This is a genomic window from Sulfitobacter sp. 1A13368 (assembly GCF_043557275.1).
In the GTDB taxonomy this organism is placed as follows: domain Bacteria; phylum Pseudomonadota; class Alphaproteobacteria; order Rhodobacterales; family Rhodobacteraceae; genus Sulfitobacter; species Sulfitobacter faviae.
Genome location: NZ_JBIFFR010000007.1, coordinates 57672 through 113822, shown reverse-complemented (window position 1 = coordinate 113822; position 56151 = coordinate 57672). Strand labels below are relative to the sequence as shown.

Here is a 56151-nt window from a genome sequence, read left to right as displayed (position 1 = left end):
GCCTTGGCATTGTCGGCGATGAGCTCGCCCAAGTAGCGGGTGCCGATGCGGTAGTCGATGGAGTAGTGAAACCAATCCCCGCTGGCGCGCAGCAGGCTGGAGAGATGGGTCTTGCCCAAGCCCGACATGCCGAAGATCAGAACTTTGCGCCGCGGCGCCGCGCGCCAATCGTCAGCCGTGGGGTAGAGCATGTATCACCAAGGTTAAGTGCTTCGTTTCCCCTGACTACCCCAGTGTTTGACCAGACGCCAGATGCGGCCATCGAGCACCAGAAGCCCGAGTGCGAGAAGGGCGAAACCCCCATAGGCGGTGGGGCGCAGGGTCTCATCACGCAGCCATGCGCCCAGCAGGATCGCCACGGGGGCGACCAGCAGTGTCACCAACATCAGGTTGCTGCTGCCCGCCATGCCAAGCACGCGGTAATAGAGCAGATAGGCCAGCGCCGTCGCGGCCAGCGCGTAATAGGCGATGGCGACGAGCGTGGCGGGGGCGAGCTTGAGCGTCAGCGGTCCCTCCGCCACCCATGCCAGCGGCAGCATGATCAGCGTGGCGCCGGTGAGCATCCCGGCGGCGGCCAGTTGCGGCGGCTGGCCCGGCAGCAGTTTGCGCGCGCAGACCCCGGCCATGGCATAGGACATCGCACCGCCCAGCACGGCCAGTTGTGCAAGGCTGCCGAGGTCGAAATTCGTGAGATTTTCCAGACCGATGGCGGTACTGACACCCGCGAAGCCAAGGCAGACGCCAATCGCCTTGCGCGGGGTGATCCGCTCATCCGCCAGAAAGATGGCGGCGGCCAGCACGCCAAAGATCGCGGTGGCGGCATTGAGGATCGAGGTCAGCCCCGAGGGGATGTGCAGCTGCCCCCATGCCATCAGCGAGAAGGGGATCACATTGTTCAAAAGCCCCATCAGCAGGAAGGCCGCCCAGATGCGCGGGTCGCGCGGCAGTGGCAGGCGCATGGTGGCGACGGCCGCCCAAAGCACCAACATCGCCCAGAACACCCGATGCGCAACCGATGTCAGCGGCCCGATCTCATCCAAGGCCACCCGCACGGCGACAAAGGACGCGCCCCAGAGCAGGGCGAGAAAGCCCATTTCGATCCAAGCGCGCGGGGGGATGGTTTTCTGTGCGATCATAGCTCGGGTTTAGGCCGTTCGGTGGATCGGCACGACCCGAAAGATGCGCATTCATAAAAAAACGCCGCCCGAGGGTCTCGGGCGGCGTAATATCGATTGTTCTGGTGTGGATTAGAAGGTGAAGCCTACTTTCACACCAAAGGCTAGAGCATCGTTGTCTTCGAACTCGCCCGATGCATTCACACCGTTCAAAGTCGTCTCTGCATCACCGATGTTGACGTAGCGCACGCCGGTGGTGATTTTCATGTTGTCACGGGTATAGACGGCAGCCAGAGCGAGGCTCTTGTTGCCATCGGTCGGCCCGAGGTTGGAGGCGAACCCGCCGTTAGACTTCTCATAGCCGACAGAGGCCGAGACCGACCAGTTGTCGTTCAGACGGCGGCCGACGCCGAGCGAGTAGGTGAAAACGTCGTCATCGTAGCTGACCAGCGAGCCACCGGTCGCGCCTTGGTACTGGGCCGGCGTGATGTCGAAGGAGGACCAATCGACCCAACGGATACCACCGAAGAGCAATGTGTCAGCAGCGATGCCGGTCTGGAAATCAAGGTTCACCGACTGCGGGGTTTCGATTTCGGTCGTGCTCATGACGGCGCCGAACTCGGTCGTGTCGACCTCGTGGTCGATGCTGGAATTATAGGTCAGCGCGACACGCATGGCGATGTCGGGGCGCTCATAGGCGACACCCGCAACATAGCCGACGCCGGTGTCACGCTCGCCGTTCACCGTATAGCCGGCGACGAAGGGCACAGCTGCGACCGCTTCGATGGTCTGGACGCGCAGACCGCCGTGAACGCTGAAGTTCTCGTTCATGCGATAACGCAGCAGGCCGGTAATCGCGTGGCTTTCCAGATCCGCTTGGGCACCTTGTGCATAGTAGCCGGTGGGCGTGGGGTAATCGACATCCGCGCCGAACGGCTGATCGTAGATGATCGCATAGGACAGCTTGTCGTTGATGTCGGCCTTATAGGCTGCGCCAAACTGGAGATAGCTGGAGGTCATATCGCCGGAGCTTACATTCGACAGCGATGGCGGCGGCACCGCCATTGTCGACGTACCACTGGTGGATGGATCGATATGCCCAAAGCTGAATTCGGCATAGCGCCCGCTTTCAAACAGGGCATTGATGGATTGGCCCGACCGATCGATGCCGCCAGCTTGAACGATTGCCGTAGATGCCAACAGTGCCGGAATTGCCAAGAAATAGGTTTTCATTTGCTTTCCTCCCAAAACTTCTGTGCGGTTCCTCCCCGGCACAGGTTAGAAACGATCTAAGCGGATTGCTGCCGTTTGCGTCAATCACTGACCTTGGGTCAGGTTGAAATCTGCGCAAACATTACCTTGGGTGTGCTTTGCGGGTCTCAAACCAGATGTTGAGGTAGTTGCCAGCAAAGATGATCGCGGCCCCGACGAAGACCCAGACATCCAGTGCTTCGGCATAGAGCAGCATCCCGACCACGGCGATGGCCGGAAGGCGGACAAAATCGATCGGCACCACCACGGTTGCAGGGGCGAGGCTGAGTGCGTTGGTCAGGCAGTAATGCGCCAGCAGCCCGCAGGCGCCGACCAGCAGCAGGAAGGGCATCGTCTCAGCCGTGGGGCTGGCGATATCGCCATCGTAGCCCGCCGCGATCAGGCCGAACAGCAGTTGCAACGTGGTGAGGTAGAAGAGGATCGTGGTGATCCCTTGGGTGCGCGTCAGCCGCTTGGTCAGCACATTGGTCAGGGCAAAGAAGACGGCGCATCCCGCCGCCGCCAGAATGCCGGTGTTGAGGTTGCCGATATCGGGGCGCGCCACGATCAGGATGCCGATGAACCCCAGGACGGCGGCCAGCGCCCGTGTCGCGGTCAGCCGTTCGCCCAGTAGGAAAATCGACAGGGCGATGACCCATAGGGGCGATGTGAACTCCAACGCGAAGACCTGCGCCAGCGGGATCAGCGACACGGCGAGGAACCACAGGTTCTGCCCGGTGAAATGCGCAAGGTTGCGCAGCAGTTGAAGGCCGAAGTTGCGGGTGTTGATCTGCCGCCACGCGCCCGTGGCCCCGGCAAGCGACAGGACGATGATCACGCCAATCACGCTGCGGTAAAGCATCACCTCGAAAGTGTCGAACCGCGCCGAGAGTTCGCGCCCCGCCACGGCCATGGTAGAGAATGATCCGATGGAGCCGATCATCCAGAGTGCAGCGCGAAAGGTGGGGCTCATGTGGTTTCTGTGATCTGATAGTCGCGGGCGATCCCGGCGGTGAGCCGCGCCCAGTCCGATGCTACGGCACGGGCCTGGTGCGCCTCAAAGGCCGCGCGGTCGGTGAAAAGCTCCGACACCTGCCAGACTAGGGGATCGTCGGTCGGGGTCACGTCGAAGCTAAGGCAGCCCGGCTCGGCCCGGGTGAGACGCAGATGCGCGTCAAGCCCTGCGCGCACCCGGTCCGCCTCGGCCCGGGTGGCGCAGCGTAGGTGGCCGGTTAGGGCCACCCGCATTTTTATTCCCACTCGATGGTGCCCGGAGGTTTCGAGGTGATGTCATAGGTAACGCGATTGATGCCCGGCACCTCGTTGATGATCCGCGTGGCGGTTTCACCAAGGAAATCATGCGAGAAGGGGTAGTAATCCGCCGTCATCCCATCCACCGAGGTCACCGCACGCAGGGCGCAGGCGAAGTCATAGGTCCGGCCATCGCCCATCACGCCCACAGTGCGCACCGGCAGGATCGCCACGAAGGCCTGCCAGATATCGTCATAAAGCCCATGGCGGCGGATCTGGTCGATATAGACCGCATCGGCTTCGCGCAGGATGTCGAGTTTCTCGCGGGTGATCTCACCGGGGCAGCGGATCGCAAGACCCGGCCCGGGGAAGGGGTGGCGACCGATGAAGGAGGGCGGCAGGCCCAACTCGCGGCCAAGCTCGCGCACCTCGTCTTTGAAAAGTTCGCGCAGCGGCTCGACCAGCTTCAGGCCCATCTTTTCAGGCAGGCCGCCGACGTTGTGGTGGCTCTTGATCGTTACAGAAGGCCCACCGGAGAAGGAAACGCTCTCGATCACATCGGGGTAGAGCGTGCCTTGGGCGAGGAAGGTCGCATCGCCCACTTCCTTGGCGTGTTTCTGGAACACGTCGATGAAGAGTTTGCCGATGATCTTGCGCTTGGTCTCGGGGTCCGAGACGCCGTCGAGCTCGCCCAAGAACAGTTCCTGCTCATCCGCATGGATCAGCGGCATGTTGTAATGATCGCGGAACATGGTGACGACCTCTTCGGCCTCACCCTTGCGCAGCAGGCCATGGTCGACGAAGACGCAAGTCAGCTGGTCGCCGATCGCCTCATGGATCAGCACGGCAGCCACGGAGCTGTCGACACCGCCCGAGAGACCACAGATCACCTTCTGGTCGCCAACCTGCTCGCGGATCGCGGCAATGGCTTCCTCACGGTAGGCGCTCATGGTCCAGTCGCCCTTGAAGCCCGCCAAACGCACGAAGTTCTCGTATAGGCGCGGGCCGTTGGGGGTGTGGTGCACCTCGGGGTGGAACTGCACGGCGTAGAAGTGACGTTCAACATCGGCGGTAATGGCGAAGGGCGCGTTGGGGGAGGTGCCATAGACCTCGAACCCCGGGGCGATTTTGCTGACGTGGTCACCATGGCTCATCCAGACCTGTTCGCGGTCGGTGGCGAACCAGCCTTCCAGCAGATCGAGCTGTTGCCCGGTGGGGGTGACAAAGGCCCGCCCGAACTCAGCGGTGCCATGGCCGCGCTCCACATGGCCGCCGAGGCAATGCATCATCACCTGCTGGCCATAGCAGATGCCAAGGATTGGCACGCCCAGTTCAAAAACAGCCTGCGGCGGACGCGGCGCGCCTTCGGCAAACACCGAGGACGGGCCACCCGACAGGATCACCGCCTTAGGCGCGAATTCCTTGAGGAAGGCTTCGTCCACCGTGTTGAACGGGTGGATTTCGCAAAAGACATTCAGCTCCCGCAGGCGACGCGCGATAAGCTGCGTGACCTGGCTGCCGAAGTCGATGATGAGAAGGCGGTCATGGGTGATATCTGTCATGGGGCTGTGATTAGGCCCGTGCGCGCGCTCTGGCAAGTCTCTAGCAGGCCGAAGACCGGTGCCGCCCGCGTTTAATTCACGCAAGTGGCGCGGGGACGGCACGCGATGTCGCTTTTTGCCGCTAGGGGGCGTTATCCGCGCGAAGCGCCTGCCGGGAATGGGGTAGTGACTGGCCAAGACTTGCGGGAAGGATAGAGCAATGGCGGAATCAGCACGACGGGCACGCGGCGGTGGTGGTGCGGCAAGACGCGCGGCACGCACAGCCGTCTCTTTCGAGACAGCGCGCTATATCGAACGGAATATCCCGAACTTCGAAGTGCTGACCGAAGAGGCGCTGGAGATCATCGAACAGAACGCCGATGCGGTGCTGGAAGAGATCGGCGTGAACTTTCCCGACAACCCCGAGGCATTGGCGCTCTGGCGTGAGGCCGGGGCCGATGTTCAGGGGGAGCGGGTGCGTATCCCACGGGGGTTGGCACGCAAGCTTTGTTGCACCGCGCCTTCGACGATTACCCAAGTGGCACGCAACCGGGATCGGGATGTGGTAATCGGGGGGAGGAACCTTGTCCTCGCCCCCGTCTATGGCCCGCCCTTCGTGCGCGATGCCGCAGGGGGGCGGCGCTATGCCACGATGGCGGATTTCGAGAAGTTCGTGAAGCTGGGCTATATGTCCAAATGGCTGCACCACTCGGGGGGGACGGTATGCGAGCCGACGGATATCCCGGTGAACAAACGTCACCTTGATATGCTGCATGCCCATATGACGCTGAGCGACAAACCCTTCATGGGATCGGTGACCGAACCCAGCCGCGCGCAGGATTCCGTCGACATGTGCGGTATTCTGTTCGGTAAGGACTTCGTGCAGGAAAACACGGTGATGACCTCGCTCATCAACATCAACTCGCCGATGACGTTTGACGATGTGATGATGGGCGCGCTCAAGGTCTATGCCGAGAACAATCAGGCCTGCATCATCTCGCCCTTCATCGTGGGCGGTGCCATGGCCCCGGTGAGTGTGGCGGGCACGCTGACACAGGTCTTGGCCGAGACGCTGGCGGGCATCGCCTATAGCCAGTTGGTCCGCCCCGGGGCGCCGGTGATCATGGGGGCTTTCGTCACCTCCATCGACATGAACAGCGGCGCGCCCACATTCGGCACGCCCGAGGCTGCGCATATCACATATGGCGCTGGGCAGCTGGCCCGCAGGCTCAACCTGCCGTACCGCAGCGCCGGGTCCTTCACCGGCTCGAAACTGCCCGATGCGCAGGCGGCCTATGAGACCTCGAACAGCCTGAACATGGGGCTGCTTTCGGGGGTGAACTTCATGCTGCACGCCTGTGGCTGGCTGGAAGGGGGTCTTGTTTCCTCTTTCGAGAAATTCGTCATGGATGCGGATCAACTGGGCACGTTGCATCACCTTGCCCGTGGGGTGGAGATCGACGTGAACGCGCAGGCCATGGACGCGATCCGCGAAGTGGGGCCTGGGGGGCATTACCTTGGCTGCGCCCATACGCAGAGTAATTTCCGCGATGCCTTTTGGAAGTCGGATCTGTTGGACTACAAACCCTTTGAGACATGGTCGGACGAGGGCGCGCGCGACACGCAGAGCCTTGCCACCGCGCGGGTCGAAAAGATGCTGGCCGACTACCAGCAGCCCGCGCTGGATCCAGCCATTCGCGAAGCGCTCGATGCCTTTGTCGCGACCCGTAAGGCGGCGGAACCCGATAGTTTTAGCTAAGGCTTTGCGGCGGGGGCGATCCCCCGCATCGCAATTCAGGCGCTGGGCATCATCGCGGCCTTCAGGAACCGTGCCTCGCCAACCATGGCAATAAGAACATCCACATGGCGGATCAGGCTATAGCTTGCATCCGCCGTCTTGCGCTGGGTGTCCAACGCGGCCTCGATCTCGATCAGTTTGATCAGCGCGGTGCCGTGGCGTGGCAATATGCCAAAGCCCAGTATCCGTGGCAAATGGGTGCCGCGGCGGTAGTCCTCGGCCCCGATGCGGGCGGCCCGCATCAGCAGGCGCGGGCGGTGAAGTTTTTGCAACATGGTCAGTAGATCTTGCATCACACTCTCCGATTTCTAAGGGGTGAATCACCCCGGATCGGCGAAGTGTCTCACAACCCTTCCGGGTGTTGCGTGTTGCGGGTTCCCGGCGGACGGCGCCTTTCGATGGCGTTTACCTTTTGGAAACAATCATTGCCAAATGCGACGATTTTAACGAACGGGTAACCAAAACATCCATAGGTTGTGAATAACTCTGGGGATAACTCACCCAGCTTGGGGACCCGCCAAAATGGAAGTGGCAGTCAATTGAAGGCGCATCACCAAATTCAACAGTCCGTCCTGCCGGGATGGGTGCCGCACGGAGCCCTGCATTACCTCGCACATACGGAGACCGGCGCCCCGATCCGGGCCTTGGCACGCCAAGCTGGCTGTCATGCCTCGACCATCATGCGTCAAATTCGCCGTATCGAGACACGGCGCGACGATCCGCTGGTGGATGCCGCCCTGCGCAGGCTCGGGGCGGTGCGGCGCGCCTTGGATTGTACTGCTGGCCCCCCAGCAGGAAAGACAGCGACAATGATGAAACCCGCCGCCCCCCTTCTTGACGAAGACACTTTCGCCGCCGAGGCGCTGCGCGTCCTACGGCGCCTGCATGAGGCAGGCGCGATCCTTGCCGTGGCCGAAGGGATGGAAAAGGCCGTCGTCCTGCGCGAGGCGGACACCGGCCCCGGCGCGCGCACCGCCGTGGTGGATAGCGCCGTGGCGCAGGCGATGGCATTGAAAGATTGGATCGCGCCGGGCAGCACAGGCCGGGTGACGCGCTATCATATCACCAGCGCGGGGCGCGCGGCGCTGCGGCGCATGCTTGAAGAGCAGGGCGCAGCCGCAGACGGCTTTGCCGAAGATCAGACCGCCTTTCTGGGCGGGCCCGACGCGCCCGCCGCAGACTTGGGCGCAGATGCGGATACGGCCCCGCGCCGTGGCCGCTATTGCCTGTCCGAAAGCCCGCTTTCGACCCTCGCCCGGCGGCGCGACAAATCCGGCGCGCCCTTCTTGAACGAGGGGCTGGTCCATGCGGGCGAAAGGCTGCGCGAAGATTTCGAACTGGCGCAGATGGGTGGTGAGGTTACGCAGAACTGGGACCACTTTCTGACCCCCGGCGCCAAACCCAGCGGCCGGCGTGACGGGGCCGGCGCCATGGCCGCGGCGGAGGCGCGCAAGAGGGTGGCCGATGCCATGGCCGACCTCGGCCCCGGCCTGTCGGACGTGGTGCTGCGCTGTTGCTGCTATCTGGAGGGGTTGGAGACCACCGAAAAACGGCTCGGTTGGTCAGCGCGTTCGGGCAAGATCGTGCTTCGGATCGCACTCATGCGGCTGAAACGGCACTACGATGAAACCGTGGGGCCGGGTGGCCCAATGATCGGGTAAATGCTGGTCGGGTAAAGAAGGGGCGGCAGGATGATAACCCGGCCGCCCCCGTTGTTTTAGTCTGCGACCTTCGTCGGCGTCTCATCTGTGACCGAGATCGCGACTTCGTCTTTCTCGCAAGCGGCACGCACACCGGCGGCATAGTCGGGGTGCACTTTCTCAAGCACCGCATACCAGCGTTCTTTCACCGATTGCGAACAGGGCGCCATGGCACCGGCCATGTTCTCGTGCAGACGGTCACGCTGCGCTTGATCGAACACCTCGGTATAGAGCTTGCGCGGCTGGACGTAATCGGCATCCGCCTCTTCCTGCACATAGCGGTCCGCATCGCCCGAGATGCGCAGCGGTGGTTCTTGCACCGATGGATCGGGGCGGACCGAGCCTTCGTATTGGTTCGGCTCGTAATAGGCATCCGGGTGGCCGGTCTGCTGCGGGAAGAACCGCATCGCGCCGTCCTTGTGGTAGTGATGCATCGGCGCGGCCTTGGGCGCGTTCACGGGCAGGGCCTCGTAATGCGTACCAAGACGGTAGCGGTGCGCATCCGCATAGGAGAATACCCGCGCCTGCAACATCTTATCGGGCGAGAAGCCGATGCCGGGGATTTTGTTCGACGGCGAATAGGCGGCGTTCTCGATGCTCTGGAAGTAGTTGTCAGGGTTGCGGTTGAACTCCAACATGCCGACGGGGATCAGCGGGTAATCCGCATGCGGCCAAACCTTGGTCAGGTCGAAGGGGTTGAAGCCGCAGGTCTCGGCCTCTTCCTCGGGCATGACTTGGATGTTCAGCTCCCATTTCGGGTAGTCGCCGCCTTCGATCGCGTTGAAGAGATCCTCTTGGAAGTTCTCACGGGTCGACCCGATCAGCTTTTCCGCATCCTCATTGGTGCGGTTGCGGATTTCCTGCTGGCAGCGGAAGTGGAACTTTACCCAGTGACGCTCGCCCTTGGCGTTCCACATCGAATAGGTGTGGCTGCCATAGCCGTGCATATGCATCGGGTTCACCGGAATGCCCCGGTCGGACATCAGGATGGTGACCTGGTGCACACATTCGGGCTGCGCCGCCCAGAAGTCGAACATCGCCTCGGGCGAGCGCAGGTTGGTGCGCGGGTGGCGTTTCTGGGTGCGGATGAAGTCTGGGAATTTATAGGCATCGCGGACAAAGAAGATCGGGGTGTTGTTGCCCACAACGTCCCAGTTGCCCTCTTCGGTGTAGAATTTCACCGAGAAGCCGCGCACGTCACGCTCACTGTCGGCGGCGCCAAGCTCGCCCGCCACGGTGGACCAGCGCGAAATGATTTCGCAGGTCTTGCCCACTTCGGAGAAGATCGCAGCACAGCTATATTGACTGATGTCATGGGTGACGGTGAAGGTGCCCTCGGCGCCCCAGCCCTTGGCGTGAACGGCACGCTCAGGGATCCGCTCGCGGTTCTGATGGGCGAGCTTCTCGATCAATTGGTAGTCGTCCAGCAGGACCGGGCCACGGGCGCCCGCGGTCTTGCTGGTGTCGTTTGTCGGCATCGGTGCGCCGGCGGTGGTGGTGAGACGCTTGCTCATCTTGGGTTCCCCTCGGTTACTGTCTGACAGGAAGATGATCGATTCCGCCCATAATTTCCAATTGCAGTTTTATAAAATTGCGATAGGTAAAAGTTATGAGCTTTACCCTGAAACAACTCGAATACTTTCGGGCGCTGGCGACCTTGGGCAACTTCGGGCGGGCGGCGGAGGCGAGCAATATCTCCCAGCCCGCGCTTTCGGTGCAGATCCGGACGCTAGAGGAAACGCTCGGCGGGCGGTTGATCGAACGACAAAGCCGCGCCTCGGTGCTGACACCCTTGGGCCGGGAAGTGCTGACCCGCGCGGAGGATATCCTGCGCCGCGCCAAGCTGTTGGAGGCCACGGCGCGAGAGCAGGTCGGGCTGGCGGGCACGCTGAACCTTGGCCTGATACCGACCGTCGCGCCCTATCTCTTGCCTGGCGTGCTGGCCGCGTTGCGGGCGCAGGATATCTCGCTTCGGGTCGAGGTACGCGAGGCGCAGACGGATCAATTGCTGGCCGATCTGCGCGCCGGGGCGCTGGATGCGGCGGTGATGGCGGTGCCCTCTGGCGAAACGGGCCTCGCCGAGGTGCCGCTTTTCGAGGATCGCTTTCTGCTGGCCGGGTCTGCCGACCGGATGGCGGGGGCGGATGTCGCCCGCCCGACCGATCTGGCCCGCACGCCGCTGATGTTGCTGGAGGATGGGCACTGCCTCACCGATCAGGCGCTGGAGGTTTGCCAGCGCGACCGCACGCAGGCGGGCATTCACACCGGGGCGTCCTCCCTCGCCACGCTGTCGCGGCTGGTGGAGGCGGGGTTTGGCATGACCCTGATGCCCGAAATCGCCGCCAAGACCGAGCTTGATGCCGCACCGGGCCTGCGCCTGCACCGTTTCGGCGCGCCGGAACCTGCGCGGCAAATCGGGCTCGTCCGCCGGGCTGGCACGCCGGGCAGCGGTTGGGCGGCGCAATTGGCCGAGACGCTGAAAGAAGTGGGGGAGGGGCTGACCGGAGAACTGCGCGCGAAATACTAGGCGCGGGCAGGGCAGCGGGGTCAAAGGGACCGGGCCAAATGGCCCGATCCGGTCACGCAAAGGGGCTTAGGCCGCTTCGGTTTGCTTTTGGTTTTCGAGGTATTCCAGCAGGGTCTCGGGGCTGGAAACGCCATAGGGGTCTTCGTCGTGGTTGTCACGGATGCCGGGCTCTTCGAACCATGCTTCGATCTGACCATCGTTCACGATTGCCGCATAGCGCCAGCTGCGCGGGCCGAAGCCAAGGTTGTCTTTGGCGACCAACATGCCCATGCGGCGGGTGAATTCGCCCGAACCGTCAGGGATCACGTCGATGTTCTGGACGCCCTGCATCTCTTTCCACTTGTTCATGACAAAGCTGTCGTTGACCGACAGGCAATAGATCGCGTCGATGCCATGCTCTTGGAAGGCAGCGAAATTGTTCTCAAACCCGGGCAGCTGGTAGGTGCTGCAGGTCGGGGTGAAGGCACCGGGGAGGGAGAAGAGCACAACGCGCTTGCCTTTGAAGAAATCATCGCTGGTCTTGTCTTCCCAGCGGAAGGGGTTGGACCCTTCGATGCTTTCGTCGCGCACGCGCGTCTTGAAGGTGACGTTGGGGACATTGATACCGGGTTTCATCGCGTCTCTCTTTCTCGGATTGGAATCTTTGTGGCTTGGTAGCCCATATAGGAAGCCTCGGCAACTCTCGCAATGCTGCAACTGCATTGTAATTTTACGTTTACATATCAACGTTCTAAATCAACGATCTAGGGCGATGCCGCCTGTGCATGGCAGCCTTGTCGCGGGGGCGTATGCAGTAGGTGGCCATCGGGTTAAGGACTGTGATAAACAGGGCGCGACACAATGATCAGAGGCCCCCGATGCGCGATCTGAAGATACCCGAACAGCGCCACCCCGAGAAGGCGCGCAAGCCTGACAACGCCCAGCCGAAAAAACCGAGCTGGATCAGGGTCAAAGCGCCCGGCGGCAAAGGCTATGCCGAGACTGCGCGCATCATGCGCGACAACAAGCTGACCACGGTCTGCGAAGAGGCGGGCTGCCCCAATGTCGGCGAATGCTGGTCTCAGGGCCACGCCACGATGATGATCATGGGCGAGGTTTGTACCCGGGCCTGTACCTTCTGCAACATCGCCACCGGCAAGCCGCCCGAAGCGCTGGACGTGTTCGAGCCGGGACGCGTGGCCGATGCGGTCGCCAAACTGGGGCTGAACCATGTGGTCATCACGAGCGTTGACCGAGACGATATCGAGGACGGCGGGGCGGAGCATTTCGCCCAGACCATCCGCGCCGTGCGTCACCGCAGCCCCGATACGACGATCGAAATCCTGACGCCCGATTTCATCCGCTGCGGCCCCGAAGCCCTTGAAAAGGTTGTCGAAGCGCGCCCCGATGTGTTCAACCACAACCTCGAAACCGTGCCGGGCCTTTACCCCGAGGTACGCCCCGGCGCGCGCTACTTCCACTCCCTCCGCCTGCTTCAGCGGGTAAAGGAGTTGGATCCCTCGATGTTCACCAAATCGGGCATCATGGTAGGTTTGGGCGAAGATCGCCAAGCGGTCATTCAGGTCATGGAAGACATGCGCGCTGCCGACATCGATTTCCTGACCATCGGCCAGTACCTACAGCCGACACCCAAACACCATGCGCTGGACCGTTTCGTCACCCCCGAAGAGTTTACCTCTTACGAAAAGGCGGCCTACGGCAAGGGCTTCCTCATGGTCTCGGCCACGCCGCTGACGCGGTCGAGCTACCACGCGGGCGACGATTTTGCGCGTCTGCGCGAGGCGCGGAACCGCAAGCTGGGGATTGCCTGATTGAAAAGACGCGCCCGGCGTTAACCGCCGGGCAGGGCTTTAAGGTAGGCCGCAATCGCTTCGCGGTCGCTTTCGGGGAGCTGCGCGAGGTTACTGACCACCTCGGCCATCTCACCGCCCGCGCTGTCGTATTCCGGCGTGAAGCCGGAGGTGAAATAGGCGACGAGATCGGCCTTTGACCAATCAAGCTGATCCGGTGTGATGCCGGGAATACGCCCCTTGCCCGAAGGGTTCGGCGCGCCGGTCAGCCAAGCTTCACGGTCGAGCGCGCCCAAAGCGTTGCGCGGCGTATGGCATTCACCGCAATGGGCCAGCCCTTCGACCAGATAGCGCCCTCGTTCGACCTCAGCATCGGGCAGGTCGCTCAGCACGAAATCATCATGTGAGAACAGCACCTTCCATGCGCCAAGCCCGCGGCGGATATTGAAGGGGAACCCCACCTCATGCGGCATGCTCGGCGTATCCGAGGTGGGCAGGGTCTGCATATAGGCAAAAAGGTCCACCACATCCTGCGGGGCGAGGTGTTGGTAGGCGGTGTATGGAAAGGCGGGGTAATAATGCTGCCCCTCGGGCGAGACGCCCCGCGTCACGGCGCGGGCGAACTCCGGCAGGGTCCAGTCACCGATGCCCTGCTCTGGATCGGGGGAGATATTGGGCGCGTGGAAGGTGCCGAAATCACTGGCGAAGGGCAGCCCCCCGGCCAGCACCAGCCTCTTATCCTCTTCACTTTCGGGCGCGGCGTGGCAGGAAACGCAGCCGCCGGCGGCAAAGACCAGCGCGCCCGCCTCTGGGTCCGGGGTGAGCCCCGCACCATAGGACGGCTCAAGCGGATCGGGCCGGGTGAGAGCCCAGCCAAGGGCCGCGCCGAGAGCGGCACAGCCCAGCAGTACTGGTATGACCCGTCGCAAGGATCAGTTCTTGGGGCCGCGGTAATCGTCATGGCAAGCGCCGCAAGCCTTGCCGATTGCGCCCATGCCCGCCCTCAGCGCATCCAGATCGGTGCCCGCGGCCTCGATCATATCCGCGCTGGCGGTTTCCAGCGCCATCAGCGCTTCGTTGAACCCTTCGGCATCGCTCCAGATTTCGGCCTTGGCGCGGGAACCTTCGACAGCGCCTTGCTCGGTCCCTTCAAGCCAGAGGGTGCCCGGGGCGAAACCGGCGGCGGCGTTCAGATTGGTCGCGGCGGCGGTGGCCGTCTCGGCGTTATACTCCGTCTCGCCCTTGGCCATGCCGCCCAGAATGCCGGTATGATAGGCAATCAGTTGCATCTGCGCGTGGCGCGCGTTCACCGCCGCACTGGCGGCTTTCTCACTATGGCTGGCGGCGAAGCCTGCGGTGGCAATCAGAGCGGCGCTGATACCAATGGCGGTAATGCTTTTGGTCAAATGCATGGTCATCTCCCTTTTCTTGCCGCAGCGTAACATGGCAAGGGCAGGTCGCAAAAAACAAAAATGTGATCAGCGGGATAAGGCTGCGGGCAGGGTCAGAACCGGCGAGGGATACGCTATGCCGTGGCCCAGTCAGGCCAGTAGCCCAGCCATTCGACAAGCCCCACGGCCAAGGCCGCCGCGATGATCGCGAAGATTACGATCACCCGTTTCGTCGACGGTGGATTGCGCGCCCATTGGGACATGCGCAGCAGCCACCGCGGGTCCATCACGTAAAGCGGACTTTCCCGATGAAGGGCAGGTTGCGGTCGCGTTGGGCAAAGTCGATGCCATAGCCCACAACGAATTCATCGGGGATTTCAAAGCCGGTCCAATCCGCCTTCAGGTCGACCTCACGCCGGGTGGGTTTGTCGAGCAGGGCGATGGACTTCAACCGCGCAGGCTCACGCGAGCGCAGCAGGTTGGTGACATGATGCAGCGTGTGGCCAGTGTCGACGATATCTTCGACGACCAGTACGTCGCGCCCTTCGATGGCGCCGCGCAAGTCTTTGAGAATACGCACCTCACGGCTGCTCTCCATGCCGTCGCCATAGCTGGAGGCTTCGAGGAAATCGACTTCGATCGGCAGGTCCAACTCGCGCACCAGATCGGCGATAAAGACGAAAGAGCCGCGCAGCAGGCCGACCACGACCAATTTATCGGTGCCGTTGAATTCACCGTGAATCTCACGGCAAAGATCTTCGATCCGCGCCGCGATGGCCTTGGCCGAGATCATTTCGTCGATGACATAAGGCCCGTGTGCCATGGTTTTGCCCTTGAATCTGCGGGGTTGAGACGTGAAATAGGGGGTTAACCCGCAACGCTACGGAACGCAATGCCTACGCACTCAGAGACCCGCCAACTGCCCTATAGCGCGCAACAGATGTATGATCTTGTCGCCGATGTGGGCCGCTACCCTGAATTCCTGCCTTGGACCGCCGCCGCGCGTATCCGCAGCGACGAGGACCGCGGCGATCATCGGGTGATGGATGCCGATTTGGTGATCTCGTTCAAAGTCTTTCGGGAGCGGTTTACAAGCCGCGTCGTACTTTGGCCCGAGGCCAAGAAGATCGATACGGAATACCTCGACGGACCCTTCAAGTATATGAAATCAAACTGGCATTTCGAGGATAACCTCGAAGGCTGTCAGGTGCATTTCTTTGTCGATTTCGAATTCCGCAACGCCATCCTGCAAAAGGTCATCGGCGTGGTTTTCAACGAGGCGATGCAGCGTATCGTGCGCGCCTTTGAGAACCGCGCGAAAGAGCTTTACGGCCCCAAGGGTTAAAGCGCCGTGTAGCCTCGCAGCAAAAGGCCGAGCGCATGGTCGCGGGCGGCCAAGCGCACGGCATCACGGCCCTGCGCGCCGAACTCCACCGTTTCGGTCTGAACCCCGGCTGCCGTGGCAAGGCCGAAACAGACGCGGCCCTCGGGCTTGTGCTCTGACCCGCCGGGGCCTGCGATGCCGGTGATCGAGACGGCGATCCGCGCCTCGGACCGCGCCAAAGCGCCCGCCGCCATTTCTTCGGCGACCTGCTCAGACACCGCGCCCCATTGTGTCAGCGTCTCCTCCGACACGCCCAGCATCGCCATCTTCGCCGCATTGGTGTAGGTGACGAAACCCCGGTCCAGCAGCGCTGAGGAGCCCGGCAGATCGGTCAGCGCGGCGGTGAGCATGCCGCCCGTGCAGCTTTCCGCACAGGCGACCATCGCACCGGTTTCGCGGGCCTTTTCCAACAGTTGCGCGGCGCGGCTCATTTACAGCACCCCGTGATAAAGCGCGGCCAGTGCCATGACGCCGAGGGCTGCGAAAACCCCGGCAAAGATATCGTCCAGCATCACGCCCCACGGCCCGCCCAGACGGTCGGCCCAGCCGATGATTAGCGGTTTGGTGATGTCGAACAGCCGAAACAGCGCGAAGGCTGCGATCCATCCCGGCCACATGGCAAGGATCGGGATTTGCATCGACCAAGCGGCATAGGAGAGCGGCAAAAGCGCGATCCACTGGCCAACCAATTCATCGACCACGACCTCTCCGGGGTCATGATCCGGCCCGCCCGCCGTATAGCGTCCGGTGGCCCACCAGCCCAAGGGAATGGCCACCAAAAGCCCGATCACCAGCAGCGGAAAGCCCCCCAACACATGCAAAAGCCAAGCATAGGGCAGGGCGATGAGCGACCCCCAAGTGCCCGGCGCGGGGCGGATATGGCCGACGCCCAGAAGCGTCGCGATCAGATGTGCTGCAGTCATGATTTCACCAATGTTGCCGTGGCCATACAGGCGATGCCTTCGCCCCGCCCGGTAAAGCCGAGGCGCTCGCTCGTGGTGGCTTTGACCGAAACGCGGTCGATCTCAATCCCCAGCATCTCGGCCATCGCGGCGCGCATCGGCTGCACATACGGGCCGATCTTGGGCGTCTCGCAAATGAGCGTGCAATCGACGTGGGTTAGGGTGAAGCCCATGTCGCGCGCCAGTTCTGCGGCGTGACGCAGGAAGATATCGCTGCGCGCGCCTTTCCACTGCGGATCACTCGGCGGGAAATGCTGGCCGATGTCGCCGCGTGCAAGCGCGCCGTAGATGGCATCGGTCACCGTGTGCAGCGCTACATCGGCGTCGGAATGGCCGACCAACCCGTTGCTATGTGGGATGTCGATGCCGCAGAGGGTCACGTGATCTCCGGGGCCGAAAGCGTGCACGTCAAATCCATTGCCGGTGCGAATGTCCATGCGGGTCTCCAATATGCGGGCGGCGCGGGCGAAATCCTCGGGCCGGGTGATTTTCAGGTTATCGGCGCTGCCTTGGGTGATGGCAACGGTCAGGCCCGCCGCGCGGGCGACCTCAACGTCATCCGCCGCTTGGCCGTCATAAGCCGCATGCGCCGCACGGATCGCGGCGAGGTCAAAGCCCTGCGGTGTCTGCGCGGCGAAAAGGGCGCTGCGGTCTTGGGTGCCGGTGACGCGGCCTTCGTGCCCCTGCCAAAGCGCGTCACTCACCGGCAGCCCCGGCGCGGCGGCTTGATGTTGGTTAAGCGCGTCGATCACGCCTGAGATGATCTGAGCCGAAACACAGGGCCGCGCGGCGTCATGGATCAGCACCTTCGTCGCCTGCTGGATCGCCGCAAGCCCGCGTTGGACCGAGGCTGCGCGGTCCGCCCCGCCAGTGGTCACGGTGATGCCATCCGCCGTGAATGCCGCTGCCTGATCCATGTCGTCCGCGTTCAGCACCAGCACGATCTCAGCGATCTGGGGCAGGGCGCGAAAGGCGGCGATCGTGTGGTCGATCACCCGCGCGCCCGCCAGCGCCTGCCATTGCTTCGGCTGCGGACCGCCGGCGCGACTGCCGCGACCTGCGGCAACGATCAGAGCTGCGATACTCATTTGGGCAATCCGGAAAAGCTGGCGAACATGGCCCTGTCTAGGCAATGCGGCGGCGGGGTGCAATCTGGGGTAGCTGCCTAAAAAATGGGCAGCGCCTTGGCGCATAGCTGCTTTTCCGGGTAGTTTTATTGAGGTCACCCCGTGGCAGAGCTACACAGCAAGGGACCGCACAAGGATTAAGCATGTGACCGCCGACCCCCTGACATTCGACCCGCCGGTATTCCTCGCCCCGATGGCCGGGATCACCGATCTGCCTTATCGCAGCCTCGTGGCGCGATTCGGGGCCGGATTGGTCGTGTCCGAGATGGTCGCCAGCCAAGAGTTGCTCAGCCGCCGCCCCGGCACGCGGGAGAAAGCGGAGCTGGGGCTGGATGTTGTCGGCACCTCCGTTCAGCTTGCCGGGCGCGAGGCCGAACCGATGGCCGAAGCCGCCCGCATGGTTGAGGCGATGGGCGCGCGGATCATCGACATCAACATGGGCTGCCCGGCCAAGAAGGTGACGCAGGGCGCTTCGGGCTCGGCGCTGATGAAAACACCCGATCACGCGCTGCGGCTGATCGAGGCGGTTGTGGGCGCGGTCAACGTGCCTGTGACGTTGAAAACCCGGCTGGGCTGGGACGACAATTTGCTCAACGCCGCACCGATCGCCAAACGGGCCGAGGATGCGGGCGTGCAGATGATCACCATCCACGGGCGCACGCGCTGTCAGTTTTACAAGGGCCGCGCCGATTGGGCCGCGATCCGGGCGGTGAAGGAGGCCGTGAATGTTCCCGTCATCGCCAATGGCGACATCATCGGCAGTGACACGGCGCGCACGGCGCTGCGGCTGTCGGGGGCGGACGGTGTGATGGTGGGCCGCGGTGCGCAAGGTCGGCCATGGCTGCTGGCGCAGATCGCTCATGATCTGCACGGACGGCCCAAGCCGATGATCCCGCAAGGGCAGGCGATGGCCGAGATGGTGGCCGAGCATTACGATGAGATGCTGCGTTTCTATGGCGTCGAACTGGGTGCCAAGGTCGCGCGGAAACATCTGGGCTGGTACATGGATCACTGCGCCACCCCTGCCGATCTGCGTCGCGCGCTGCTCACGGCGCGCGAGGTGAAAACCACTTTCGATCTCATCGCGGAGGCTATGCAATATGACGCCGCCACCGCCCAACCCCGGGCCGCAGCATGAGAAGCGAGACCCCGGAGCGGCAGGTTTGGACCTCTCTGCCGGTGCCTGCCTTCATCGTCGGTGCCGATGACCGGGTCGTCGATCTGAACCCCTCAGCCGAAGGTTTCCTCAATGCCTCCGCCCGCGCCACGATCGGCCAGTCGATCTGGCAGTTGATCGCGGTGGATCACCCGCTTGAGGCCGCATTCGCCCGTGCGCGGCTGCAAGGCACGCCGCTTTTCGTCAATGACGTGGATGTGGGCGCGATGCAGCGCGCGCCTTTGCAGTGCGGCTTGCAGATCGCCCCGCTGGTGGGCGGCGCTGGCGAGATGGTCTTGATGATCACGCCGCGCGAATTGGCCGGGCGCATCACCCAAGATCACAGCGTGAAATCCGCCGCCAAATCCGCCATCGGCATGGCCGAGATGCTGGCCCATGAGATCAAGAACCCGCTGGCCGGGATCACCGGCGCGGCGCAGCTTTTGTCGATGAACCTGTCCAAGAACGATCTGGAACTGACCGATCTGATCGTCGCCGAAAGCCGCCGCATCGTGAAGCTGCTGGAGCAGGTCGAACAATTCGGCAATCTGACCGCGCCCGAGCGCAAGCCCGTGAACCTGCATGACGTGTTGGACCGCGCCCGCCGGTCGGCTCTGCTGGGCTTCGGCTCGCACATGAAAATCACCGAGGATTATGACCCCTCGCTGCCGCCCGCGCTTGGCGACAAGGACCAGCTTTTGCAGGTCTTGCTCAACCTCATTCGTAACGCGGCTGAGGCGGCGGGCGAGGCGGGGGGAACCATCCGGCTGCGCAGTTTCTATGAACATGGCTTCCAACTGCGCCGGGCCGATGGAGATGGCCAGCCGCTGCCCCTCCAGATCGAAGTGATCGACGATGGCCCCGGCCTGCCGGATCATATCCGCGCCGATGTTTTCGATCCCTTCGTCTCGGGCCGCGAGAATGGCACCGGGCTGGGCCTCGCCTTGGTGAGCAAGATCATCTCAGACCATGGAGGCTGGATTTCTGTCAGTTCCGCCCCCGGTCGAACCGCATTCCGCATTTCGCTGCCGCGCGCAGGCGCCGCTGCCCTCAAGGAGAATTGACATGGATGGCACCATCCTCGTCGCCGATGACGACCGCACGATCCGCACCGTTCTGACCCAAGCGCTGACCCGCGCGGGCTGCAAGGTGCACGCCACTTCAAGCCTGACCACCCTGATGCGATGGGTCAGCGAGGGCAAGGGCGACGCGGTGATCTCTGACGTGGTCATGCCCGATGGCAACGGATTGGAAATGTTGCCGAAAATCGCGCAGGACCGGCCCGGCCTGCCGGTGATCGTGATCTCGGCGCAGAACACGATCATGACGGCGATCAAGGCGGCAGAGGCCGAAGCCTTTGACTATCTGCCCAAACCTTTCGACTTGCCGGATCTGATGAAGCGCACGGCGCGTGCTTTGGAGCAGCGCACGACGCTGAGCCGCAAGGCCGCTGCCGACGACGGCGCCGAAATCGACGCAGAGCGTGACGATCTGCCGATGATTGGCCGCACCCCGGTGATGCAGGCGCTGTACCGCACCGTGGCGCGGGTGATGAACACCGACCTGCCGGTGCTGATCTGGGGCGAGAGCGGTTCGGGCAAGTCACTGATCGCGCGGGCGATACACGACTTTTCAGACCGGCGCAGCCTGCCGTTCGTGACCGTGACGGATGCCGATCTTGCGGATATCGAAGGCCCCTCGCGGGTGCTGGCGCGGGTCGGCGGGGGCACTCTGATGATCGATGAGATCGCCGATTTCCCGCAAGATATCCAAGCCCGTCTGGTGCGGATGATGGACGCGCCGGGCGATGACGCGCCGCGCTTCATGGCCACCAGCCAAAGCGATCTGGATGCCGCGATGCAAGAGGGCAAGCTGCGACGCGATCTCTATTACCGTCTGTCTGGGGCGACCCTCGAAGTGCCCGCCCTGCGGGATCGGGTCGAAGACATCCCGCTTCTGGCGGACCATTTTCTGGCCCGCGCCAATCCCGGCCCTGCCTCGCCGCGCAAGCTGTCGGACAAGGCCGCGCAGATCTTGCTGAAATTCCCATGGCCCGGCAATGTGCGCCAGTTGGAACATGCGATGCGGCAACTCGCGCTGGCCAGCCAAGCGGCTGAGATCACGGCGAGCGAGGCCGAGCAACTGCTGGGCGCGCAAAGCGGCCCGGCACCGATGCAGACCGAGGCCGATACTGAACGGCTGGGCGCCTCGGTCGAGCGGCATTTGCATCGCTACTTTGATTTGCACGGCTCCATGCTGCCACCGCCGGGCCTCTACGCGCGGATTCTGCGTGAGGTCGAACTGCCGATGATCGAAATCGCCCTCGCCGCCACGGCGGGGAACCAAGCTAAATGTGCCGCTTTGCTGGGAATTAACCGAAATACTTTGCGTAAGAAGATCACCGACCTCGATATTGAGGTGACACGGGGCCGCAAGATGATGTAAAAGAGCCACATAACAGTGGCCATCGGGGAACTTCCCCGTTCAGGACCACATAATATGGCGGTTGATGCAGCGATGCATCACAACATCGGTGAGGTATGCGGGTGGCAACCCGGTCACGCAGGTTTAAGCTCGAGCGGTTGGGGCGTCTCAGGCGGGTCAAGCGGCTGCGCAATTGGTCCACCTTCGGGCTGGTGGTGCTGGGGCCGGTCTTGGCGCTGGCAACCTATCTGGCGCTCGGGCCGCTAGGGCAGGGGGCGGATACGCTCAACCTGCGGCTCATTCTCTTGTCCGACCTCGTCTATGTGCTGCTGGTGGCGGCGCTGGTGCTGATCCAAGTCGGGCGGCTGATCTCGGCGCGGCGCGCCAAATCGGCGGGGTCGCGGTTGCACCTGCGGTTGACGGGGGTCTTTGCGCTGATGGCGCTGATCCCGACTGTCACGGTGGCGATTTTCGCGGGGCTCACGGTGAATGTCGGGCTTGAAGGCTGGTTTTCCGACCGGGTCAGCGGCGTGGTCGGCTCGTCTTTGGCAGCGGCGGAGGCTTACGAGGCCGAGCAGCGCGAGGCGCTGATCTTGGACGCGCAGACCCTTGCCCGCAGCATCGACAGCGCCCGCGCGCAGGGCATCAACCTGAGCGACAGTGAGCTTTTGGGCGAGGGCCAGCGGCAAATCCAGCGCGGATTGCGCGAGGCTTTCCTGATCGACAGCACCGTGCAGATCCGTGCGCGGGGGGATCGGTCCTATCTCTTTGATTTTGAGGCCCCCACCGAGGCGCAGCTGGAAACCGCCAGCGAAGAGGGGCTTTTGGTCATCGAGGATTGGCCCAACAATGAATTCCGCGCGCTGGTGCCGATGGACGCCTATGTCGATCGTTTCCTCTATGTCTCCCGCGCGGTGGATGGTGAAATTTTGGCGCTGCTGGATGAAACCAAGGAGACGGTGCGCCTCTACCAACAGCTTGAATCCGAACGCGGGCGGCTGTTGTTTGAATTTGCGCTGGTTTATCTGGGCTTTGCGGTGATCCTCATTCTGGCCGCCGTTTGGCTGGGCCTGTGGTTTGCCGAGCGGCTTTCCGGCCCGGTTGGGCGGCTCACGGGGGCCGCGCAGCAGGTGGGCGCGGGCGATTTGAACGTGCAGGTCCGCGAAGAAGAAGGCGATGACGAGATCGCCATGCTGGGCCGCTACTTCAACCAGATGACCCGGCAGTTGAAGGGCCAGCGGGAGACGCTGTTGGAGAATACCGACCAGATCGAACGCCGCCGCCGCCTGTTCGATTCCGTGCTAAGCTCGGTGACCTCGGGCGTGGTGGGGCTCGACCCCGAGGGGCGCGTGACCTTCGTGAACCGCTCGGCCATGCGGCTGCTGGATTGGTCCGAAGATCAGCAAAGCCTGCCCCTGACCCTTGCGGTGCCGGAGTTCGGGCCGCTGTTCGAGACAGTAAAGGCCGCCTCGGACGAGGTGGCGCAGGCCGAGGTCAAGGTCTCCCGCCAAGGGGCGATGGAGAACCTCTTGGTCCGCATGGCGACCCGCCGGTCCAAGGATGGCGATCTTGAGGGCTATGTGGTGGCCTTTGACGATGTGACCGATCTGGTCTCGGCGCAGCGCATGGCCGCATGGGGCGATGTGGCCCGCCGCATCGCGCATGAGATCAAGAACCCGCTGACGCCCATCCAGCTGAGTGCCGAGCGCATTCGCCGCAAGTTCGGCCCCAAGATGGCCGAGGGCGATGATGACGCGCTGGAGCAGATGACCGGCGTGATTATTCGCCAGACGGGTGACCTGCGGCGCATCGTGGATGAATTCTCGAAATTCGCGCGGATGCCGGAGCCGGAAACCAGCCGTCAGGACATCCGGCAGTTGCTGCGCGACGCGGTGCTGCTTCAGCAAAGCCGACAGGAAGACGTGGCGATCAAACTCGACCTGCCCGCAGAGCCGGTGATGGCCAATATCGACGGCACGATGATTTCGCAGGCGCTGACCAATCTGATCAAGAACGCAGGCGAAGCCATTGAAAGCCTGAAGAAAGAGGGTGCGCCCGAAGGGCACGAGCCGCAGATCCGTGTGACGCTCACGCCCGAGAACCGGCTTTTGCGGCTGACCATTGCCGACAATGGCATCGGCCTGCCCGAAGACCGCGCCCGGCTGTTCGAGCCCTATGTGACCACGCGCAGCGAAGGCACGGGGCTTGGCCTGCCGATCGTCAAAAAGATTATCGAGGAACACGGCGGCAGCCTGACGCTCGAAACCGCGCCCGCATTCGACGGGCAAGACCATAACGGTGCCATGGCAGTCATTTCGCTGCCCTTGGCCATCGACGCAACGACAGACCAAGGGGATAAGGCAGATGAGTGACATTCTGATTGTAGACGACGAACGCGACATCCGTGAGTTGATCTCGGACATCCTTGAGGATGAAGGTTTCGCCACGCGCTTGGCCAGCAATTCGGATGAGACGATGGCCGAGATCAACACCGAGGCACCGGCGCTGATCATCCTCGACATCTGGCTGAAAGATAGCCGCATGGACGGGATCGACATCCTCAAGACGGTCAAACGCGACAACCCGGATGTGCCGGTGGTGATCATCTCGGGCCATGGCAATATCGAGATTGCCGTGGCGGCGATCAAACAGGGCGCTTACGATTTTATTGAAAAGCCGTTCAACATCGACCAGTTGCTAGTGGTGATCCGCCGCGCGATGGAAACCTCACGTCTGCGCCGTGAGAACCAGAACCTCAAGCGCCGCGATGTGGCGACCTCCGAGATGATCGGCACCTCCGCGCCTTATCGCGCTCTGCTGGGGCAGCTTGACAAGGTGACCAAATCCAATGGCCGGGTGATGCTGACCGGCCCCGCAGGGTCGGGTAAAGAAGTGGCCGCGCGCTATATTCATGCCCATTCGGCCCGCGCCTCGGCGCCCTTCGTCACCGTCAACTGTGCCGGGGTGGCGCCGGATCGGATGGAAGGGGTGCTCTTTGGCCGCGAGACGCCGGACCGCGGGGTCGAGCCGGGGTTGTTGGAGCAGGCCCACGGCGGGGTGATCTATTTCGATGAGGTCGCCGACATGCCGCTTGGCACCCAGTCCAAGATCCTGCGCGTGCTGGTCGATCAACAATTCACCCGCGTTGGCGGGACGGATAAGGTCCGGGTCGATCTGCGGGTGATCTCTTCGACGAACCGCGATCTGGATCAGGCGATCAAGGCTGATACTTTCCGGCAGGAACTCTATCACCGTCTGAACGTCGTGCCGATCGCCGTGCCATCCTTGGAAGAGCGGCGCGAGGATATTCCTCTGCTGGCCGAACATTTCATCGCCGAATTCAACACCTCGCAGGGGCTGCCGCAACGCGCGCTGACCGAGGATGCGGTGGCGCTGATGCAAACGATGGTCTGGCCGGGCAACGTGCGCCAGCTCAAGAACCTTGTCGAACGGGTGCTGATTCTCGGCGATGGCACCGGCCCGATCGAAGCGCGGGAGCTTCCGGGCGAGGAGGAGAACGGCGGCGATGAGGGGCGCGTGGTGCTCTCGGGCGCGCTGGCGACTTTGCCCCTCCGCGAAGCGCGGGAAGCTTTCGAGCGGGAGTATCTGCTGACCCAGATCAACCGTTTCGGCGGCAACATCAGCCGCACCGCGAATTTTGTGGGGATGGAGCGCAGCGCCCTGCACCGCAAGCTGAAATCGCTTGGCGTCGTGACCTCGGCCAAAGCGGGCGTGCGCGTGGCCCATGTTGACGAGGAAGTCGAAGCGGCGGGCTAAGCCCCGCCGGTCGCGCGCGCGGGGGCTGCTCCGCGCGCTTGCGTCACCCTTGGGTGACGATCTGGAACGACCCATCGCTGTTGCGGATCACGCAGGATTTAGGGTTGAGCGCGGGCAGCGTGGTCGTCGCGCGTGTCGGTGCGGCGCGGGCCACATTGCGGGGGCAGGCGGGGATCGACACGGGCGCGAAACCTTTGTCGGCCATACATTGCGCCTCGACCCGGTTGCGCAGGTCTTCGTTCGGGTCAAAGGTCACCAATTCCCCCGGTACATAAAAACCGCCCCGTGTGGTGCAATTGTTGTCGGCATCGCAGTGGCGCCGCGCGGGCACATAGCGTGGCGGTTCGCGGCGGATTTGCGTCGAGATCGGCACGTCGCGCAGGGCCTGAACCTCGCAAGCGGTGGTGGTGCGATTGACCTGCGCGACACTCGCGCCCGGTTTGTAATAGGTGTTGAGCGGCGCACAGGCCGCCGCCGCCAAGCCGACAAAGGTCAGGGCGACAGCGGCGCGGGAGGGGCGAGGGAATATCGGTTTCATGGCCCCATCATGCCGCCGTTGCGGGGCAAAGACAATTGATTTGACCCTTGCCAACCCATCTGTCATGCCCTCTAACCGACCCAAGACAACCCTCACACGATCTTTGCTCAGGGTAAGGAAGCCTTCATGAAAATCATCATTTGCGGCGCAGGGCAGGTGGGTTGGCAGATTGCCCGTCACCTCAGCGGAGAGCGCAACGATGTGACCGTGGTCGACAGCAATGCAGAATTGATCCGCCGCGCCACCGATACGTTGGATGTGCAGGGCATCGCCGGCTTCGCCAGCTACCCCGATGTGCTGGACCGGGCAGGCGCGCGCGACGCCGAGATGATCATCGCGGCGACCCATTCGGACGAGGTCAATATGGTGACCTGTCAGGTCGCGCATTCGGTCTTTGGCATCAACCGCAAGATCGCGCGGCTGCGCAGCCAGTCCTATCTCGACGCGATTTACTCTGATCTCTACCGCCGCGATCACATGCCGATCGACGTGGTGATTTCCCCCGAGAAGGAGGTCGCGACCGCCGCGCTTCAACGGCTCAGCGCGCCCGCCGCTTTCGATACCGAGATTTTCATGGAGGGGCAGGCGCAGCTTCTGGGGATTTCGATCGACAGCGATTGCCCGGTGGTGAACACGCCACTGCGGCAGCTGACCGATCTCTTCTCAACTCTGCGCGCCGTGGTTGTGGGCGTGCGCCGCGATGGCACGCTTTTCGCGCCCGAGGCGAAGGATCAGCTTTTCGTGGGCGATGATTGCTATGTCTTCTCGCATCACGACGACATCGCCCGCACGATGGAGATTTTCGGCAAGCAAACCACCAAGCAAGAGCGTGTCGTGCTCGTGGGCGGCGGCAATGTCGGCCTGACCGTGGCGCAGCATCTGGAGAGCGGGCCTCTGCGCGTGCGCACCAAGATGATTGAGAAGAACCGAAAATGCGCCGAACGCGCTGCCGAAGGGTTGGAACGGACAATCGTGCTCAATGGCGACGGGCTGGATGCGGCCCTGCTGGCCGAGGCGGGCATCAGCCGTGCCGACGCGATGCTGGCGGTGACCGACGACGACAAGACCAACATGCTGTCTTGTGTCCGCGCCAAGGCCGAGGGCTGCCCCTATGTCATCGCGCTGATCAACGACCCAACGCTGGTGCCGCTGATGACCCACCTTGGCATCGACGCCTATATCAACCCGCGCGCCACGACCGTAAGTTCGATCCTGCGTCACATCCGCCATGGCCGGGTGCGGGCGGTCTATTCCATCGGTGACGCCGAAGCCGAGGTGATTGAGGCCGAAGTGCTGTCAACCTCGCCCCTTGCGGGCAAGAAAGTCTCGGAAATCGACTTCCCCGAAGGGGTTTTGATCGGCATGCTGCGCAAAGAAGGCAAGGTCATTCGCCCCTTGGGCAGCACGCGGATCGACGAAGGCGATGTGGTCGCCCTCTTTGCGCTGGCCGAGGATGTGCCGCGGGTCGAACAGCTTTTGCAGGTCTCAATCGACTTTTTCTAAGCGCAGGAGCGCCTTTGTGACGCAACCGACCAGCATAGGCCCGACCGGCATCCGCCGCGAGATCGTGCAGCTACCGCTGTTCTTGCAGCTGTTCGGCGTCTCGGCCCTGTCGATGATCCTGCCGTCGATCCACGGGCTGGTGATGAACGATCATCTGGCCAGTCGCGCCTTTCTCTATGCGGGGCTGTTGGGGCTTGTGGCCTTCACGCTCATCGCCATCGCCCACGCGGGGCGCAAACCTTTGGACGGGGCGCTTGGGCCGCTTCTGTCGCTGCTCTCGGCCTTCGTGTTCCTGCCGGTGTTCTTTGCGGTGCCCTTTCTTGAGGCGCTGCCGACGACCCGTTTCGTGAATGTCTATTTCGAGATGGTCAGCGCGCTGACCACCACCGGGGCCACGATGTTCAGTCCCGAACGGCTGAGCGACACGCTGCATCTGTGGCGCGCGCAGGTCGGGTGGATGGGCGGGCTGCTCATGTGGGTCACGGCCTCGGCCATTCTGGCCCCGCTGCATTTGGGCGGCTTCGAGGTCACGGCGCAGGCCGAACCGGGGCGGCCTGATGACCGGATCAACACGCGGATGGGCCGGATCACCCCGCGCCAACGGCTGCTGCGCACCACCCAAGCGCTGCTGCCGATCTACTTCGGGCTGACGCTCCTGCTGTGGCTCTTGCTGGTCATCGGCGGAGAGACGGCCTTGGTGGCGCTTTGCCATGCCATGTCGGTCATGGCGACTTCGGGCATTTCGCCCATCGGTGGCGTGGCCGAGGCGCAGGTCGGCGTTACCGGCGAGGCGGTGATGATGCTCTTCATGCTTTTCGCCCTGTCGCGGCTGACCTTTTCCAAGGATACCGTCACGGCGACCCAAGGCGGGCTGATGACCGACCCTGAGTTTCGCATCGGTCTTTTGGTGGTGATCGGCGTGCCGCTGCTGCTGTTCGCGCGCCATTGGATCGGCGCTTTTGAGGTTGAGGTTGAGGTCGACGGCACCCGGGCCTTGCACGCGCTTTGGGGCGGGCTGTTCACGGTGCTGTCCTTCCTGTCGACCACCGGTTTCGTCTCTGAGCATTGGGCCGACGCGCAGAATTGGTCGGGGCTGCGCACGCCGGGGCTGGTGCTCATGGGGCTTGCGCTGATCGGCGGCGGGGTGGCCACCACGGCGGGCGGGGTGAAACTGCTGCGGGTCTTCGCGCTTTACCAAAACGGGGTGCGCGAGATGGACCGGCTGGTCTATCCCAACTCCGTCAGCGGGGCGGGGGCGGCCGGGCGGCGTTTGCAAAGCAACGGGGCTTTCATCGCTTGGATCTTCTTCATGCTCTTCGCCATGTCACTGGCCGGGGTGACCCTGCTGCTGACCCTGACCGGCGCCTCCTTCGATGCGGCGGTGGTCATGTCGGTGGCCACGCTCTCCACCACGGGGCCGCTGATCGAACATGCCGCCGACAAGCCCATCCACCTGATCGAGCTGGGATTGGCGGCCAAAGTTATCCTAAGCGGCGCGATGGTGCTGGGGCGGCTGGAAACCTTGGCGATTATTGCGCTGATGACCCCGAATTTGTGGCGCGCTTGACACGTTTAGCGCTAGAACCGTCCTAGTCCTCTGATATTGGGGCTGGAAACTCACGCTTTCGCACTCCATACTTGAGGCAATGGGGGGGTCCGGTACGCGGACGCCAGCAAGAACAAAAGGCGAGACTACGATGGCGTCAGACAGACAGAACCTTCAGGATGCGTTCCTTAACCACGTTCGCAAGACCAAAGTACCGGTGACAATTTTCCTGATCAATGGCGTCAAATTGCAGGGCGTCATTACTTGGTTTGACAACTTCTGCGTTCTGCTGCGCCGCGACGGTCAATCGCAACTTGTGTACAAACACGCGATTTCGACCATCATGCCAAGCCAGCCGATCAGCCTATATGAGGGCGAAGACGCTTCTTGAGCCGTCCAGCATTTCAGATCGACAACAGCGACGGGCCCCGCGTAACGCGCGCTTGGGTGTTGCATCCTGATATCAAGTCCGACAACGACCGGCGCGCGCCCGAGCCCGCGCTGGCAGAAGCCGTGGCATTGGCCGAGGCGCTGCCCGAGTTGCAGGTCGTCGGCTCCGAAGTCGTGCCTCTGCGCACGGTCCATGCGGGTATGCTGTTCGGCAAGGGCAAGATCGAAGAGCTCGAGCAGCGCATGAAGGGGGCAGAGGTCGACCTCGTGCTGGTCGATGGCCCCGTGACCCCGGTGCAGCAGCGCAATCTTGAGAAGGCTTGGGGGGTCAAATTGCTCGACCGGACCGGGCTGATTCTCGAAATTTTCAGCGACCGTGCGGCGACCCGCGAAGGGGTGCTTCAGGTTGAGATGGCCGCGCTGAACTATCAGCGTACGCGGCTTGTCCGGGCATGGACCCACCTTGAGCGGCAGCGCGGCGGTTTGGGTTTTGTCGGCGGGCCGGGTGAGACCCAGATCGAGGCTGACCGCCGTGCCATTGACGACCAATTGGTGCGCCTGCGCCGCCAATTGGAAAAGGTCGTGAAAACCCGCGCGTTGCACCGTGCCGCACGGGCGAAGGTGCCGTTCCCGATCGTGGCCCTAGTGGGCTATACCAACGCCGGGAAATCCACGCTTTTCAACCGCTTGACCGGGGCCGAGGTCATGGCAAAAGACATGCTCTTTGCCACGCTCGACCCGACCATGCGCAGCCTCGTGTTGCCCGACGGGCCTGAGATCATCCTCAGCGACACGGTGGGCTTCATCAGCGATCTGCCCACGGAACTCGTCGCCGCCTTCCGCGCCACGCTGGAAGAGGTTCTGGCCGCCGATATCATCTGCCATGTGCGCGACGTCTCTCACGCCGAGACCGAGGAGCAGGCGCAGAACGTGCGCGATATTCTCGCCTCTCTCGGCGTGCCGAAAGAGACCCGCAGTTTCGAGGTTTGGAACAAGCTGGACCTGCTGCCCGACGACCGGGCCGAGGCCATGCGTGCCCGTGCCGCGCGCAACGATGACGTGCTGGCGATTTCGGCCATCACCGGCGAGGGGCTGGAGACGCTGCAAGAAACCATCGCCGAGGCGCTGCAAGGTGCCGTGCGCGAGGCTCTGCTGACCCTCGGTTTCGCCGACGGCAAGAAACGCGCCTGGCTGTTCGCGCAGGACGTGGTCGAGGGCGAGCGCCAGACCGACGACGGGTTCGAGATCACCGTGCGCTGGTCCGCGCGGCAAGAGGCGGAATACCAGCAACTTTGACGGGTTTGCCATGGGCGGTGAAATTTTGCCGCCCCCGGCATCGAATTCCGCGCGTCGCGCCGCATATGGTCCTATGACCAGAAACGGAGCGCGCCACATGACCCTCGTTATCCTCTACCTCTCAACCGTCGTCATCTTTCTCGGGCTGGACTATCTCGGGCTGACCTACCTCATCAAACCTGCGTTCGAGCGTGATATCGGCAACTGGCTGTTGGATGAATTCCGCATGGCCCCGGCGCTGATCTTCTACGCCTTCTTCGTGGCCGTGGTGCTGTGGTTCGTGTCTTGGCCCGCGATGGTGCAGGGTCATTCGCTGCTCTGGGTCTTTGGCAATGCGTTGCTGATCGGGGCGATGGGCTATGGCACCTATGAGTTCACCAATTTGGCGACGCTCAAGGATTGGACATGGGCCATGGTCGCGCGCGACTTCACTTGGGGCTCGGTCCTGACCGGGACGGCGGCGACGGCGGGTGTGGCGATCACCCGCGCCTTTACCTAACGGCCCGTTTCGGTCGACCAGCGCCAAGCGCCGGGTTGCAGCCCGGCCAGCGTCCAGTCGCCCACGCTTTCGCGGATCAGCCGCAGGGTGGGCAGGCCGACATGGGCCGTCATGCGCCGCACTTGCCGGTTGCGCCCCTCGCGGATGGTGATGCGCAGCCAAGCGTCGGGCACCGTCTTGCGAAAACGCACCGGCGGGTCGCGGGGCCAAAGCGGATCGGGCGCGTCGATCTGATCCACTTGGGCGGGTTTCGTGAGACCGTCCTTCAGTTCGACACCTTTACGCAGCGCGTCGAGCGCCGCGGCATCCGGCGTGCCTTCGACCTGCACCACATAGCTCTTGGGCCGTTTGTATTTGGGATGCGCAATGCGAGCCTGAAGCGGGCCGTGGTCGGTCAGCACCAAAAGCCCTTCGCTGTCGCGGTCGAGCCGCCCTGCAGGATAAAACCCCTTTTCATTGACATAGGCCGAGAGGGTGGGCCGCGTGCTGCCTTCGGTGCCTTTGTCGGTGAATTGCGACAGCACGCCATAGGGTTTGTTCAGCAAGATCACGCGGGCGGTCATTGGGCAGGCTCCAATCGGGTCACGCCCACGGCGGCGGCGCGGGCCAGTTCGGCGTCCAGCGACATCGGGATATATTCGCCCCGCCGCCAGAGTTGCGCCATATCATCGTAATGGCGCGACAGGAAATGCCCCGATTGCCCGGTAGAGGTGACAAAGACCGAACTGTCGGGATCGGCAAAATCGTAAACGCCGCGATAGCCCGCGCCGTGCACGTTAAAGAAGGGGTCTTTGCCAGTGCCGCGTGTCAGGCCGCGTTGCAGGGTATTGTCCCCGCCCGAGGTCGACTGCCGGATGTTCACGAAGTAGCGCAAAAGCGGCACCTCGCCCAGCACGGGGTGATCATGGGTCGCCTGATGCGCGTCACCCCAGCGGAGCGATTCAAGCTGCGTGCCCCATGTCTCGTTGATCCACAAAAGCGCGTCGTCGAGCGCCAGCCGGGCCATGTCGTGGCAGGTCTCCACCGGGGCGGATTGGCGCACGTCGCACCATTTCGCGGCCCCCTGCACATCGCGAAAGGCACGTTCGATGAAGAGCGGCTGGATATGGGTGAACTCTTCGGCCAGCGGTCCTAATTCGTCGCGGATCAGCCGGTCCTGCAAGGCGCGGATCCACGCGGCATAGATCAGCGGCTCGGGCAGGTGTTCGTTCATCTCACCCGACCAACCGGCGAGCAGGTCAAGCGCGCGCTGGCGCTGGCGCTCCGGCGTGCCGTCCGGTGCGGCCTCTCCGGTGAACCACAGCTCGGCGCCGATGAGCGGCAGCAGCGACCGGGCCGTGGGGCTGACGGTATCAAGCTGCGCTTCGATGAAACTGTCGCGGGTGTGCACCTCGCGGTTCTGCATCAGCCGTTGCCAACGCTGCACCCGCTGCGTGTCGCCCCAGACAAAAGAGACGTGGTTGGGGAAGGGCCGGTCGACCGTTTTGTTGTTGGTATTGCCGAGGATGCCGCCCGCGGGGGCGACGAATTCGGGGTTCGCGGTGTAGGGCAGCATCCCGTCCCAGCGGTTGGCGGCGATCCAACCGGGGCTGGGCATGCGCCCTTGGCTTTGGTGATTGGCATCGCGGCGCGGCATGGCGCCAATGGTCTTCATCGCGATGGTGTCGCGGTCGACCAGCGTGAGGTTCTGCGCGGGCGCCACATAGTCGGTCGCGGCATTGATCGCCTGCTGCACCGATTTCGCGCGCATCACCTTCATCGCGGCGGCAAGTGAGGTGTCCTCTTCGGTAAAGAGGGTCGAGGCGACAGAGGCCACATGCCCTGGCGGGGTGATGCTGCCAAGGTTGTAGTGGCTGCCGGGCAGCACGGGGCCATTGTCGGTCCAGCGCAGGGTGACGGTGATCGGGTCGGCATCGGCGATATTGATGATCGACGCGCGTTTGCGGAACTTCTTGAAGCCATCCGGGGTGCGGTATTCCTCGGCGTTGTCGGGGTTCAGCTCTTCTATATAGACGTCTTGATCGTCGACATAGGCGGTGGTCAGCCCCCAGCCCAGATGGGCGCTGCGGCCCGTAAGCACCACCGGCATCCCCGGAATGGTGCCACCGATTACGCCGCCGGTCTCAAGCTCCAACCGAGCAAGATACCAGATCGCGGGGGCGGTGAAACCCAAATGCGGGTCATTGGCCAAAAGCGTGCCCCCCGCGGCAGAGCGCGAGGGCGCGGCGGCCCAAGCGTTGGAAGCCCCGGCGAAGGCCTGCCGTTTGAAGGGCGACAGCGGGTGGCGCGCCATCGGCGCTGCGGCGGCGTGGCGGCGGGTGACCTCAGGGAAGAGGGCGGCATATTCAGGCAGGGCGGCGACCCCGCTGCCCGGCGCTTCGGGCAGGATATCGCGCAGACGGTCCGGATCGCTCAACTCCAAGGACACACGCGCGCGCAGCACCTCGGCCTCCAGATGGCCCGACATTTGCAGGCCCATGAGCTTGGTGATCGCGAGTGAATCTGCCGGCCGCCAAGGGGCCATGGGCGCATTGAAGAGCCACATCTCGGGCGCACCGCGGCCCAAGGCTTCGGTGTTGATCTGGTCGAGGCGCGCGTTGATCCCGGCGGAATAAGCCTCAAGCGCCGCTTCGGTTTCGGGGTCGAGCTTATCCGCCGCTGCCACGGCAAGCCGGTAGATGTCATAGCGCCGCATCAGTTTGTCGGTGGTGATGGTGGCGGTGCCGAAGACCTCGGACAGCCGCCCCTGCGCGGTGCGGCGCAGGGTGATCAATTGCCACAGCCGGTCTTGGGCATGGGCGAAGCCGAGGCCGAAAAAGACATCCTCATCGCTCTGCCCGAAGATATGCGGCACATTGGCATTGTCGCGCACGATCTCGACCGGGGCGCTGACGCCCGCGACCTCGACCGTATCGTCATAGTCGGGCAGGGACCGCGCGGCGAACCAATAGACCAGCACCAAAACCACGACGCTCAGCGCGACGAGAAACACCGCCAATCGAATAAGCCAGCGAAACATCAATGCCATCGGGGGATCCTCGACTGGCGCGCAGATTGACCGGAGCGCGCAGGGTGGTAGGTGTAATGACAGGGAATAACGCAACTGAATGACAAGGAAAAGCACATGGCAAAGCTCGCGTTTTTGGGACTGGGGGTCATGGGGGCTCCGATGGCGGGGCATCTGCAAAAGGCGGGCCACGATGTGACCGTCTACAACCGCACCGAAGCCAAGGCGGACGACTGGGTGAAAACCTATGGCGGCGCCATGGCCAAGACCCCGCGTGCGGCGGCAAAGGATGCGGATTTCGTGATCGCCTGCGTGGGCAATGACGACGATCTGCGCTCGGTCTGTTTGGGGGATGACGGGGCCTTTGGCGGCATGACGGCGGGGGCGATCTTTGTCGATCACACCACCGTTTCGGCGGCTGTGACGCGTGAGCTTTATGCCGCCGCCGATGATGCGCAGGTGAGCTTTGTCGACGCGCCGATCTCGGGCGGTCAGGCGGGCGCGGAAAACGGCCAGCTGTCGATCATGTGCGGCGGCGACGAAGGCGCTTTTGACCGGGCGTTGCCGATCATGGAGGTCTACGCGAAAATCTGCCGCCGCATTGGGGAGAGCGGCGCGGGCCAGATGACCAAGATGTGCAACCAGATCGCCATCGCCGGTCTGGTACAGGGCCTCTCTGAAGCGCTGCATTTCGCCGAGAAGGCGGGCCTTGATGGCCGCGCGGTGGTTGAGGTGATCAGCCAAGGCGCGGCAGGCTCATGGCAGATGGCGAACCGCTATGAGACCATGCTCGACGACAAGTTCGATCATGGCTTCGCGGTGGATTGGATGCGCAAGGATCTGGGCATCTGTCTCGATGCGGCGGACGAGACGGGGGCGAGTCTGCCGGTGACCGCGCTGGTCGATCAGTTCTACAAAGACGTGCAGAAGATGGGCGGCGGGCGTTGGGATACGTCGAGCCTGTTCAAGCGGTTGCAGAACCTCGGGTAACGCGCGACCGGCCGTTTAGCCCATTGCCCCAAACAAAAACGCCCGGCTTAAAGCCGGGCGTTTGCTTTCCGCAGGCGCGGGTGCCCCTTAGGGAATGATCCGCGTGTATTTCGTTCCTTCCAGCGTCGCGCCGATGCGCAGGCCCGCGCGGCCAAAGACCGCCGCCAGAACCGGGGCCATGACGGTGGTGGTATCCGCGCTGACGCTGTCGCCCTTGTCCGAGATCACATATTCCAGACCGGCCCCCGCCGCCCAACCGGGCGAGCTGCGGAATTCGCGCAAGGCAGGTTCGGTCATGAAGAACAGCACATGCGCATATTGCTGCGCGCCGATCTGCAAGCCGCCCGAGGCTTTGGTCACCGAATAATAGTCCACCGTCACGTCGTTCACGCGCAGCGCGCCGCGCCCGTAGGCACCGCCAAAGCCGAGGCCCGCTTCCGTCACCAGCGGCATGACCAACATGCCATTGGCCTTTTCGGCCAATTGCCGGGTGTTGGGATAGCCGCGATACATCTCGGCCAGTGTCGCATCCACGCGTGCGTCGATCATCGCGCTGCCGCGTCCGCCCACGCCATTGCCGCAGGCCGCGGTCGCGCCGAGCGCCGAGAGGGCGCCCAATGTCACGAAGCGCCGGTTATATGTCTGATTGGTCATCTTTTCTGCCTGTATATTCAAGATCGGTTGCCTGCTGCCGGTTTTCCCGACTTATGCGCGAGATTACGCATAATCACGCGGCTTGTCATGTTGATTGGCCCCTTTGCGCAGATTTACGCCCTTAGGTCACGCGCTTTTGAGCAAAAGCCGGGCGACCTCTGGGGCGAAATAGGTCAGCACGCCGTCGCAGCCCGCGCGTTTGAAGGCCAGAAGGCTCTCCATCATCGCGCGTTCGCCGTCGATCCAACCTTGGTCTGCCGCGCCCTTGATCATGCTGTATTCGCCCGAGACCTGATAGGCGAAGGTCGGCGCGCCGAAGGCGTCTTTCACCCGGCGGCAGATATCAAGGTAGGGCATTCCCGGCTTCACCATGACCATATCCGCCCCTTCCGAGAGGTCGCGCGCCACCAGCCGCAGCGCCTCGTCACTATTGGCGGGATCCATCTGATAGGTCTTCTTGTCGCCGGTCAGCGCCGCAGAGGCGCCAACTGCGTCGCGAAAGGGGCCATAGAAGGCGCTGGCGTATTTGGCGGCGTAGCTCAGGATCATCACATCTTGATGCCCTGCCTCTTCGAGACCTGCGCGGATCGCGCCGATGCGCCCGTCCATCATATCCGAAGGGCCGATGATATCCGCCCCTGCTTCGGCCTGCGCCAGCGCCATCTTGACCAGCGCCTCGACCGTGCGGTCGTTCACGATGATGCCGTCTTCGACGAAACCGTCATGGCCGTTGATGTTATAGGTATCGAGCGCCACATCGGTCATCACCACCATGTCCGGCACCGCCTCTCTGATCGCGGCGATGGCGCGGTTGGTGGCGTTCTGCGGATCCCATGCGCGGGCGCAATCCTCGGTCCGGTCCTCGGGCCCGGTATAGGGAAAGACGCAGACCGTGCCGATGCCCAGATCCGCCGCCGCGCGCACCGCCGGGACCAGCATGTCGACCGACCGGCGCATGACACCGGGCATTGAGGGGATCGGCTCTTCCACGCCCTCGCCTTCGCGCACGAAAACCGGCCAGATCAGATCGCCCAAGTGCAGGTCATTCTCGCGCACCAGCGCGCGGATACCGGCATTGGCACGGGTGCGGCGCAGGCGTGTGGCGGGGAAGGGGGCGTGGACGGGTTGCATCAATTATACCTCAGAATGGCTTGGCAAGGGCTTGCCATGTATTTTTGAACGCCTCAACCCTATGAATTGTCGCGCCGGACCGCTAAGAGATCCGAACTCAATATTCGGACGAGCACGCCTTGGACTGGTATCAAACCCTTTTCGAAATGATCGACATGCGCTCTTTCTCGAACCTTTGGTTCTGGATCGCGCTGGCTGTGATGTGGTCAACGGCAAGCCACTGGGTGCTCGGCGTGCCCTTCGACATGGTCCTGCGCGCCCGCCGCTATGGCGGAGAGGCCGAGGCCGATCTGGAAGACATCGTGCGGATCAACGTGAACCGAATGCTCTATATCTCGCAGGTCTCTGGGCTGTGGCTCTTGGGGCTGGGGTTCTTCGCGCTGACCTCTCTGGTGCTCTTGGGGTTCGTCTATGGCATCGAATTCGCCCAAGCCTTGCTGCTCTTGGGCTTTCCCATGTCGCTGGTGGGGCTTTTGAGCCTGTCGACAGCGCGGCTCATTCGCATCGAAGGGTCGACCGGTGAGGTGCTGCGGCGGCGATTGATGCGGCACCGGCTTTACACCCAGATCATCGGCATGGTCTCGATCTTCGTGACCGCGCTTTGGGGAATGTATCAAAATCTAAGCATCGGCCCGCTGGCGGGTTGACAGCCCCCCTCCGAGGGCCAATTGAGACCCGATGAACGATCCGCGCAATATCACCCTCTCCGGCGTTCCCGAAGGCTATGATGCCCGCGCCATCCTCGATGAAATCGCCAAGGGCGGCCAGCCGGTGGTCCATGTGGCGCGCGATGACAAACGCATGGCGGCGATGCAGGCTGCCTTACGCTTCTACGCCCCCGACATGCCGGTCGTCACCTTCCCGGGGTGGGATTGTCTGCCCTATGACCGGGTGTCGCCCAACGCCGATATTTCGGCCCGGCGGATGGCGACGCTGGCGGCGCTAGTGCATGGGATGCCCGATCAGTTCGTCCTGCTGACGACCTTGAACGCGGCCAGCCAACGCATCCCCGCCCGCGACACCCTGCGGGACGCGGCCTTTGCCGCCCGCGTGGGCAGCCGGATCGACGAAAAGGCGCTGCGCGCGTTTCTGGTGCGCATGGGCTTTGTGCAAAGCCCCACGGTGATGGAGCCGGGCGATTACGCGGTGCGCGGCGGGATCATCGACATTTACCCGCCCGGCGATCTTGGCCCGGTGCGGCTTGATCTCTTCGGCGACGTGCTGGATGGCGCGCGACGGTTTGATCCGGCGACGCAGCGGACCACAGAAAAACTCGATCTGGTCGAGCTTGCCCCGGTGAGCGAGGTCATCCTCGACGAGGCAGCGATCACCCGGTTCCGGCAGAACTACCGCATCGAATTCGGCGCCGCGGGCACCGATGATCCGCTTTACGAGGCGATCAGCGCGGGCCGCAAACATCAGGGCGCGGAACATTGGCTGGCGTTCTTTCACGACGCTCTGGAAACGCTTTTTGATTATCTGCCCAAGGCGACGGTCACTCTGGACGATCAACTGACCCCGATGCGGATTGCGCGGTGGGAAACCATCGAAGACCAGTATGAGACCCGCAAATTGGCGATGAAGACGCGCTCGAAGATGGACAGCGTGTACAAACCGGCCCCACCTGAGGGGCTGTACCTGACCGATGAGGCCTGGACCCAAGCGCTGCTGGATCATCAGGTGATCCAGTTCAATCCGCTGCCGCAGCCCACGGGGCCGGGGGTGCTGGATGCAGGCGCGCGGCTCGGGCGCAATTTCGCCCCTGAGCGTCAGCAGGAATCCGTAAGTCTTTTCGGTGCTTTGGCCGCGCATATTAAAGCAAAGCTTGAAGTTGGGCCGGTGCTAATCGCCAGCTATTCCGAAGGCGCGCGGGAGCGCCTGACCGGGCTGATCGAAGACGAAGGTCTGGCCGAGGCGATCCCGGTGATGGATGCCACCCGCATCGGCAAGCGCGGGCTGCATCTGGCGGTTTGGGCGCTGGAGCATGGGTTCGAAGCGCCGGGGATGACGGTGATCTCAGAACAGGACGTGCTGGGCGACCGTCTGATCCGTGCGCCAAAACGCAAGCGCCGGGCCGAGAACTTCCTGACCGAGGCGCAAAGCCTCAGCCCCGGCGATCTGGTGGTTCATGTCGACCACGGCATCGGCCGCTACCACGGGCTGGAAGTGGTCACCGCCGCGGGGGCTGCCCATGAATGTCTCGTGCTGGAATATGCCGAACAGTCAAAGCTTTACCTGCCGGTGGAGAACATTGAACTGCTGTCGCGCTATGGCCACGAGGAAGGGCTGCTCGACAAGCTCGGCGGCGGGGCCTGGCAGAGCAAGAAGGCCAAGCTCAAGGAACGCATCCGCGAAATGGCCGACAAGCTCATCCGCATTGCGGCGGAGCGCGCGCTGCGCCGCGCCCCCGTGCTCGACCCGCCGCCGGGCATGTGGGACGCCTTCTCGGCCCGGTTCCCCTATACCGAGACCGACGACCAGTTGCGCGCCATCGGCGATGTGATCGACGATCTGACCTCCGGCAACCCGATGGACCGTCTGGTCTGCGGGGACGTGGGCTTTGGGAAGACCGAGGTGGCGATGCGCGCGGCCTTCGTCGCGGCCATGTCGGGCGTGCAGGTCGCGGTGATCGCGCCGACGACCCTGCTCGCGCGGCAGCACTACAAGAGCTTCGCGGAACGCTTCCGCGGCTTCCCGATCAACGTGCGGCAACTCAGCCGTTTCGTCTCGGCCAAAGAGGCGGCGGCGACGCGTGAGGGGATGGCCAAGGGCACGGTCGATATCGTGATCGGCACCCATGCGCTGCTGGCAAAGGGGATTCGTTTCAACGACCTCGGCCTTTTGATTATTGATGAAGAACAACACTTTGGCGTCACCCATAAGGAGCGGTTGAAGGCGCTGCGCACGGACATCCATGTGCTGACCCTCACCGCCACGCCGATCCCGCGCACCCTGCAACTGTCGCTGACGGGCGTGCGCGATCTGTCGATCATCGGCACGCCACCCGTGGACCGTCTGTCGATCCGCACCTATGTCAGCGAGTTCGACGCGGTAACCATCCGCGAGGCGCTCCTGCGCGAGCATTACCGCGGCGGGCAGAGCTTCTATGTCGTGCCGCGTGTCAGCGACCTGCGCGAGATCGAGGAGTTTTTGAAGGCGCAGCTGCCCGAGCTTTCTTACGTCGTCGCCCACGGCCAGATGGCGCCGGGAGAGCTCGACGACCGGATGAACTCTTTCTACGACGGCAAGTTCGACATTCTGTTGGCCACGACCATCGTGGAATCCGGCCTCGACATTCCCACCGCCAACACGATGATCGTGCACCGCGCGGATATGTTCGGGCTGGCGCAGCTTTATCAGATCCGGGGCCGGGTGGGGCGCTCAAAAACGCGCGCCTATGCCTATCTCACGACCAAGCCACGCGCGAAGCTGACCGACACGGCCCAGAAACGCCTGCGGGTGCTGGGCAGCCTCGACACGCTTGGCGCGGGCTTCACGCTGGCCTCCCAAGACCTCGACATTCGCGGCGCGGGCAACCTGCTGGGCGAAGAACAGTCCGGCCAGATGCGCGACGTGGGTTTCGAGCTTTATCAGTCCATGCTGGAAGAGGCGATTGCCAAGATCAAGGCGGGCGAACTTGAGGGGCTGTCGGAGGCCGACGAGCAATGGGCGCCGCAGATCAACCTTGGCGTGCCGGTGCTGATTCCCGAGGACTATGTGCCCGATCTCGACGTGCGGCTTGGCCTCTATCGCCGCCTGAGCGAGCTATCGACCAAGGTAGAGCTGGAAGGCTTCGCCGCCGAGTTGATCGACCGTTTCGGCAAGCTGCCGAAAGAGGTCAACACCCTGATGCTGGTGGTGCGGATCAAGGCGATGTGCAAGCGCGCCGGGATCGCCAAGCTTGATGGCGGGCCGAAGGGGGCGACGATCCAGTTCCACAACGACAAGTTCGCCTCGCCCGAGGGGTTGGTGAAGTTCATTCAGGATCAGCGCGGTCTGGCCAAAGTGAAGGACAACAAGATCGTCGTGCGCCGGGATTGGAAGACGGATGCCGATAAGATCAAAGGCGCCTTTGCCATCGCACGCGATTTGGCCGAACATGTGATCGCCAAGGAAAAGACCGCGAAAAAGGCCAAGGCGAAGGGCTAAGCCCTTCGAAAGGCAGCGGTTATTCCGCCGCCGCCGGCTGCCGGTTTTCCACCCGCCCCATGTAGAGCATCAGCGCATAGGCCGCGATTGCCATCAGCAGCATGGCCAGCGCCAGCGGCTTGGTCGTGCCGTCGAACATCAACCCCACCGGGGAGGCGATCAGCGCCGCCAGCACGGTGGAAATTGCCCCCACGACCGAAGCCGCCATGCCTGCGATATGGCCCATCGGCTCCATCGCGATGGCGTTGAGGTTGCCCAATGTCAGCCCCGCTTGGAAGAACAGGCAGGTCTGGAAGAACACGAATGCGGCAAAGCCATAAGGGTCGGGCAGGGCGCCGAGGTTTAGGAAATACATGGCTCCCGACAGCAGGATTTGCACGCCCAAGGCGATGGTCACCAGCCGCCGCATGCCGTAGCGCACGACCAGCAGCGCGTTGATCAGGCTGGCGCTGGCCGCCACCACGGCGATGCCGCCGAACCACAGTGGGAAGCTTTCGGCCCGGCCATAGACGGTGTCATAGATCGGCTGGACCAGCATCAGCATCGAGAAGAGCATAGCCATGGCAAGCGACTGCACGAGGATCGACAGGCGCACCGTGGGGTGACTCACCAACTCGCGCACCGCGCCAATGATCAGCCGTGCCCGCAACGGGCGGCGGTCTTCGGGGGCGAGGGTTTCGGGCAGACGCAGGGCCATCCAGATGACCGAGATGAGCGAGAAGGCCATGAAGGCGATGAAGATCGCGCGCCAGCCCGCCGTGAGGATGATCCCCGCGCCCAGCATCGGGGCCAAGGCGGGCACCAGCGCGAAGACCATCATCACCACCGACATGATCCGCGCCATCTCGCGCCCCGCATAGAGGTCACGAATGATCGCCACGGCGACCACACGCGGGCCAGAAGCGCCAAGCCCTTGGAAGATGCGTGCCACGAGCATGACTTCGAGTGAGTTGCTCATCCAAGCGACAAAGGCCGAAAGACAATAGAGCGCCGCCCCGCCGAAGACCACGTTGCGGCGGCCGAATGCATCCGACAGCGCGCCGCTAAAGAATGTGCCCAGCCCCATGCCGAGCACGAAGGCTGTCAGGATCAACGGGGCGCGGTGGGCGATCTCGGGTGAGAGTTCCGCCGCGATCTCGGGCAGGGCGGGCAGCATCGCGTCGATGGAAAAGGCGATGGTGGCGATCATCATCGCGATAAGGCCGACGAATTCGATCCGCCCCATGGAGAATTTTGGATTTTCGGTGGTCACGAAGGCGCACTCCGGCGATTGTCCCGAACGGCGGATCCGCTTGGGCAGGCTTCAGGGAATAACTTGTGGTTGCGGTCTCGATAGTCGAGAACGCTTAACTTGGCAATGATTGCCGCCCTGTTCAGCTCTGTTGATTGGTCAGATCGGCAATGACCTGCGCCCATAGCTCGGGCGGCTGCGCGCCGGGGACGGCATGGGTGTTGGCAACGATGAAGGTCGGCACCGAGTTCACGCCCATCTTGCGGCTATGGGCATCACGGTCGCGGATGTCCTGCGCGTCGACATCGGATTTCAGCAGCCGGGTGACCACGGCGGCGTCCATCTCGATACTATCGGCGATGTCGGCCAGCACTTCGTGGTTACCAATGTCGCGGGCATCGACGAAATAGGCTTTGAAAAGGGCAGAGACGGCTGCGGTCTGGCGCCCTTCGATCCCGGCCCAGTGGATCAGACGGTGCGCATCCAGCGTGTTGGGCGTGCGCTGCATGGCCTCGAAGTTGATCTTCAACCCGGCCTTCTCGGCATGTTCAACCACAGGCGCATAGGCGCGCACGGCGCCTTCCTTGCCGCCGAACTTGCGTTCAAGATAGCTGCGGCGGTCCATGCCCTCGCGCGGCATGTCGGGGTTGAGCTGGAACGGGTGCCATTCGATGGCAAAGGGGTGGTCGGGGTGGTCTTGCAAAGCGCGGTCCAGATGCGCCTTGCCGATATAGCACCACGGGCAGATCGGGTCTGACATGATATCGAGTTTGATCGCTTCGGCCATGATGCGCCCCATCTATTGCTGCGCAATGGGCATAGCGGGCCGGGGCCGGTATCGCAAGCGGGCAGCGTTGCAAGCGCCCCGAGGCACGGCTATAGCAGGTCCATGACAGATACGCCGCCCCGTTCCCTGATCCAGATCGCCCGCGAAAGCGGCGCGAGCGAGACCGCCCCGCCGGTCGACCTTGGCGCAAGGGTGCGCGAGCTGCGCAAGGCGCGCAATTGGACGCTGGAACAGGCCGCGCGGCAGGCGGGGCTGGCGCGCTCTACGCTGAGCAAGATCGAAAACGGGCTGATGTCGCCCACCTATGACGCGCTGAAAAAGCTTGCCGTGGGGTTGGAGATCACCGTGCCGCAGCTTTTCACCCCGCCTGCGGGGGAGAAGATCACCGGCCGCATGGCCGTGACCCGCGCCGAGGAAGGTGCGCCCAAGGCCACCGGCACCTATGAGCACGTGCTGCTGGCCGACGCGTTGCGCAAGAAGCAGATGCTGCCCTACCGCGCCCGCATTCGCGCCCGCCGGATGGAGGAGTTCGACGGCTGGGTGCGCCATGACGGGGAGGAGTTCCTCTATGTGCTGACCGGCATGGTGCGGCTTTTCACCGAGTTTTACGAACCCGTCGACATGCGCCGCGGCGATAGCGCCTATTACGACGCCACCATGGGACATAACGTTGTCTCGCTCAGCGATGAGGATGCGACGATCCTCTGGGTGACCTCACTGGTCTGACCCCTCCGCCGGTTGCCACCACCAAACCTCGGGCATGAAGTTCGGCCCGTCGCCGTAGAGCGGGATCGTCTCGGGGTAGGCCATGCGCGCGTCATGGGCGATCAGCCCTTCGTCGAACTGCCAGAAGGGGATGACATAGCGCCCCGCCGTCAGGATGCGGTCAAGCGCGCGGGTCGCGGCAACGAAATCAGCCGTTTCGCGGGCCTGCAACATCCTGTCGATCATCGCATCCACCGCCGGAGAGCGCACGCCCATGAGGTTGCGTGTGCCGGGCAGATCGGCGGCCTCCGACCCCCAGTAGAAACGCTGCTCCGTACCGGGGCTGAGCGACAGGGCGCGGCGGAAGGTCGTCATGTCGAAATCATAGCTGTTCTGCCGTGCAACGAATTGCGCATCATCTACGGTTTCGATCTCGGCGTTGATGCCAAGGCGCTTGAGGGCCTGCGTGTAAAGCTCTGCAATCGCTAGGTTTTCACGGCTCCCCTTGGACAGAAGGATGGTAAAGGTCAGCGGTGTGCCGTCGCCCCGGCGCATGACGCCACCTTCGGCCTCATAGCCTGCGGCATTCAACTGCTGCATCGCGGCGCGGATGCCCGCACGGTTGCGGGCAGAGCCATCGGCCACCGGCAGCCGATAGCCATCCACCGTGCCGGGCGGCAGTGTGTCGGCGTAATCGGCCAGCAGATCGAAAACCCGCCCCGACGCCGGACCGTCGCGCATGGCAAGGTCGGAGTTCGAGAAATAAGAGGTGATCCGGGGCAGGGTGCCGCCGGTAAGCGTCTCGTTGATATACTCGAAATTGAAGGCCGAGATCAGCGCGTCGCGCACCCGCCAATCGTCGAAAGGCGCGCGGCGGGCGTTCATGACAAAACCGGTCATGCCCGAAGGTTTGCTATGCGGAAAGCTCGATTTCACCACGTCGCCGCGGGTGATCGCGGGGAAGTCGTATTGCGTGGCCCAAGTCTCGGCGTTGAATTCGCGCACGGCTGAGATTTGACCGGCCTTGAAGGCTTCGAAGAGCACATTGGCATCGCCGTAAAAGTCGATCTTTACCTCATCGTAGTTATGCGTGCCTTGGCGAAAGGGCACCTTTGCGCCCCAGTAATCTGGGTTGCGAGTCAGCGTGACATGGCGGCCCGCTTGATAGTCGGTGATGGTATAGGGGCCGCTGCCCAAAGGGATTTCGGACAGGGGGGCATTGGCAAAGTCCTGCCCCTCCCATTGCGCCTTGCTCAGGATGGGGCGCATCCCGGCGAGCAGGGCAAGCTCGCGGTTGTCGCTGTTAAAAGTCATGCGCAGGCTGCGCGGGCCGGTCTGTTCGATGCTGTCGATCTGCTGGCGTAGCCCGTGGTAGCGGGGATGGCCTTCGGTGCCGAGCAAATCGAAGGAAAAGATCACATCCTCGACGGTGACGGGCGTGCCATCGGAAAACCGCGCCTCCTCGCGCAGGGTGAATTCCACCCAAGAGCGGTCCTCGGGCACCTCGATCGTCTCGGCCAGCAGGCCGTAAAGCGCGAAGGGTTCATCCCAGGACCGCCCCATCAAGGTCTCATGGGTGAAATGCGGCAACTGCCAAGGCGCGGTGCCCTTGCGAACGAAGGGGTTGAGGCTGTCGAATCCCCCGGTATTGCCCAGAACGATCTCACCCCCCTTGGGGGCTTCGGGGTTCACGTAAGGGAGGGCGTCAAAATCGGCCGGTAGAGCAGGGTCGCCATACATGGCGATTCCATGTTGCGGGGCAGCCCATGCCGCCCCCGAGAGCAGAATCAGTGAAGAAAGGGCCGCAACGCCCCGTGCTTTCGAGAAAAAATCCCGGCTCATTTTTGAAACAATCACGTTCTGCCCTTATTTTGCTGGAGTTATTCCATACCCGCGGATTCTCGCCTTATCAAACTTTTAGCTTGGATTGTGAGCGTGAAAGGCGTATACAGAGGTCACTGCTCGATAGGTTTCTTGCCTGTATGAAACCTGCCTCAATAACTTACGCCCGCCTCGCGCGGGCGTTTTTTTTGGCCAATTTTCACCGACCCTTAAGCTCCGTCGCGCAAACCCTTTCCCTTTGGCGCGCGCGCAGTACATGATGCAGGCGCAGCATGAACAAGGAGACGCGCCATGGCTTTCACCATCGACCTGTCCGGCAAGACAGCCGTCATCACGGGATCGAACTCTGGAATCGGACTGGGCATCGCCTGGGAGTTGGCGCGGGCCGGGGCCGATATCGTGTTGAACTCTTTTACCGATGACGAGGCGGATCATGCGCTGGCGCAGGAGATTGCGCAGACATGCAACGTAACGGCCCGCTACATCAAGGCCGACATGTCCAAGGGGGCGGAGTGTCGGCGTTTGATTGCTGAAGCCGGGGTCTGTGACATTCTGGTGAACAACGCTGGCATCCAGCATGTCGCGCCAATCCCTGAGTTTCCGGCCGAGAAATGGGACGCGATCATCGCGATCAACCTGTCGTCGGCCTTTCACACCACCGCCGAGGCTTTGCCGATGATGCGCAAGGCGGGGTGGGGTCGGGTGATCAACATCGCCTCGGCCCATGGTCTGACGGCATCGCCCTATAAATCCGCCTATATCGCCGCGAAACATGGGATCGTCGGCCTCAGCAAGACCACCGCGCTTGAGACGGCGAAAGACCCGATCACCTGCAACGCGATTTGCCCCGGCTATGTGCTGACCCCGATCGTTGAGAAACAGATCCCCGACACCATGAAGGAATACGACATGAGCCGCGAAGAGGTGATCGAACAGGTCATGCTCACGCGGCAGCCGTCGCGCGAATTCGCCACTGTTGAGCAGATGGGCGGCACTGCGACCTTCCTGTGCTCGGATGCAGCCGCCCAGATCACCGGCACGACGATCAGCGTCGATGGCGGCTGGACGGCGTTGTAAGCGCCGTGGCGGTCAAGAAACGCATTAACCTTGCCCTCCAAGGGGGCGGCGCCCATGGCGCTTTCACTTGGGGGGTGCTCGACCGGCTGTTGCAGCAGGACAACCTGGACATCTGCGGGATCTCGGGCACCTCGGCGGGGGCGCTGAACGGCGCGGCCTTGAAATCGGGGGTGATCTCGGGCGGTCGCGAGGGCGCGCGGGAGAATCTCGATTGGCTTTGGTCGCAGGTCTCTGGCATTTCGGACCTGCGGCTGTCGCATTGGCTGGCGCCTTTCGGTTTGGACAAGCTCAGTCAGGCGATGGAATATTCGCTGCCCATGGCGATCTCGGATTCGCTCACGCGGGTCGTGTCGCCCTATGCTTACGGCCCGTTCTATCGCAATCCGCTCGAAGATGTCGTGGCGCGGTTCGACTATGGCAAAGTGGGCGCGCATAAGCCGCCGTTCTTTTTCGTCTGCGCCACACGGGTCCGCAACGGCAAGATCCGGGTGTTTGAGGGGGATGAGATCGGGCCTGATGCTTTGCTCGCCTCGGCCTGTCTGCCGACGATCTTTAAGGCGGTTGAGATTGACGATGCCCAGACCGGCCAGCGCGAGGCGTTTTGGGACGGGGGCTATACCGGCAACCCGGCGCTGTTTCCGCTGTTCCGAGACGATCTGCCCGAAGATATCGTAGTGGTGAACATCAACCCACTTGATCGCGAAGATCTGCCGGTCACGCCGCAGCAAATCCAGAACCGGATTAATGAGATCAGCTTTAATTCCAGCCTCTTGCGCGAGATGCGGGCGATTGAATTCGTCCAGCGCCTGATCGCGGATGGCACCTTGCCAGTGGGGCGGATGAAGCGGGTGCACATGCATATGATCGCCGACGACGCGCTGATGGCGCAGCTATCAGTGGCGACAAAGCTGATGCCCAACCCGGCGGTGATACGGGCGCTGCATGAGGCCGGTTTCGCGGCGGCGGATCGGTTTCTAGAGGAGCACTTTGACGATCTGAACCAGCGCAGCAGCGTCGATCTACCCGCGATGTTCGGCTGAGTTTTCAGGGTCCGACAGCGCCAGCGCCTCGGGTAGATCGGCACCGGGGCGCGGCGGATAGACCAGCCCGGCAGAGATCACCAGTTTCGCCGCGTCTTCGACGCTCATGTCGAGTTCGATCACATCCTCGCGCGGCAGGAACAGCAAGAAGCCCGAAGTGGGGTTCGGCGTGGTCGGCAGGAAGACCGAGAGCATCTCGCCCCCCGCATTGGTGCGGGCCAAGACCTCTCCCTTCGCCTCGGTCGAGATAAACCCAAGCGCCCAGATGCCGCGCCGGGGGTATTCGATCAGGCAGGCGGTCTCAAAGCTCCGCTCGGACTGGGCGAAGATCGTCTCGGAAATCTGTTTGATGCCGGAATAGATCGTCCGCACGACGGGGGTGCGTTCCACCAGACTTTCGGCGAAGCGGATCATCGAACGGCCGATCAGCCCTTTCGCGGCCCAGCCTACCATGACGGTGAAGATCAGAAAGATCACCACCCCAAGTCCGCGCACGTTGAACTGCATCGACGGGTCGAGCCCCAAGAAATCTTGGAGCAGCCGGTCGGGATGGTAGGCTTTAGGCACCAGCGGCAGCACGAAACCGTCGATCCAGCCGACCACGCTCCAGATCAGCCAGATGGTCAGCCCGACAGGCGCAATCACGACCAGACCGGTCAGGAAAGACGCGCGCAGCCTTGCGACAAGGCTGCGCCGAACCTGCGTTGGGTCGGGATCAAAAGGTGTGTTCATCTGCGCCGTTTTCCGAAGAGTTAATCGCAACATAGCTAAGGCGTATGCCCCGGCCCGGCAATGGCTCCTCGGTGTTTTTCGCCTTTAACGCGGCAGGTTGACGAGGTTTGCGGCAATCTTGGCCCCGAGCCGGGCATTGTTGCGCACCAGTGCGATATTGGCGGTGAGCGAACGGCCCTCGGTCAGCTCAAAGATGCGTTGCAGCAAGAAGGGGGTCACGCCCTTGCCGTGGACGCCTTGGGCATCGGCCTCGGACTGGGCCTGCGCGATGATCGGGGCGAGTTCGGCGGCGGGGATTTCCTCTGCCGCGGGGATCGGGTTGGCCACCAACTGGCCACCGGGCAGGCCCATGGCGGCGCGGGTGCGGTGGGCTTTGGCAAGGGCAGCGGCATCATCAAGGCGCAGCGGAGATTGCAGATCCGAGCCCGCGCTCCAGAAGGCGGGGAAGCTGTCTTGGCCCACGGTGATGACCGGCACGCCTTGGGTTTCCAGCACTTCCAGCGTCTTCGGCACGTCGAGGATCGCCTTGGCGCCCGCCGCGATGACGGTGACGGGGGTTTGGGCCAGTTCCATGAGATCGGCGGAGATGTCAAAGCTCTCTTCCGCGCCCTTATGCACGCCACCGATGCCGCCGGTGGCGAAGACTTCGATGCCCGCAAGATTTGCGGCGATCATGGTGGCGGCGACGGTGGTGGCACCTGTCCCGCCGGAGGCGATGCAGACGGCCATATCGGCGCGCGACAGTTTGGCCACGTCCTTGGCCTGGGCCAGATCGCTCAACTGGTCATCGTCCAGACCGATATGCAGCGCGCCGCGGATCACGGCGATGGTGGCAGGCACGGCGCCAGCGTCGCGAATGTCCTGTTCGACCTGCCGCGCCACTTCGAGGTTTTGCGGATAGGGCATGCCATGGGTGATGATGGTGCTTTCCAAGGCCACGATCGGCGCGGCGTTCTCGCGGGCCTTGGCCACCTCGGCGCTGAAGGTCAGGGGCAGGGCGGATGTGGCGGTGGTCATATCTTGGTCTCTCCGGAAACGTAAAGGGCGGCGGCATCGAGTGCTGCCTTGAGGGCGGATTGCGCAACGGCACCGCCAAGTTCAGCGGCCACATGGGCCGCCATGAATGTATCGCCTGCACCCGTGACCCGGGCGACATGCACCTGCGGCGGGGTGAGGGTGATGATCTCGTCGCCTTGGCCCACGGTGGCGGGGTTGCCGCCGTCGGTCACCACGGCACGGCGTGCGCCACGGGCCAGCAGGGCGCGGGCGGCGGTGGGGGAATCGTCAAAACTCGACTGGCAGAGCAGTCCGGCCTCTTCAAGGTTCACATAAAGCGTACCGCGCCCGGCCTTGAGGAAAGGTGTGAGCCGCAGCGCCTTGCCGGGAGAGGCGGGCGCGACGCGCAGGTCGGCTTTTGCCAACAGCGGGCTTTGCGCCATGCGGGCCAGCAGTTCGACGGTCAGGTTGCCGTCCAGCGCCACGGCCCCTTCGTAGGGGCTGGGCAGGCTGCCATCCTCCAGCGGGCGCAGGATCTTGTCGCCTGCAGCCTCCAGCGAATGGGCATCGGCAATCGCGGCGATCAACCCGTTGGACCCTTCGACGGCCATGTAACGGTCGGTCGGCAGATCGTCCGAGCGGTAGACGTGATCGGTGATCAGCCCGCGCAGGGCGCAGGCGGCGATCAACTCATCCCCTTCGGCATCGCGCCCCACGGCGGAAAGCAACGCAGGCGTCAGCCCAAAGCGCGCCAGCGCCATGCCGATGTTCAGGGCCACGCCGCCGGGCAGGCGGGTGATCCGCCCCGGCATGTCAGAGCCTTGGCGCATGGCGTTTTCAGAGCGGCCGATCACGTCCCAAAGGACGGAGCCGATGCAAAGGATGTCAGCTGTCTTGGTCATGCGGCGCTTCTAGCCGCCAAATCTCCCCACGCGCAAGCGGCGTTATTGTGGCACCGCGAATGTCAGCGCCGCCCAGAGCGTTTCCCAGACCGGTTGATCGGGGTCGTAGCCCGCGTTCGCCTGAGCCTCTGCCGCCGGGCGCAGCACCACCGCATCAAAGAGGTATTCATGGCCCGCCGTGACCGGAATCAGTGCTTCGCCCGCCGCATCGGTGCGGTGGAGGGAGATGGCGACGCTGTCATCCGGCGCACGGTCGAACACTTCGATCTGCGCGTTGGCGCGAGGGGTGCCTTGATAGAGGAGTGCCACCTTCATCTCACCCGCGAAATCTGCGTCATAGGGATTCGTCAGCGCCACGAACTCCGTCGCCATGCCGGTGGGCGCATCGTGCCCCGTGCCCGCGCCGAGGGCGATCAGGGTTTTGACGTGGCGGGTGTAGCTCTCGACGACCTTCTCGGTCGACCATCCGTTCGCGCGGTGATCGCTCTCAGCCTTAGGGAAGTCCTTATGCGCGGCGAACCGGAGGAACTTGTCGAAGTCCTCATAGGTGACTTTGGAGGGCGTCGTTTCGGCCACCGCCGCGACCAGCGCGTCACCCTCGGGCGCGGGGAGGCTCAGGGCAGGGCTGTCGCCCGCGCGCGGCGATAGCGGGACCTCTTTCCCGCCGATTTTGACCTCGAAACGCGTGAGCCGGTTGGGCAGATAGGGAAAGGCCGCGCCGGTAAATTCCTCACCATTGCGAAAATGCGCCGCGATCTTTTCACCGCTTTCCACTTGATAGTTCACCGGCGACAGCCAGTATTCATGTGCAAAGGCAGGCGCTGCCGATAAAATACTGAAAATAATAGCGGACAACTGGGACAGTTTCATGAAGCGAACTTTCATTTTGTTAAGATCCAAGCTGGCGTTGCTGTGGCTGTTGTCAAGCGCGGTGCTGCTTTCGGCGGGCGCGGGCGCACAGGCGCATGAGGTCAAACCCACGATCGCGGATCTGACCGTGGCCGACGGACGGGCGGTGCTGGCGCTGGAGGTCAACATTGAAGCGCTCTTGGCGGGAATCGACCTCGATACCGTCGAAGACACCGACAATGCCGAGAATGCGGGCGATTACGATGCGCTGCGCAGCCTGCCCGCCGCGCGCATCGCCGACCGCACGCCTGAGCTTTTGCCGAAGTGGAACAGCCTGCCGCTGCTCAGCGTCGATGGCGCCGCCGTACCGTTGGAGAGTGTGACACTCGAGGTGCCCGAAGGGATCGACGCCGAACTGCCGCGCGACAGCCAGTGGCGGTTGGAGGGCGCAGTGCCGGCAGGCGCCGAAGAGGTACAGGTGACCTGGCCGGATGGGGCGGGCGCACTGGTGCTGCGCCAGCAAGGGGTGGAGGCACCCTATACCGGCTATCTGTCGGGCGGTGAGACCAGCCCCGAAATCGCCCTTGGGGGCGGTGATGCTGAAAGCGGCTGGCAGGCTTTCGTCAGCTACATCCCGGTTGGGTTCGACCACATCCTGCCCAAAGGGTTGGATCACATTCTATTCGTCTTGGGCCTGTTCTTTCTGTCGACCCGTCTGCGGCCTTTGATCTGGCAGGTCACCGCCTTCACGCTGGCCCATACGGTCACGCTGGCGCTTGGCGCTTTGGGCTGGGTTAACGTGCCGGGGGCCATCGTCGAGCCGCTGATCGCCGCTTCGATCACCTATGTCGCGGTCGAGAATATCTTTCACTCCGCCCTGAACCGCTGGCGGCCTTTGGTGATCTTTGGCTTTGGGCTGTTGCACGGACTTGGCTTCGCCTCGGTGCTGGGGGATTTCGGGATACCTGCGGGGCAATTCGTGCCTGCGCTCATCGGCTTCAACATCGGGGTGGAACTGGGACAGCTTGCCGTGATCGCTATTGCCTTCGTGCTGGTCGGCTGGGCGATGAACCGCGACTGGTACCGCCGCGCCATCGCGGTTCCCGCCTCCTGCGTCATCGCGGCGATCGGGGCCTATTGGTTCATCGAACGGGTGTTTCTGTAAGCGAACGGGCAGCCCTTGACCGGGCTGCCCTAGGGGCCGCTTAGCCCTGCATGGCGGCGATCAGGGTGGCGAGTTCGGCCACCGGATCGTCCTTGTCCCAAATCTCGGTGCCGATGCCGAAAAAGTCAGTCCGGGGGGCGAGATCGCGGATCATGTTGATGTCGAGCGCGCCTTCGGCGACGACGGGCACTTCGATCACTTCGGACCACCACTGAAACAGATCGGCCTCGGCAAAGCTTCCATCGCCAAGCGCGCTGGCTTGGGTCGGGCCAAAGCTGATGTAGTCTGCCCCGGCTTCGCCTGCCGCCATCCCCTCATGCCGCGATGTGCCGCAGAAGGCGCCGACGATGGCATCTTCGCCCAATTCTTTGCGGGCATGGCGCACGGTGCGGGCGGCATCGCTAAGGTGCACCCCGTCAAGGCCGAGCTTTTCGACCAGCAGCAGATGATCCGAGATCACCAAGGCCACGTCGCGCGCATGGGTTACCTCGCGCAGCGCATCACCGGCGCGGGCAAGGCGGTCTTCATCCCGGGTCGAAAGCGCCATGCGCACACAGGCCACCGGATGGGCGTCGAGCACGGCGGCGAGTTGCGCGGGGAATTGGCTCAGCTCAACCTCGGGCGGGGTGATAAGGTAAATCTGCGGCTGTTCTGGCGCGTCCATGGTCACTGTCCTTAATCGGGTCTGGGGCCTTAATCGGGTCTGGGAGCCTGACTAGCGCAGGGCGTTGCAAAAGAAAACGGATATGCGTGCGTCGCGCGGGCTTTCTTGCGGTGCGCAGGCGCAGGGGCTAAGAGGCGCGCATGACAGAGACATCCTCCTCCCCCGTTCAGCCCGCGCCGATCCCGGCCATCGTGCTTGTCCGCCCCCAGATGGGCGAGAACATCGGCGCTGCGGCGCGCGCAATGTGGAACTTCGGCCTCGATCACATGCGGGTCGTGGCCCCGCGCGACGGCTGGCCGAGCCAATCCGCCGTGGCCATGGCCTCGGGGGCGGGGCGGCTGTTGGACGAGGCACAGCATTGCGCCGATCTGCCCGAAGCGCTTGGCGATTGCGATTTCACCTTCGCCACCACGGCGCGCAGTCGCGATTTGACGAAACCGGTCTACAGCCCCGAAGCCGCGATGCGGCTGGCGGCGGAAAAAATTTTGGCGGGCCAACGGGTTGCGGTGCTGTTCGGACCCGAGCGGGCAGGGCTTGAGAATGATGATATCGCGCAGGCCAATGCCATCGTCTCGGTCCCGGTGAACCCAAAGTTCGCCTCTCTCAACCTCGCGCAATGCGTGCTGTTGATGTCTTACGAATGGATGCGGGCGCAGGGCGAGGTGACCCATGAGGTCGTCGAGATGGCGGGCACCGATTGGGCCAAGGGCGCCGAGGTTGACCATCTGGCGCGGCATTATGAGGAGCAGTTGACCGAGGCCGGGTTCTTCTTCCCCGAGCATAAGGTCGCCTCGATGAAGCTCAACCTTCGCAACATGTGGTCGCGGATGCCGCTGACGCGGGCGGATGTGCAGATGTTGCACGGCATCCTGCGGCAAATGGTCCGCTGGAAGGAGAAGGGCTGAGGGCCATCGGCTGCCCGTGGGGTGGCGATCCTGAAGTTTTTTCTGCCACTTTATGGTGCAGCATCAGTGCTTTGCCGCAGTGTCGCGCCTGTCCTTGCCAAATCGCCTCCCCGTGGGGCGGGCAGGCGATGGCCCGGCGCCTTCGGCTTGATTCCGGGCCGGGGCTGGCGGCGCATGCGGCAACATAACCCACCCCGCTAGACCTTTCTCTGCCCATGTCATACCACTCTATCCAAACGGAAAAAGAGGCGCGCCATGGCGGAGAAACGCAAACTGTTCGAAGAGGTCGGGTCCGACCAACCCAGCCGTGCACCGGTGCAAACCGGCACGATCGACAAGGGCCGTGGCGGCGCGCGCGGGCCGATCCGGGTCTGGCTGATGATCCTCTTTGCGCTGGTCTTTGTCATGATCGCCGTGGGCGGGCTGACGCGGCTCACTGACTCCGGCCTCAGCATCACGGAATGGCGCCCGGTGACCGGTGCCTTGCCGCCGATGAACGAGGCCGACTGGCAGTCTGAATTTGAGAAATACAAGCAGATCGATGAGTTTCAGGTTCAGAACTCTTGGATGGAACTCTCTGATTTCAAAAGCATCTACTGGTGGGAATGGGGGCATCGGCAGCTTGGCCGGGTGATCGGCCTCGTCTGGGTCTTGGGCTTTCTCTACTTCCTCCTGCGCCGGCAAATCCCTGTCGGCTGGACCAAACGGCTGCTCTTTATCGGCGCTTTGGGCGGCGCGCAGGGGGCGATCGGCTGGTGGATGGTCGCTTCGGGCGTGACCAGTGGGCAGGGGGTGACGGATGTGGCCTCCTACCGTTTGGCGACACATCTGGGGCTGGCCTTTGTCATCCTCGGTTTTATCACATGGTATGTCCTGTTGCTGGGCCGCAGTGAGCGCGACCTGATTCAGGCCCGCCGCGCCAAGGAGGCCAAGCAATTCGGCATGGCAACGGGTCTGTTGCATTTCGCCGCGTTGCAGATCCTGCTGGGCGCCTTGGTCGCAGGGATTGACGCGGGGCGCTACTTCGTCGACTGGCCGCTGATGCAGGGGCAGTTCTTCCCGCCCGAGGCATTCGACATCACGCCGACATGGCGGAATTTCTTTGAGAACCCGGGGTTGGTGCAGTTCATGCACCGGATGGCGGGCTATCTGCTTTTCGCTTTCGGGGTGGTCGTCTGGCTGCGCGGTCGCCGCTCGGCCCATGCCCGCACGCGTTTTGCTTTCAACGCCGTGATGGCGGCGCTGTCTTTGCAAGTGGTTCTGGGCATCACCACCGTGCTCTATGCCGCGCCCGTGCATCTGGCGCTCGCGCATCAGGCGCTGGCGGTGCTGCTTTGGGTGCTGATCCTGCGCGCGCGTTTCCTTGCGGCCTATCCCGTCGCCACATCGCTGAGAGGCTGAGACATGACTGCATATGATGATTTGATGGCTTTCCAGCGCGACACCGAGGCGCTGGCACAGGTCGCGGGCCGTTTGGGCTGGGATCAGGAAACGGTCATGCCCCGGGGTGCGGCCCCGCAGCGGGCCGAGGAGATGGCGGCGATGGAAAGCGTTCTGCACGCCCGCCGCATCGACCCGCGCATCGCAGATTGGCTTGCCCAGATCGAGCCCACGGCGTTGGACGCGGTCGGGCAGGCGAACCTGCGCCACATCAAGCGCGACTTTGACCGTGCCACCCGCGTGCCCGCCGATCTGGCGGCGCGTATCGCCCGCGTCACCTCCGCCGCCCAAGGCACTTGGGCCGAGGCCCGCGCCGCCGATGACTTCGCGGCCTTCGCTCCTACTTTGAAAGAAGTGATCGCGCTCAAACGCGAAGAGGGGGCCGCACTGGCCGAAGGGCGCGAGATCGAGATTTATGACGCTATGCTGGAGGATTACGAGCCCGGCACCACGGCGGCGGATCTCGAAGCCATGTTCGGCGCGCTGCGGCCAAAACTCTCCGAACTGCGCGCCGCCGTCCGCGAGGCCGAAGCGCCCCCGGTGTTGGAAGGTGTCTTTGATGAAGCGGCGCAGATGACCCTCACCGCCAAACTGGCGCGGCGCTTTGGCTATGATCTGGCCACCGGACGCATCGACAAGGCGGTGCATCCCTTCTCCTCCGGGTCGGGGCTGGACGTGCGGATCACCACGCGAACCAATGCTCTCGATCCGTTCAATTGCTTTTACTCCACCGTGCATGAGGTCGGCCATGCGGCCTATGAGCAGGGGATCGACAGCGCCTATCTGCTGACCCCCTTGGGCCGGGGCGTGTCGATGGGGGTGCATGAAAGCCAAAGCCGCATCTACGAAAACCAGATCGGCCGCAGCCGCGCCTTCACCGGGTGGCTCTATGGCGAGATGACGGCGGTCTACGGTGATT

Annotated in this window: 54 protein-coding genes (2 of these 54 running past the window's edge); 25 read left to right on the top strand and 29 right to left on the bottom strand. The window is 63.2% G+C overall.

The features are described from left to right. The 6 genes from ACGYK4_RS14565 to guaA form a co-directional block, all read right to left on the bottom strand. A protein-coding gene (locus ACGYK4_RS14565) for an ATPase (protein WP_394457142.1) crosses the window boundary here: on the bottom strand, positions 1 to 191 show its 5' portion. The gene continues 670 nt to the left of window position 1, outside the view; the window shows 191 of its 861 coding nt (coding positions 1-191); its start codon is at positions 189 to 191; its stop codon lies off the left edge, out of view. Positions 192 to 203: 12 nt separating this feature from the next. Then, positions 204 to 1136 (bottom strand): DMT family transporter, encoded by a 933-nt coding sequence (locus tag ACGYK4_RS14560; protein WP_394457140.1) that lies wholly within the window; start codon positions 1134 to 1136, stop codon positions 204 to 206. A 111-nt stretch (positions 1137 to 1247) separates the two neighbouring features. After that, the gene (locus ACGYK4_RS14555) at positions 1248 to 2348 is read right to left on the bottom strand and encodes an OmpP1/FadL family transporter (protein WP_394407544.1); all 1101 of its coding nucleotides are present in this window, start codon (positions 2346 to 2348) and stop codon (positions 1248 to 1250) included. 121 nt (positions 2349 to 2469) lie between these two features. Continuing rightward, positions 2470 to 3339 (bottom strand): DMT family transporter, encoded by an 870-nt coding sequence (locus ACGYK4_RS14550; protein WP_394457138.1) that lies wholly within the window; start codon positions 3337 to 3339, stop codon positions 2470 to 2472. Further along, positions 3336 to 3614 carry a putative quinol monooxygenase gene (locus ACGYK4_RS14545; RefSeq protein WP_394409041.1) on the bottom strand — a complete coding sequence of 93 codons (279 nt, stop codon included), beginning with the start codon at positions 3612 to 3614 and terminating at the stop codon, positions 3336 to 3338. The genes ACGYK4_RS14550 and ACGYK4_RS14545 overlap by 4 nt, the downstream gene beginning before the upstream one ends. Positions 3615 to 3616: 2 nt before the next feature. Next, positions 3617 to 5179 (bottom strand): glutamine-hydrolyzing GMP synthase, encoded by a 1563-nt coding sequence (gene guaA, locus ACGYK4_RS14540; RefSeq protein ID WP_067266859.1) that lies wholly within the window; start codon positions 5177 to 5179, stop codon positions 3617 to 3619. A 199-nt stretch (positions 5180 to 5378) separates the two neighbouring features. Here guaA and ACGYK4_RS14535 point away from each other — a divergent pair, with 199 nt between their 5' ends. Next, entirely contained in the window at positions 5379 to 6917 is a 1539-nt protein-coding gene (locus tag ACGYK4_RS14535; RefSeq protein WP_394457136.1) for a trimethylamine methyltransferase family protein, read from the top strand. 35 nt (positions 6918 to 6952) lie between these two features. Here ACGYK4_RS14535 and ACGYK4_RS14530 read toward each other — a convergent pair whose 3' ends face one another. Next, positions 6953 to 7249 (bottom strand): DUF6477 family protein, encoded by a 297-nt coding sequence (locus tag ACGYK4_RS14530; protein ID WP_271687411.1) that lies wholly within the window; start codon positions 7247 to 7249, stop codon positions 6953 to 6955. 279 nt (positions 7250 to 7528) lie between these two features. Between ACGYK4_RS14530 and ACGYK4_RS14525 the strand changes: the two genes are divergently transcribed. Beyond that, positions 7529 to 8617, top strand: a complete 1089-nt coding sequence (locus ACGYK4_RS14525) for a DUF6456 domain-containing protein (protein ID WP_394457216.1) — start codon at positions 7529 to 7531, stop codon at positions 8615 to 8617. 56 nt (positions 8618 to 8673) lie between these two features. Here ACGYK4_RS14525 and ACGYK4_RS14520 read toward each other — a convergent pair whose 3' ends face one another. Further along, on the bottom strand, positions 8674 to 10170 hold the full coding sequence (locus tag ACGYK4_RS14520; RefSeq protein WP_394457134.1) for a catalase: 1497 nt from the start codon (positions 10168 to 10170) through the stop codon (positions 8674 to 8676). Positions 10171 to 10265: 95 nt separating this feature from the next. Between ACGYK4_RS14520 and ACGYK4_RS14515 the strand changes: the two genes are divergently transcribed. Next, positions 10266 to 11183: a LysR substrate-binding domain-containing protein gene (locus tag ACGYK4_RS14515; protein ID WP_394457132.1), complete on the top strand. Its 918-nt coding sequence runs from the start codon at positions 10266 to 10268 to the stop codon at positions 11181 to 11183. Between the two features lie 66 nt (positions 11184 to 11249). Here the strand turns inward: ACGYK4_RS14515 and ACGYK4_RS14510 are convergent, their stop codons facing one another. After that, the gene (locus tag ACGYK4_RS14510) at positions 11250 to 11798 is read right to left on the bottom strand and encodes a peroxiredoxin (RefSeq protein WP_394457130.1); all 549 of its coding nucleotides are present in this window, start codon (positions 11796 to 11798) and stop codon (positions 11250 to 11252) included. A gap of 242 nt (positions 11799 to 12040) precedes the next feature. Here ACGYK4_RS14510 and lipA point away from each other — a divergent pair, with 242 nt between their 5' ends. Continuing rightward, positions 12041 to 12994 (top strand): lipoyl synthase, encoded by a 954-nt coding sequence (gene lipA, locus ACGYK4_RS14505; protein ID WP_271687409.1) that lies wholly within the window; start codon positions 12041 to 12043, stop codon positions 12992 to 12994. A gap of 20 nt (positions 12995 to 13014) precedes the next feature. Here lipA and ACGYK4_RS14500 read toward each other — a convergent pair whose 3' ends face one another. The 4 genes from ACGYK4_RS14500 to hpt all read right to left on the bottom strand — a co-directional run bounded on the left by ACGYK4_RS14500 (position 13015) and on the right by hpt (position 15187). Then, positions 13015 to 13902 (bottom strand): c-type cytochrome, encoded by an 888-nt coding sequence (locus ACGYK4_RS14500; RefSeq protein WP_394457129.1) that lies wholly within the window; start codon positions 13900 to 13902, stop codon positions 13015 to 13017. Positions 13903 to 13905: 3 nt separating this feature from the next. Continuing rightward, positions 13906 to 14385 (bottom strand): cytochrome c, encoded by a 480-nt coding sequence (locus ACGYK4_RS14495; RefSeq protein WP_168613458.1) that lies wholly within the window; start codon positions 14383 to 14385, stop codon positions 13906 to 13908. A gap of 113 nt (positions 14386 to 14498) precedes the next feature. Then, a complete protein-coding gene (locus ACGYK4_RS14490; protein ID WP_394457218.1) occupies positions 14499 to 14654 on the bottom strand; it encodes a hypothetical protein in 156 nt (51 codons plus the stop codon). Beyond that, positions 14651 to 15187: a hypoxanthine phosphoribosyltransferase gene (hpt, locus tag ACGYK4_RS14485; protein ID WP_067264049.1), complete on the bottom strand. Its 537-nt coding sequence runs from the start codon at positions 15185 to 15187 to the stop codon at positions 14651 to 14653. Before hpt ends, ACGYK4_RS14490 begins: the two co-directional genes overlap by 4 nt. Before the next feature lie 69 nt (positions 15188 to 15256). On the opposite strand from hpt, the gene ACGYK4_RS14480 reads away from it, so the two are divergent. After that, a complete protein-coding gene (locus ACGYK4_RS14480; protein ID WP_168613460.1) occupies positions 15257 to 15709 on the top strand; it encodes a type II toxin-antitoxin system RatA family toxin in 453 nt (150 codons plus the stop codon). On the opposite strand, the gene ACGYK4_RS14475 is transcribed toward ACGYK4_RS14480, so the two are convergent. Genes ACGYK4_RS14475 through ACGYK4_RS14465 form a run of 3 tightly spaced genes read right to left on the bottom strand, consistent with a single transcriptional unit; the run spans position 15706 to position 17798 of the window. Then, entirely contained in the window at positions 15706 to 16179 is a 474-nt protein-coding gene (locus tag ACGYK4_RS14475) for a CinA family protein (RefSeq protein WP_394457127.1), read from the bottom strand. The genes ACGYK4_RS14480 and ACGYK4_RS14475 overlap by 4 nt on opposite strands. After that, complete coding sequence (locus tag ACGYK4_RS14470; RefSeq protein ID WP_067264054.1) at positions 16180 to 16671, bottom strand: phosphatidylglycerophosphatase A; 492 nt, start codon at positions 16669 to 16671, stop codon at positions 16180 to 16182. It lies immediately after the preceding gene. Further along, positions 16668 to 17798, bottom strand: coding sequence for a bifunctional 2-C-methyl-D-erythritol 4-phosphate cytidylyltransferase/2-C-methyl-D-erythritol 2,4-cyclodiphosphate synthase (locus tag ACGYK4_RS14465; protein ID WP_394457125.1), 1131 nt, complete (start codon positions 17796 to 17798; stop codon positions 16668 to 16670). The genes ACGYK4_RS14470 and ACGYK4_RS14465 overlap by 4 nt, the downstream gene beginning before the upstream one ends. Positions 17799 to 17982: 184 nt before the next feature. Here ACGYK4_RS14465 and dusB point away from each other — a divergent pair, with 184 nt between their 5' ends. The 5 genes from dusB to ACGYK4_RS14440 all read left to right on the top strand — a co-directional run bounded on the left by dusB (position 17983) and on the right by ACGYK4_RS14440 (position 25194). Beyond that, positions 17983 to 18975, top strand: a complete 993-nt coding sequence (gene dusB / locus ACGYK4_RS14460) for a tRNA dihydrouridine synthase DusB (protein ID WP_394457123.1) — start codon at positions 17983 to 17985, stop codon at positions 18973 to 18975. Further along, a complete protein-coding gene (locus ACGYK4_RS14455; protein ID WP_067264058.1) occupies positions 18972 to 20057 on the top strand; it encodes a nitrogen regulation protein NR(II) in 1086 nt (361 codons plus the stop codon). The genes dusB and ACGYK4_RS14455 overlap by 4 nt, the downstream gene beginning before the upstream one ends. Position 20058: 1 nt before the next feature. Then, entirely contained in the window at positions 20059 to 21438 is a 1380-nt protein-coding gene (locus ACGYK4_RS14450; RefSeq protein ID WP_394457122.1) for a response regulator, read from the top strand. A 95-nt stretch (positions 21439 to 21533) separates the two neighbouring features. Further along, positions 21534 to 23789 carry an ATP-binding protein gene (locus ACGYK4_RS14445; RefSeq protein WP_394457120.1) on the top strand — a complete coding sequence of 752 codons (2256 nt, stop codon included), beginning with the start codon at positions 21534 to 21536 and terminating at the stop codon, positions 23787 to 23789. Continuing rightward, positions 23782 to 25194: a sigma-54-dependent transcriptional regulator gene (locus ACGYK4_RS14440; protein WP_394457118.1), complete on the top strand. Its 1413-nt coding sequence runs from the start codon at positions 23782 to 23784 to the stop codon at positions 25192 to 25194. Before ACGYK4_RS14445 ends, ACGYK4_RS14440 begins: the two co-directional genes overlap by 8 nt. Before the next feature lie 43 nt (positions 25195 to 25237). Here ACGYK4_RS14440 and ACGYK4_RS14435 read toward each other — a convergent pair whose 3' ends face one another. After that, positions 25238 to 25732: a hypothetical protein gene (locus ACGYK4_RS14435; protein WP_394431088.1), complete on the bottom strand. Its 495-nt coding sequence runs from the start codon at positions 25730 to 25732 to the stop codon at positions 25238 to 25240. A gap of 126 nt (positions 25733 to 25858) precedes the next feature. Between ACGYK4_RS14435 and trkA the strand changes: the two genes are divergently transcribed. The 5 genes from trkA to ACGYK4_RS14410 all read left to right on the top strand — a co-directional run bounded on the left by trkA (position 25859) and on the right by ACGYK4_RS14410 (position 30966). Beyond that, positions 25859 to 27235, top strand: a complete 1377-nt coding sequence (gene trkA, locus ACGYK4_RS14430) for a Trk system potassium transporter TrkA (RefSeq protein WP_067264064.1) — start codon at positions 25859 to 25861, stop codon at positions 27233 to 27235. A gap of 16 nt (positions 27236 to 27251) precedes the next feature. Then, positions 27252 to 28802 carry a TrkH family potassium uptake protein gene (locus ACGYK4_RS14425; RefSeq protein WP_394431091.1) on the top strand — a complete coding sequence of 517 codons (1551 nt, stop codon included), beginning with the start codon at positions 27252 to 27254 and terminating at the stop codon, positions 28800 to 28802. Positions 28803 to 28932: 130 nt separating this feature from the next. Then, on the top strand, positions 28933 to 29172 hold the full coding sequence (hfq, locus tag ACGYK4_RS14420) for an RNA chaperone Hfq (RefSeq protein ID WP_007119530.1): 240 nt from the start codon (positions 28933 to 28935) through the stop codon (positions 29170 to 29172). Beyond that, positions 29169 to 30467: a GTPase HflX gene (gene hflX / locus ACGYK4_RS14415; protein ID WP_394431093.1), complete on the top strand. Its 1299-nt coding sequence runs from the start codon at positions 29169 to 29171 to the stop codon at positions 30465 to 30467. The genes hfq and hflX overlap by 4 nt, the downstream gene beginning before the upstream one ends. Before the next feature lie 97 nt (positions 30468 to 30564). After that, the gene (locus ACGYK4_RS14410; protein WP_394457116.1) at positions 30565 to 30966 is read left to right on the top strand and encodes a DUF2177 family protein; all 402 of its coding nucleotides are present in this window, start codon (positions 30565 to 30567) and stop codon (positions 30964 to 30966) included. Here the strand turns inward: ACGYK4_RS14410 and ACGYK4_RS14405 are convergent. Both ACGYK4_RS14405 and ACGYK4_RS14400 read right to left on the bottom strand, forming a co-directional pair. Further along, complete coding sequence (locus ACGYK4_RS14405) at positions 30963 to 31529, bottom strand: pseudouridine synthase (protein WP_394457115.1); 567 nt, start codon at positions 31527 to 31529, stop codon at positions 30963 to 30965. The two genes, ACGYK4_RS14410 and ACGYK4_RS14405, sit on opposite strands and share 4 nt — an antisense overlap. Continuing rightward, a complete protein-coding gene (locus ACGYK4_RS14400) occupies positions 31526 to 33994 on the bottom strand; it encodes a penicillin acylase family protein (protein WP_394457113.1) in 2469 nt (822 codons plus the stop codon). Before ACGYK4_RS14400 ends, ACGYK4_RS14405 begins: the two co-directional genes overlap by 4 nt. A 96-nt stretch (positions 33995 to 34090) precedes the next feature. Between ACGYK4_RS14400 and ACGYK4_RS14395 the strand changes: the two genes are divergently transcribed. Continuing rightward, positions 34091 to 34963 carry an NAD(P)-dependent oxidoreductase gene (locus ACGYK4_RS14395; protein ID WP_394457111.1) on the top strand — a complete coding sequence of 291 codons (873 nt, stop codon included), beginning with the start codon at positions 34091 to 34093 and terminating at the stop codon, positions 34961 to 34963. Positions 34964 to 35050: 87 nt separating this feature from the next. On the opposite strand, the gene ACGYK4_RS14390 is transcribed toward ACGYK4_RS14395, so the two are convergent. Both ACGYK4_RS14390 and hemB read right to left on the bottom strand, forming a co-directional pair. Further along, a complete protein-coding gene (locus ACGYK4_RS14390; protein WP_271693665.1) occupies positions 35051 to 35617 on the bottom strand; it encodes a YSC84-related protein in 567 nt (188 codons plus the stop codon). 126 nt (positions 35618 to 35743) lie between these two features. Further along, on the bottom strand, positions 35744 to 36748 hold the full coding sequence (gene hemB, locus ACGYK4_RS14385) for a porphobilinogen synthase (RefSeq protein WP_394457110.1): 1005 nt from the start codon (positions 36746 to 36748) through the stop codon (positions 35744 to 35746). Between the two features lie 119 nt (positions 36749 to 36867). Between hemB and ACGYK4_RS14380 the strand changes: the two genes are divergently transcribed. Further along, complete coding sequence (locus ACGYK4_RS14380) at positions 36868 to 37395, top strand: component of SufBCD complex (RefSeq protein ID WP_136720314.1); 528 nt, start codon at positions 36868 to 36870, stop codon at positions 37393 to 37395. A 31-nt stretch (positions 37396 to 37426) separates the two neighbouring features. Beyond that, a complete protein-coding gene (gene mfd, locus ACGYK4_RS14375; RefSeq protein ID WP_394457108.1) occupies positions 37427 to 40897 on the top strand; it encodes a transcription-repair coupling factor in 3471 nt (1156 codons plus the stop codon). 19 nt (positions 40898 to 40916) lie between these two features. Here the strand turns inward: mfd and ACGYK4_RS14370 are convergent, their stop codons facing one another. Further along, a complete protein-coding gene (locus ACGYK4_RS14370; protein ID WP_394431176.1) occupies positions 40917 to 42122 on the bottom strand; it encodes a multidrug effflux MFS transporter in 1206 nt (401 codons plus the stop codon). 148 nt (positions 42123 to 42270) lie between these two features. Beyond that, positions 42271 to 42915, bottom strand: a complete 645-nt coding sequence (locus ACGYK4_RS14365) for a DsbA family oxidoreductase (RefSeq protein ID WP_394431105.1) — start codon at positions 42913 to 42915, stop codon at positions 42271 to 42273. 102 nt (positions 42916 to 43017) lie between these two features. Between ACGYK4_RS14365 and ACGYK4_RS14360 the strand changes: the two genes are divergently transcribed. After that, positions 43018 to 43641, top strand: coding sequence for a helix-turn-helix domain-containing protein (locus tag ACGYK4_RS14360; RefSeq protein WP_067262060.1), 624 nt, complete (start codon positions 43018 to 43020; stop codon positions 43639 to 43641). On the opposite strand, the gene ACGYK4_RS14355 is transcribed toward ACGYK4_RS14360, so the two are convergent. Beyond that, entirely contained in the window at positions 43630 to 45360 is a 1731-nt protein-coding gene (locus ACGYK4_RS14355) for an extracellular solute-binding protein (RefSeq protein ID WP_394457106.1), read from the bottom strand. The genes ACGYK4_RS14360 and ACGYK4_RS14355 overlap by 12 nt on opposite strands. A gap of 393 nt (positions 45361 to 45753) precedes the next feature. On the opposite strand from ACGYK4_RS14355, the gene ACGYK4_RS14350 reads away from it, so the two are divergent. Next, positions 45754 to 46539 carry a 3-hydroxybutyrate dehydrogenase gene (locus tag ACGYK4_RS14350; protein WP_271687368.1) on the top strand — a complete coding sequence of 262 codons (786 nt, stop codon included), beginning with the start codon at positions 45754 to 45756 and terminating at the stop codon, positions 46537 to 46539. Between the two features lie 5 nt (positions 46540 to 46544). Beyond that, positions 46545 to 47579 carry a patatin-like phospholipase family protein gene (locus tag ACGYK4_RS14345; protein WP_394457104.1) on the top strand — a complete coding sequence of 345 codons (1035 nt, stop codon included), beginning with the start codon at positions 46545 to 46547 and terminating at the stop codon, positions 47577 to 47579. Here ACGYK4_RS14345 and ACGYK4_RS14340 read toward each other — a convergent pair. From ACGYK4_RS14340 to ACGYK4_RS14325, 4 genes are all read right to left on the bottom strand, one after another. Next, positions 47559 to 48311 carry a DUF502 domain-containing protein gene (locus ACGYK4_RS14340; RefSeq protein WP_067262054.1) on the bottom strand — a complete coding sequence of 251 codons (753 nt, stop codon included), beginning with the start codon at positions 48309 to 48311 and terminating at the stop codon, positions 47559 to 47561. The two genes, ACGYK4_RS14345 and ACGYK4_RS14340, sit on opposite strands and share 21 nt — an antisense overlap. An 84-nt stretch (positions 48312 to 48395) precedes the next feature. Beyond that, entirely contained in the window at positions 48396 to 49328 is a 933-nt protein-coding gene (locus tag ACGYK4_RS14335) for a pseudouridine-5'-phosphate glycosidase (protein WP_067262052.1), read from the bottom strand. After that, positions 49325 to 50209: a PfkB family carbohydrate kinase gene (locus ACGYK4_RS14330; RefSeq protein ID WP_067262050.1), complete on the bottom strand. Its 885-nt coding sequence runs from the start codon at positions 50207 to 50209 to the stop codon at positions 49325 to 49327. Before ACGYK4_RS14330 ends, ACGYK4_RS14335 begins: the two co-directional genes overlap by 4 nt. 42 nt (positions 50210 to 50251) lie before the next feature. Then, the gene (locus tag ACGYK4_RS14325; RefSeq protein WP_394457102.1) at positions 50252 to 51079 is read right to left on the bottom strand and encodes a DUF4198 domain-containing protein; all 828 of its coding nucleotides are present in this window, start codon (positions 51077 to 51079) and stop codon (positions 50252 to 50254) included. Here ACGYK4_RS14325 and ACGYK4_RS14320 point away from each other — a divergent pair. Then, on the top strand, positions 51078 to 52223 hold the full coding sequence (locus tag ACGYK4_RS14320; protein ID WP_394457100.1) for a HupE/UreJ family protein: 1146 nt from the start codon (positions 51078 to 51080) through the stop codon (positions 52221 to 52223). The genes ACGYK4_RS14325 and ACGYK4_RS14320 overlap by 2 nt on opposite strands. Positions 52224 to 52263: 40 nt before the next feature. Here ACGYK4_RS14320 and ACGYK4_RS14315 read toward each other — a convergent pair whose 3' ends face one another. Next, positions 52264 to 52887 carry a thiamine phosphate synthase gene (locus ACGYK4_RS14315; RefSeq protein WP_067262045.1) on the bottom strand — a complete coding sequence of 208 codons (624 nt, stop codon included), beginning with the start codon at positions 52885 to 52887 and terminating at the stop codon, positions 52264 to 52266. Between the two features lie 140 nt (positions 52888 to 53027). On the opposite strand from ACGYK4_RS14315, the gene ACGYK4_RS14310 reads away from it, so the two are divergent. The 3 genes from ACGYK4_RS14310 to ACGYK4_RS14300 form a co-directional block, all read left to right on the top strand. Further along, complete coding sequence (locus tag ACGYK4_RS14310) at positions 53028 to 53792, top strand: RNA methyltransferase (RefSeq protein ID WP_394457099.1); 765 nt, start codon at positions 53028 to 53030, stop codon at positions 53790 to 53792. 255 nt (positions 53793 to 54047) lie between these two features. After that, positions 54048 to 55193 carry a heme A synthase gene (ctaA, locus tag ACGYK4_RS14305; protein WP_394431122.1) on the top strand — a complete coding sequence of 382 codons (1146 nt, stop codon included), beginning with the start codon at positions 54048 to 54050 and terminating at the stop codon, positions 55191 to 55193. A gap of 3 nt (positions 55194 to 55196) precedes the next feature. After that, positions 55197 to 56151 carry the 5' portion of a carboxypeptidase M32 gene (locus tag ACGYK4_RS14300; protein ID WP_394431124.1) on the top strand. Its footprint extends 527 nt past the window's final position, so the window shows 955 of its 1482 coding nt (coding positions 1-955); it begins with the start codon at positions 55197 to 55199; its stop codon lies off the right edge, out of view.

Bases quoted from the DNA above. Each gene is read 5' to 3' on its own strand.
- ACGYK4_RS14560 (WP_394457140.1), bottom strand. From the start codon at position 1,136: ATGATCGCACAGAAAACCATCCCCCCGCGCGCTTGGATCGAAATGGGC.
- ACGYK4_RS14555 (WP_394407544.1), bottom strand. From the start codon at position 2,348: ATGAAAACCTATTTCTTGGCAATTCCGGCACTGTTGGCATCTACGGCA.
- ACGYK4_RS14550 (WP_394457138.1), bottom strand. From the start codon at position 3,339: ATGAGCCCCACCTTTCGCGCTGCACTCTGGATGATCGGCTCCATCGGA.
- ACGYK4_RS14545 (WP_394409041.1), bottom strand. From the start codon at position 3,614: ATGCGGGTGGCCCTAACCGGCCACCTACGCTGCGCCACCCGGGCCGAG.
- guaA (WP_067266859.1), bottom strand. From the start codon at position 5,179: ATGACAGATATCACCCATGACCGCCTTCTCATCATCGACTTCGGCAGC.
- ACGYK4_RS14535 (WP_394457136.1), top strand. From the start codon at position 5,379: ATGGCGGAATCAGCACGACGGGCACGCGGCGGTGGTGGTGCGGCAAGA.
- ACGYK4_RS14530 (WP_271687411.1), bottom strand. From the start codon at position 7,249: ATGCAAGATCTACTGACCATGTTGCAAAAACTTCACCGCCCGCGCCTG.
- ACGYK4_RS14520 (WP_394457134.1), bottom strand. From the start codon at position 10,170: ATGAGCAAGCGTCTCACCACCACCGCCGGCGCACCGATGCCGACAAAC.
- ACGYK4_RS14515 (WP_394457132.1), top strand. From the start codon at position 10,266: ATGAGCTTTACCCTGAAACAACTCGAATACTTTCGGGCGCTGGCGACC.
- ACGYK4_RS14510 (WP_394457130.1), bottom strand. From the start codon at position 11,798: ATGAAACCCGGTATCAATGTCCCCAACGTCACCTTCAAGACGCGCGTG.
- lipA (WP_271687409.1), top strand. From the start codon at position 12,041: ATGCGCGATCTGAAGATACCCGAACAGCGCCACCCCGAGAAGGCGCGC.
- ACGYK4_RS14495 (WP_168613458.1), bottom strand. From the start codon at position 14,385: ATGCATTTGACCAAAAGCATTACCGCCATTGGTATCAGCGCCGCTCTG.
- hpt (WP_067264049.1), bottom strand. From the start codon at position 15,187: ATGGCACACGGGCCTTATGTCATCGACGAAATGATCTCGGCCAAGGCC.
- ACGYK4_RS14480 (WP_168613460.1), top strand. From the start codon at position 15,257: ATGCCTACGCACTCAGAGACCCGCCAACTGCCCTATAGCGCGCAACAG.
- ACGYK4_RS14475 (WP_394457127.1), bottom strand. From the start codon at position 16,179: ATGAGCCGCGCCGCGCAACTGTTGGAAAAGGCCCGCGAAACCGGTGCG.
- ACGYK4_RS14470 (WP_067264054.1), bottom strand. From the start codon at position 16,671: ATGACTGCAGCACATCTGATCGCGACGCTTCTGGGCGTCGGCCATATC.
- ACGYK4_RS14465 (WP_394457125.1), bottom strand. From the start codon at position 17,798: ATGAGTATCGCAGCTCTGATCGTTGCCGCAGGTCGCGGCAGTCGCGCC.
- ACGYK4_RS14455 (WP_067264058.1), top strand. From the start codon at position 18,972: ATGAGAAGCGAGACCCCGGAGCGGCAGGTTTGGACCTCTCTGCCGGTG.
- ACGYK4_RS14450 (WP_394457122.1), top strand. From the start codon at position 20,059: ATGGATGGCACCATCCTCGTCGCCGATGACGACCGCACGATCCGCACC.
- ACGYK4_RS14445 (WP_394457120.1), top strand. From the start codon at position 21,534: ATGCGGGTGGCAACCCGGTCACGCAGGTTTAAGCTCGAGCGGTTGGGG.
- ACGYK4_RS14440 (WP_394457118.1), top strand. From the start codon at position 23,782: ATGAGTGACATTCTGATTGTAGACGACGAACGCGACATCCGTGAGTTG.
- ACGYK4_RS14435 (WP_394431088.1), bottom strand. From the start codon at position 25,732: ATGAAACCGATATTCCCTCGCCCCTCCCGCGCCGCTGTCGCCCTGACC.
- trkA (WP_067264064.1), top strand. From the start codon at position 25,859: ATGAAAATCATCATTTGCGGCGCAGGGCAGGTGGGTTGGCAGATTGCC.
- hfq (WP_007119530.1), top strand. From the start codon at position 28,933: ATGGCGTCAGACAGACAGAACCTTCAGGATGCGTTCCTTAACCACGTT.
- ACGYK4_RS14410 (WP_394457116.1), top strand. From the start codon at position 30,565: ATGACCCTCGTTATCCTCTACCTCTCAACCGTCGTCATCTTTCTCGGG.
- ACGYK4_RS14405 (WP_394457115.1), bottom strand. From the start codon at position 31,529: ATGACCGCCCGCGTGATCTTGCTGAACAAACCCTATGGCGTGCTGTCG.
- ACGYK4_RS14400 (WP_394457113.1), bottom strand. From the start codon at position 33,994: ATGGCATTGATGTTTCGCTGGCTTATTCGATTGGCGGTGTTTCTCGTC.
- ACGYK4_RS14395 (WP_394457111.1), top strand. From the start codon at position 34,091: ATGGCAAAGCTCGCGTTTTTGGGACTGGGGGTCATGGGGGCTCCGATG.
- ACGYK4_RS14390 (WP_271693665.1), bottom strand. From the start codon at position 35,617: ATGACCAATCAGACATATAACCGGCGCTTCGTGACATTGGGCGCCCTC.
- hemB (WP_394457110.1), bottom strand. From the start codon at position 36,748: ATGCAACCCGTCCACGCCCCCTTCCCCGCCACACGCCTGCGCCGCACC.
- mfd (WP_394457108.1), top strand. From the start codon at position 37,427: ATGAACGATCCGCGCAATATCACCCTCTCCGGCGTTCCCGAAGGCTAT.
- ACGYK4_RS14370 (WP_394431176.1), bottom strand. From the start codon at position 42,122: ATGGGGCGGATCGAATTCGTCGGCCTTATCGCGATGATGATCGCCACC.
- ACGYK4_RS14365 (WP_394431105.1), bottom strand. From the start codon at position 42,915: ATGGCCGAAGCGATCAAACTCGATATCATGTCAGACCCGATCTGCCCG.
- ACGYK4_RS14360 (WP_067262060.1), top strand. From the start codon at position 43,018: ATGACAGATACGCCGCCCCGTTCCCTGATCCAGATCGCCCGCGAAAGC.
- ACGYK4_RS14355 (WP_394457106.1), bottom strand. From the start codon at position 45,360: ATGTATGGCGACCCTGCTCTACCGGCCGATTTTGACGCCCTCCCTTAC.
- ACGYK4_RS14350 (WP_271687368.1), top strand. From the start codon at position 45,754: ATGGCTTTCACCATCGACCTGTCCGGCAAGACAGCCGTCATCACGGGA.
- ACGYK4_RS14340 (WP_067262054.1), bottom strand. From the start codon at position 48,311: ATGAACACACCTTTTGATCCCGACCCAACGCAGGTTCGGCGCAGCCTT.
- ACGYK4_RS14335 (WP_067262052.1), bottom strand. From the start codon at position 49,328: ATGACCACCGCCACATCCGCCCTGCCCCTGACCTTCAGCGCCGAGGTG.
- ACGYK4_RS14330 (WP_067262050.1), bottom strand. From the start codon at position 50,209: ATGACCAAGACAGCTGACATCCTTTGCATCGGCTCCGTCCTTTGGGAC.
- ACGYK4_RS14320 (WP_394457100.1), top strand. From the start codon at position 51,078: ATGAAGCGAACTTTCATTTTGTTAAGATCCAAGCTGGCGTTGCTGTGG.
- ACGYK4_RS14325 (WP_394457102.1), bottom strand. From the start codon at position 51,079: ATGAAACTGTCCCAGTTGTCCGCTATTATTTTCAGTATTTTATCGGCA.
- ACGYK4_RS14315 (WP_067262045.1), bottom strand. From the start codon at position 52,887: ATGGACGCGCCAGAACAGCCGCAGATTTACCTTATCACCCCGCCCGAG.
- ACGYK4_RS14310 (WP_394457099.1), top strand. From the start codon at position 53,028: ATGACAGAGACATCCTCCTCCCCCGTTCAGCCCGCGCCGATCCCGGCC.
- ctaA (WP_394431122.1), top strand. From the start codon at position 54,048: ATGGCGGAGAAACGCAAACTGTTCGAAGAGGTCGGGTCCGACCAACCC.